At 72.7% G+C, this 56,025-nt stretch carries 52 protein-coding genes and 1 pseudogene (1 of these 53 only partly in view); 27 read left to right on the forward strand and 26 right to left on the reverse strand.

What is annotated here, in order from left to right:
• Nucleotides 1-215: 215 nt before the first annotated feature.
• From ACIQOW_RS38320 to ACIQOW_RS38330, 3 genes are all read right to left on the reverse strand, one after another.
• A complete protein-coding gene (locus ACIQOW_RS38320) occupies nt 216-1,271 on the reverse strand; it encodes a transposase (protein WP_401092459.1) in 1,056 nt (351 codons plus the stop codon).
• Between the two features lie 821 nt (nt 1,272-2,092).
• Entirely contained in the window at nt 2,093-3,022 is a 930-nt protein-coding gene (locus ACIQOW_RS38325; RefSeq protein WP_401092460.1) for a PIG-L deacetylase family protein, read from the reverse strand.
• Between the two features lie 1,094 nt (nt 3,023-4,116).
• Complete coding sequence (locus ACIQOW_RS38330) at nt 4,117-4,416, reverse strand: hypothetical protein (RefSeq protein WP_401092461.1); 300 nt, start codon at nt 4,414-4,416, stop codon at nt 4,117-4,119.
• 490 nt (nt 4,417-4,906) lie between these two features.
• Here ACIQOW_RS38330 and ACIQOW_RS38335 point away from each other — a divergent pair, with 490 nt between their 5' ends.
• Nucleotides 4,907-5,761 (forward strand): class I SAM-dependent methyltransferase, encoded by an 855-nt coding sequence (locus ACIQOW_RS38335; RefSeq protein WP_401092462.1) that lies wholly within the window; start codon nt 4,907-4,909, stop codon nt 5,759-5,761.
• Between the two features lie 136 nt (nt 5,762-5,897).
• Here ACIQOW_RS38335 and ACIQOW_RS38340 read toward each other — a convergent pair whose 3' ends face one another.
• Nucleotides 5,898-6,944 (reverse strand): protein kinase family protein, encoded by a 1,047-nt coding sequence (locus ACIQOW_RS38340; protein ID WP_401092463.1) that lies wholly within the window; start codon nt 6,942-6,944, stop codon nt 5,898-5,900.
• Between the two features lie 343 nt (nt 6,945-7,287).
• Between ACIQOW_RS38340 and ACIQOW_RS38345 the strand changes: the two genes are divergently transcribed.
• The 3 genes from ACIQOW_RS38345 (at nt 7,288) to ACIQOW_RS38355 (ending at nt 10,022) form a co-directional block, all read left to right on the forward strand.
• Nucleotides 7,288-7,647, forward strand: coding sequence for a PadR family transcriptional regulator (locus ACIQOW_RS38345; RefSeq protein ID WP_401092464.1), 360 nt, complete (start codon nt 7,288-7,290; stop codon nt 7,645-7,647).
• Complete coding sequence (locus ACIQOW_RS38350; protein ID WP_401092465.1) at nt 7,644-8,621, forward strand: hypothetical protein; 978 nt, start codon at nt 7,644-7,646, stop codon at nt 8,619-8,621. Before ACIQOW_RS38345 ends, ACIQOW_RS38350 begins: the two co-directional genes overlap by 4 nt.
• Nucleotides 8,622-9,086: 465 nt before the next feature.
• Entirely contained in the window at nt 9,087-10,022 is a 936-nt protein-coding gene (locus ACIQOW_RS38355) for a glycoside hydrolase family 19 protein (protein WP_401092466.1), read from the forward strand.
• 249 nt (nt 10,023-10,271) lie between these two features.
• Here ACIQOW_RS38355 and ACIQOW_RS38360 read toward each other — a convergent pair whose 3' ends face one another.
• Complete coding sequence (locus ACIQOW_RS38360) at nt 10,272-10,817, reverse strand: NUDIX hydrolase (protein ID WP_401092467.1); 546 nt, start codon at nt 10,815-10,817, stop codon at nt 10,272-10,274.
• A 278-nt stretch (nt 10,818-11,095) separates the two neighbouring features.
• Between ACIQOW_RS38360 and ACIQOW_RS38365 the strand changes: the two genes are divergently transcribed.
• Complete coding sequence (locus tag ACIQOW_RS38365; RefSeq protein WP_401092468.1) at nt 11,096-11,257, forward strand: hypothetical protein; 162 nt, start codon at nt 11,096-11,098, stop codon at nt 11,255-11,257.
• A 77-nt stretch (nt 11,258-11,334) separates the two neighbouring features.
• On the opposite strand, the gene ACIQOW_RS38370 is transcribed toward ACIQOW_RS38365, so the two are convergent.
• From ACIQOW_RS38370 to ACIQOW_RS38395, 6 genes and pseudogenes are all read right to left on the reverse strand, one after another.
• Entirely contained in the window at nt 11,335-11,811 is a 477-nt protein-coding gene (locus ACIQOW_RS38370; protein ID WP_401092469.1) for a hypothetical protein, read from the reverse strand.
• Between the two features lie 258 nt (nt 11,812-12,069).
• On the reverse strand, nt 12,070-13,254 hold the full coding sequence (locus ACIQOW_RS38375; RefSeq protein ID WP_401092470.1) for a helix-turn-helix domain-containing protein: 1,185 nt from the start codon (nt 13,252-13,254) through the stop codon (nt 12,070-12,072).
• Nucleotides 13,255-13,354: 100 nt separating this feature from the next.
• Nucleotides 13,355-13,984, reverse strand: a complete 630-nt coding sequence (locus tag ACIQOW_RS38380; RefSeq protein ID WP_401092471.1) for an HAD family hydrolase — start codon at nt 13,982-13,984, stop codon at nt 13,355-13,357.
• A gap of 432 nt (nt 13,985-14,416) precedes the next feature.
• A complete protein-coding gene (locus tag ACIQOW_RS38385; protein ID WP_401092472.1) occupies nt 14,417-15,685 on the reverse strand; it encodes a hypothetical protein in 1,269 nt (422 codons plus the stop codon).
• 233 nt (nt 15,686-15,918) lie between these two features.
• Nucleotides 15,919-16,938 carry an aldo/keto reductase gene (locus ACIQOW_RS38390; RefSeq protein WP_401092473.1) on the reverse strand — a complete coding sequence of 340 codons (1,020 nt, stop codon included), beginning with the start codon at nt 16,936-16,938 and terminating at the stop codon, nt 15,919-15,921.
• A gap of 79 nt (nt 16,939-17,017) precedes the next feature.
• Nucleotides 17,018-17,909: pseudogene (locus ACIQOW_RS38395) on the reverse strand (alpha/beta hydrolase family protein).
• A 161-nt stretch (nt 17,910-18,070) separates the two neighbouring features.
• Between ACIQOW_RS38395 and ACIQOW_RS38400 the strand changes: the two are divergent.
• A complete protein-coding gene (locus ACIQOW_RS38400; protein ID WP_401092474.1) occupies nt 18,071-18,700 on the forward strand; it encodes a TetR/AcrR family transcriptional regulator in 630 nt (209 codons plus the stop codon).
• A gap of 165 nt (nt 18,701-18,865) precedes the next feature.
• Entirely contained in the window at nt 18,866-19,102 is a 237-nt protein-coding gene (locus tag ACIQOW_RS38405; RefSeq protein WP_401092475.1) for a hypothetical protein, read from the forward strand.
• Nucleotides 19,103-19,163: 61 nt separating this feature from the next.
• Here ACIQOW_RS38405 and ACIQOW_RS38410 read toward each other — a convergent pair whose 3' ends face one another.
• A complete protein-coding gene (locus tag ACIQOW_RS38410; RefSeq protein ID WP_401092476.1) occupies nt 19,164-20,315 on the reverse strand; it encodes a trypsin-like serine peptidase in 1,152 nt (383 codons plus the stop codon).
• A 578-nt stretch (nt 20,316-20,893) separates the two neighbouring features.
• On the opposite strand from ACIQOW_RS38410, the gene ACIQOW_RS38415 reads away from it, so the two are divergent.
• From ACIQOW_RS38415 to ACIQOW_RS38430, 4 genes are all read left to right on the forward strand, one after another.
• The gene (locus tag ACIQOW_RS38415) at nt 20,894-21,922 is read left to right on the forward strand and encodes a phosphotransferase family protein (protein ID WP_401092477.1); all 1,029 of its coding nucleotides are present in this window, start codon (nt 20,894-20,896) and stop codon (nt 21,920-21,922) included.
• Nucleotides 21,923-21,927: 5 nt separating this feature from the next.
• Nucleotides 21,928-23,157, forward strand: a complete 1,230-nt coding sequence (locus ACIQOW_RS38420; protein ID WP_401092478.1) for an acyl-CoA dehydrogenase family protein — start codon at nt 21,928-21,930, stop codon at nt 23,155-23,157.
• Between the two features lie 105 nt (nt 23,158-23,262).
• Nucleotides 23,263-23,436 carry a hypothetical protein gene (locus ACIQOW_RS38425; protein WP_401092479.1) on the forward strand — a complete coding sequence of 58 codons (174 nt, stop codon included), beginning with the start codon at nt 23,263-23,265 and terminating at the stop codon, nt 23,434-23,436.
• Between the two features lie 155 nt (nt 23,437-23,591).
• Nucleotides 23,592-24,881: an alpha/beta hydrolase family protein gene (locus ACIQOW_RS38430; protein WP_401092480.1), complete on the forward strand. Its 1,290-nt coding sequence runs from the start codon at nt 23,592-23,594 to the stop codon at nt 24,879-24,881.
• 75 nt (nt 24,882-24,956) lie between these two features.
• Here the strand turns inward: ACIQOW_RS38430 and ACIQOW_RS38435 are convergent, their stop codons facing one another.
• Nucleotides 24,957-25,370, reverse strand: coding sequence for a helix-turn-helix domain-containing protein (locus tag ACIQOW_RS38435; protein ID WP_188298436.1), 414 nt, complete (start codon nt 25,368-25,370; stop codon nt 24,957-24,959).
• Between the two features lie 93 nt (nt 25,371-25,463).
• On the opposite strand from ACIQOW_RS38435, the gene ACIQOW_RS38440 reads away from it, so the two are divergent.
• Nucleotides 25,464-26,285 (forward strand): NAD(P)H-binding protein, encoded by an 822-nt coding sequence (locus ACIQOW_RS38440; RefSeq protein WP_401092481.1) that lies wholly within the window; start codon nt 25,464-25,466, stop codon nt 26,283-26,285.
• Nucleotides 26,286-26,406: 121 nt separating this feature from the next.
• Here ACIQOW_RS38440 and ACIQOW_RS38445 read toward each other — a convergent pair whose 3' ends face one another.
• The 3 genes from ACIQOW_RS38445 to ACIQOW_RS38455 are packed head-to-tail and all read right to left on the reverse strand — an operon-like array spanning nt 26,407 to nt 28,918.
• Nucleotides 26,407-27,378, reverse strand: a complete 972-nt coding sequence (locus ACIQOW_RS38445) for an NADPH:quinone oxidoreductase family protein (protein ID WP_401092482.1) — start codon at nt 27,376-27,378, stop codon at nt 26,407-26,409.
• Nucleotides 27,375-28,163, reverse strand: a complete 789-nt coding sequence (locus ACIQOW_RS38450; RefSeq protein WP_401092483.1) for an SDR family oxidoreductase — start codon at nt 28,161-28,163, stop codon at nt 27,375-27,377. The genes ACIQOW_RS38445 and ACIQOW_RS38450 overlap by 4 nt, the downstream gene beginning before the upstream one ends.
• Entirely contained in the window at nt 28,160-28,918 is a 759-nt protein-coding gene (locus ACIQOW_RS38455) for an SDR family oxidoreductase (protein ID WP_317620342.1), read from the reverse strand. Before ACIQOW_RS38455 ends, ACIQOW_RS38450 begins: the two co-directional genes overlap by 4 nt.
• 163 nt (nt 28,919-29,081) lie before the next feature.
• Here ACIQOW_RS38455 and ACIQOW_RS38460 point away from each other — a divergent pair, with 163 nt between their 5' ends.
• From ACIQOW_RS38460 to ACIQOW_RS38475, 4 genes are all read left to right on the forward strand, one after another.
• On the forward strand, nt 29,082-29,708 hold the full coding sequence (locus ACIQOW_RS38460; RefSeq protein ID WP_401092484.1) for a TetR/AcrR family transcriptional regulator: 627 nt from the start codon (nt 29,082-29,084) through the stop codon (nt 29,706-29,708).
• Nucleotides 29,709-30,113: 405 nt separating this feature from the next.
• On the forward strand, nt 30,114-30,377 hold the full coding sequence (locus ACIQOW_RS38465; RefSeq protein ID WP_401092485.1) for an ABC transporter permease: 264 nt from the start codon (nt 30,114-30,116) through the stop codon (nt 30,375-30,377).
• Nucleotides 30,378-30,395: 18 nt separating this feature from the next.
• Nucleotides 30,396-31,166 carry a hypothetical protein gene (locus ACIQOW_RS38470; RefSeq protein WP_401092486.1) on the forward strand — a complete coding sequence of 257 codons (771 nt, stop codon included), beginning with the start codon at nt 30,396-30,398 and terminating at the stop codon, nt 31,164-31,166.
• Between the two features lie 5 nt (nt 31,167-31,171).
• Nucleotides 31,172-32,551 (forward strand): hypothetical protein, encoded by a 1,380-nt coding sequence (locus ACIQOW_RS38475; RefSeq protein WP_401092487.1) that lies wholly within the window; start codon nt 31,172-31,174, stop codon nt 32,549-32,551.
• A 182-nt stretch (nt 32,552-32,733) separates the two neighbouring features.
• Here the strand turns inward: ACIQOW_RS38475 and ACIQOW_RS38480 are convergent, their stop codons facing one another.
• From ACIQOW_RS38480 to ACIQOW_RS38490, 3 genes are all read right to left on the reverse strand, one after another.
• On the reverse strand, nt 32,734-33,831 hold the full coding sequence (locus tag ACIQOW_RS38480) for a M14 family metallopeptidase (RefSeq protein ID WP_401092488.1): 1,098 nt from the start codon (nt 33,829-33,831) through the stop codon (nt 32,734-32,736).
• A gap of 15 nt (nt 33,832-33,846) precedes the next feature.
• Nucleotides 33,847-34,182: a hypothetical protein gene (locus ACIQOW_RS38485; protein ID WP_401092489.1), complete on the reverse strand. Its 336-nt coding sequence runs from the start codon at nt 34,180-34,182 to the stop codon at nt 33,847-33,849.
• Between the two features lie 105 nt (nt 34,183-34,287).
• Nucleotides 34,288-35,016: a TetR/AcrR family transcriptional regulator gene (locus ACIQOW_RS38490; RefSeq protein WP_401092490.1), complete on the reverse strand. Its 729-nt coding sequence runs from the start codon at nt 35,014-35,016 to the stop codon at nt 34,288-34,290.
• Between the two features lie 591 nt (nt 35,017-35,607).
• On the opposite strand from ACIQOW_RS38490, the gene ACIQOW_RS38495 reads away from it, so the two are divergent.
• The 3 genes from ACIQOW_RS38495 to ACIQOW_RS38505 all read left to right on the forward strand — a co-directional run bounded on the left by ACIQOW_RS38495 (nt 35,608) and on the right by ACIQOW_RS38505 (nt 40,133).
• On the forward strand, nt 35,608-36,237 hold the full coding sequence (locus ACIQOW_RS38495) for a maleylpyruvate isomerase N-terminal domain-containing protein (RefSeq protein WP_401092491.1): 630 nt from the start codon (nt 35,608-35,610) through the stop codon (nt 36,235-36,237).
• A gap of 161 nt (nt 36,238-36,398) precedes the next feature.
• Nucleotides 36,399-38,234 carry a M1 family aminopeptidase gene (locus ACIQOW_RS38500; RefSeq protein ID WP_401092492.1) on the forward strand — a complete coding sequence of 612 codons (1,836 nt, stop codon included), beginning with the start codon at nt 36,399-36,401 and terminating at the stop codon, nt 38,232-38,234.
• A 207-nt stretch (nt 38,235-38,441) separates the two neighbouring features.
• Nucleotides 38,442-40,133 carry a protease pro-enzyme activation domain-containing protein gene (locus ACIQOW_RS38505; RefSeq protein ID WP_401092493.1) on the forward strand — a complete coding sequence of 564 codons (1,692 nt, stop codon included), beginning with the start codon at nt 38,442-38,444 and terminating at the stop codon, nt 40,131-40,133.
• 58 nt (nt 40,134-40,191) lie between these two features.
• Here ACIQOW_RS38505 and ACIQOW_RS38510 read toward each other — a convergent pair whose 3' ends face one another.
• Nucleotides 40,192-41,097 (reverse strand): lysozyme, encoded by a 906-nt coding sequence (locus tag ACIQOW_RS38510; protein WP_401092494.1) that lies wholly within the window; start codon nt 41,095-41,097, stop codon nt 40,192-40,194.
• A gap of 313 nt (nt 41,098-41,410) precedes the next feature.
• On the opposite strand from ACIQOW_RS38510, the gene ACIQOW_RS38515 reads away from it, so the two are divergent.
• From ACIQOW_RS38515 to ACIQOW_RS38525, 3 genes are all read left to right on the forward strand, one after another.
• Entirely contained in the window at nt 41,411-41,977 is a 567-nt protein-coding gene (locus tag ACIQOW_RS38515) for a GNAT family N-acetyltransferase (RefSeq protein WP_401092495.1), read from the forward strand.
• A gap of 246 nt (nt 41,978-42,223) precedes the next feature.
• Nucleotides 42,224-43,963, forward strand: coding sequence for a glycosyltransferase (locus ACIQOW_RS38520; protein ID WP_401092496.1), 1,740 nt, complete (start codon nt 42,224-42,226; stop codon nt 43,961-43,963).
• A 174-nt stretch (nt 43,964-44,137) separates the two neighbouring features.
• Nucleotides 44,138-46,429: an acyltransferase family protein gene (locus ACIQOW_RS38525; protein ID WP_401092497.1), complete on the forward strand. Its 2,292-nt coding sequence runs from the start codon at nt 44,138-44,140 to the stop codon at nt 46,427-46,429.
• Here ACIQOW_RS38525 and ACIQOW_RS38530 read toward each other — a convergent pair.
• Nucleotides 46,420-47,055, reverse strand: a complete 636-nt coding sequence (locus ACIQOW_RS38530) for a hypothetical protein (RefSeq protein ID WP_401092498.1) — start codon at nt 47,053-47,055, stop codon at nt 46,420-46,422. The two genes, ACIQOW_RS38525 and ACIQOW_RS38530, sit on opposite strands and share 10 nt — an antisense overlap.
• A 137-nt stretch (nt 47,056-47,192) precedes the next feature.
• Here ACIQOW_RS38530 and ACIQOW_RS38535 point away from each other — a divergent pair, with 137 nt between their 5' ends.
• A complete protein-coding gene (locus ACIQOW_RS38535; RefSeq protein WP_188298919.1) occupies nt 47,193-47,423 on the forward strand; it encodes a hypothetical protein in 231 nt (76 codons plus the stop codon).
• 163 nt (nt 47,424-47,586) lie between these two features.
• On the forward strand, nt 47,587-48,231 hold the full coding sequence (locus ACIQOW_RS38540; RefSeq protein WP_401092499.1) for a class I SAM-dependent methyltransferase: 645 nt from the start codon (nt 47,587-47,589) through the stop codon (nt 48,229-48,231).
• On the opposite strand, the gene ACIQOW_RS38545 is transcribed toward ACIQOW_RS38540, so the two are convergent.
• Nucleotides 48,210-49,355: a hypothetical protein gene (locus tag ACIQOW_RS38545; RefSeq protein ID WP_401092500.1), complete on the reverse strand. Its 1,146-nt coding sequence runs from the start codon at nt 49,353-49,355 to the stop codon at nt 48,210-48,212. The genes ACIQOW_RS38540 and ACIQOW_RS38545 overlap by 22 nt on opposite strands.
• Before the next feature lie 345 nt (nt 49,356-49,700).
• On the opposite strand from ACIQOW_RS38545, the gene ACIQOW_RS38550 reads away from it, so the two are divergent.
• The 3 genes from ACIQOW_RS38550 to ACIQOW_RS38560 are packed head-to-tail and all read left to right on the forward strand — an operon-like array spanning nt 49,701 to nt 53,128.
• Nucleotides 49,701-50,015 (forward strand): hypothetical protein, encoded by a 315-nt coding sequence (locus ACIQOW_RS38550; protein WP_401092501.1) that lies wholly within the window; start codon nt 49,701-49,703, stop codon nt 50,013-50,015.
• A 3-nt stretch (nt 50,016-50,018) separates the two neighbouring features.
• Nucleotides 50,019-52,145 carry a DUF6571 family protein gene (locus tag ACIQOW_RS38555; RefSeq protein ID WP_401092502.1) on the forward strand — a complete coding sequence of 709 codons (2,127 nt, stop codon included), beginning with the start codon at nt 50,019-50,021 and terminating at the stop codon, nt 52,143-52,145.
• A gap of 8 nt (nt 52,146-52,153) precedes the next feature.
• Nucleotides 52,154-53,128, forward strand: coding sequence for a hypothetical protein (locus ACIQOW_RS38560; RefSeq protein WP_401092503.1), 975 nt, complete (start codon nt 52,154-52,156; stop codon nt 53,126-53,128).
• 46 nt (nt 53,129-53,174) lie between these two features.
• On the opposite strand, the gene ACIQOW_RS38565 is transcribed toward ACIQOW_RS38560, so the two are convergent.
• From ACIQOW_RS38565 to ACIQOW_RS38580, 4 genes are all read right to left on the reverse strand, one after another.
• Nucleotides 53,175-53,747, reverse strand: a complete 573-nt coding sequence (locus tag ACIQOW_RS38565; RefSeq protein ID WP_401092504.1) for a TetR/AcrR family transcriptional regulator — start codon at nt 53,745-53,747, stop codon at nt 53,175-53,177.
• A 54-nt stretch (nt 53,748-53,801) separates the two neighbouring features.
• On the reverse strand, nt 53,802-54,431 hold the full coding sequence (locus ACIQOW_RS38570) for a histidine phosphatase family protein (RefSeq protein ID WP_401092505.1): 630 nt from the start codon (nt 54,429-54,431) through the stop codon (nt 53,802-53,804).
• 76 nt (nt 54,432-54,507) lie between these two features.
• The gene (locus ACIQOW_RS38575; RefSeq protein ID WP_401092506.1) at nt 54,508-55,458 is read right to left on the reverse strand and encodes an aldo/keto reductase; all 951 of its coding nucleotides are present in this window, start codon (nt 55,456-55,458) and stop codon (nt 54,508-54,510) included.
• Between the two features lie 153 nt (nt 55,459-55,611).
• On the reverse strand, nt 55,612-56,025 hold the 3' portion of the coding sequence (locus ACIQOW_RS38580) for a M4 family metallopeptidase (RefSeq protein WP_401092507.1). Its footprint extends 1,182 nt past the window's final position; the window shows 414 of its 1,596 coding nt (coding positions 1,183-1,596); the start codon falls outside the window, past its right edge; the stop codon is at nt 55,612-55,614.

The raw sequence follows: 56,025 nt of genomic DNA on the forward strand, positions 1-56,025 counted from the left end.
GCGCCAAGCAGAACCTGGCGCGCTGGACCTCCACCCGCTCGGTCAAGGAGACCTTCGTCCCGCCGACGGACTACCGCTACCCGCACATGGGCTGAGGTGTCCACACGATTCCCCGGGCTCATCCCCTGTTTGTCGGCAACGGCTGAATTCGGGTTCTGGATCACTTTCCGTGCTGACATGCTGCCGTCACCGACCGTGCCGAGAGAGGATACCGGTCACGCTGCGAGGAGTACCCGCTTGCGCAGGAGGTCCAGGCCGGCGCGGCCGAACATCTGGCGCTTCACCATCTTGATCCGGTTCACCTGCCCCTCCACCACTCCCGAACTGAACGGCAGACTCAACCCCGCCACCACCGCTCCGAGATCAGAACCGATCCCGTTCACGAACGACACCAACTCGGGCAGGTCGGTGGATTTCACGTTGCCGATCCAGTCGACCAGCTGGTCGCGTCCGGGTGGAGCGGCCTGCGGTTCGGCGCCGGATCGTAGGGGCCGCAGGTAGTCTCGCAGGACCGTCAGGCCGCCGGTGTTGCCGGTGGCCTTGATCTCCTCGAAGAGCGTCTTCGCGGTGGTGCAGCCTTCCTGCCACCGCTGGTGGAGGTAGGGCTTGTAGTCGTCCAGAACGCTGGTGCGGCCCTGCCACTTGCCGACCACGAGTTCCTCGGGGATGCCGGCGTGGGCGAACCTGCGTACTGTGCCGCGAGCCAGGTCCAGCCGGCGGCTGATCTCCCGCCGGGACAGGCCCTGGTCGAGCAGCGCGTGGATGGCCTGGTGCAGCTCGCGGGTGCGGTCTGCGTATCGGTGGGCGCCCCTACCCGTCTTCGCCGCCTGGGTGATCTTCTCCAGTTTGGCGAGGGCCGCCGCGGATTCCTCGGGGGTGGGGACGTGGTCGGGTTCGCGCAGTTGGCGGGAGTGTCGGGTGACGCAGCGCTCCACAGCTTCGGTGAGGTTGTGGAACAGGTGCCAGCGGTCAGCGACTTGGACCGCGTTCGGTGCGCCGAGGCGGGCGCCTTCGGCGTAGGCGGGGGCGCGGTCGCGGCAGATGACCTCGACGCCGGGGTGTTCGGTCAGCCAGCGGGCGAGGGTGGCGGCCTCGCGGTCGGGCAGCAGGTCGACGGGGCGACGGGACGACGGGTCTCCATGTTGATCAGCAGGGTGCCGTAGACGTGGCCCTTGCGCAGGGGCGATGCGGGCCGCCCGGGCATCGGCTTGCTGATGTGGTGCACCGGGGCCTCGGCCCCTGCCGTCCCGTGCCCTTGACTCGACGGGCACGGCTGGGTCACCCCGGGCGGTGCGTCAGGAGGCGCGGGATGCGGTCGCCCAGGAGGTGCCAGCCTCCGCGCGTTCGGCGTTCGGTACGCCGGCATCGTGGCCGGCGCACCGTCGGATTCGTTTCGCGGGCAGGCTGGTTCGGGAGACACCTCCTGTCCATGAGTACCGGCGTGCCCTGTCGGCCGCGCGCCGGGCCGCGCCTTCGCACGTGTCGAGAGGGCAGTAGCGGAGGGGTGGGGTACGAACGGCACGGGCAGCCTCGGAGTGACGGTCGGGCGGGGGCCGGCTACCTGGAGGAGGCCCGGTGTTCGAGCGTGGTCGTGGTGTGGTGGGGGTGGGCCGGCGGTGTCGGCGGGTGGTGGCGGTGCCGGGTGTGTTCGCGTTGGGCTGGGGTGTTCTCGGCGGCCCGCTGGGCCCGGCGCAGAGTGCGGCTGCCGTGGGCGCGGGGACGGTGCGGGCCACTGGTGAGCAGGCGTTCACCACAAGGGGTACGTTCACGGTGCCGACGGGGGTGGGCCGGCTCGTCGTGCACCTCTGGGGCGTCGGCGGCGCGGGAGGAGGCGGCGGCCGGGGCGGCAACGGCGGCCTGGGCGACACCCCCCCTGCGGCGCGGACAACGAACCCGGCGCCGCTGGCCAGAGCGGCCAGAGCGGCCAGAGCGGCCGGACCGGCGCTCCCGGCGGCCCCGGTTACGCACTGATCACCTGGTAGATCCGGCCGCCCCGGGATGCGTCCCCGAAGGCCGCATCCCGGGTAACGCCCCGCTTCAGTCGGTTGTCGCGCAGGGAGAACAGGTCTCCGCCGAGGCCGTCGGCGGCCCGTCAGGACCAGTCCGGACGTCCCACGGTGATCTGCCCGTACTTGTACGAGGAGTTGGGGAGGGCGAAGACGTACTCGTGCGGGTCGCTGTGCGCGCTCTCCATCTTGGCCGGGACGCTGTGGTAGCCGAGCGCGTAGAGGTTCCGGGACGGGTTCCAGGTGTTGTAGCAGTAGATGGCGTCGCGCTTGGTGTCCATGTGGGCCGAGGGGATGTTCAGCACGTAGGCGGCGCCGTTGGCACGGGAGGCGAGCGGTTGGTCGTAGGCGTAGACGAAGTTGAAGCGCACGTCGGAGAGCTTGCCCTCGCGCGCCAGCTGCACGGCCGCGTCGGTGATCGCCTTGTGGGTGTCGGTGACCTCCAGCCAGCCCGCGGTGAACTTGTGCGAAGCACCCGGGTACTGCGCCGCGATGGACGCGATCTTCGACTTGACCGTCTTGGTGAACTGGGCGAAGGCGTCGACTCCTCCGTACGGAGAATCGGGGACCTTCAGGTTGATCACCTTGTCGACGCCGAGGACGGCGGCCGAGGCCATGAACTCCGCGGTCCGGGAGGGCACGACCATGCTGACACCGTCGGTCGGCCAGTTCAGTCCGTGGGGGCCGTGGGCCGCGCAGAGGTTCTTCTTGCGCAGCTCGCACTCCATCTTCTTGCCCTCCGCGTCCTTCTCGTTCATGATCCTCGCCAGCCCGTCGTTCTCGCCCTGTGTCACCAGCACCAGGTACACGGGCCGTCCGGCCGCCTTGTGCTCCAGGATCGACCCGGCCAGGCCCAGCACCTCGTCGTCCTGGTGCGGCGAGTAGAAGATCGCCGGGGCGGACGCGGCCGAGGCCTTGCCCCCCGACAGGCCGGTGCCCAGGAGCGTCGCCCCGGCCAGCGCGCCCGCCGTCAGCACCCGCCGCCGGGACAGGCCAGCACCGCCGATGTCGGCCATCGCTGCCTCCTGCCGGCCCCACCGGGGCTCCGTCCCGCCCCGCGCGGAGGGACCCGTTCCGGTCGACGCACGACCGCCACCAGACAGTTCACCCGGCCACGTCGCGGCGGCCGCACCGGTGGCTGGACGGTCGCCAGTGGAAGCGGTGGTATCACGGTGGCGGCGAGGGAAGTGACGATCGGCCATGCGCAGGCTCCTTGGAAAGCGGCGCCACGAGGGCGGCACGGGAAAGGGGAGTCGGAGGTGACGGCGGCCCGTTCCGGGTGAGCCGCCCGGCGGACGAACTGCCCGGTCACGCCCCCGAGACTACGAAGCGCACCCGTCGCCGGGCGTCACCCGTCGGAACGAGGACCGGGTTCCCACTCCGGCCCCGACCCGGTACTCCGCTCCCCGGCCCCGGCCCTCATCGCCGGCGGCGGCACACGGTTGCCCGGTCACCGGGTGCGGCCCTGAGGCGACGTGACCCGGTGAGGGCGCCGCTGCGTCACGGCCCTGCCCGACCTCGGGCCCGCCGCCGGCCCGCCGTCAACGCCGCGCACGCCTACGCCTACGCCCCTGCGCCGGGCCGGTCGGCTGTCGCGGCTCCACCGGGTCTGACGGTGTGCGGTCGGACGGAGGGGCGCCCTGACCCCTGGCACCGCCAGGCCGGCCTGCACACCCTGGGCCCCGTGGGCTGGTTCAGCGTGGGCGGACGTTCCGGAATCGGACGCACCAAGGCCCTGACCGACGAGGAGTAAGCCGTACGGGCAACGCGGCGACGTCCGACAAGGCCCCTGACCGGTGATCGGGGTCGTTCCGCGCCGGGTCCGCAGACGGGAGACGGCCAGGCGGCGCACCCGGCCAGGCCTGCGGCCGTCGTGTTGCCCGCCGTTCCACCTGGTACCCGGCCCAACAGCCGTCCCGGACCGCCGGACGGTCGCCGTACCCCGCCCCGCACTGCCGCGGCCAGGTCGTTGGCCGCGGGGGTCAGCGGGCGGCCGTCACCGTCGCCGCGGAACCGTTCTCGGACAGGACCCGGGGTGCGGCCCGCAGGTAGATGACCGTGCCGATGACCCCGACCAGGGTCCGACCGGGCGGACAACGGACCGAACCGCCTACCGGGTAGCCCAGATCGCCGCGGCTCCGCATACGGCAAGGGACACGAAGACCTGCGCCATCATGGCGGGAGGCCAGGTGTTCTCCTCCGACTCGCCCCTCCGCTGCGCCTCCGTCAGGTTCTGCGCGAACTTCCTGCGGTGGCCGATCATTCCCACCGGGAAGGACACCACCGCGAACGAGTACATGGCGAGCACCGCGGCCGTGTCCATGTGCTTCGCGTAGTGGCTGCCGACCCCGAAGACCGCCATCGCGGCCGGCGCCAGCGCCATGCTGATCCGGTGCGTGGGGGTGGGCATTCCCGGCACCAGGACCGCCCAGAACACCGCCGTCGCCAGGATCGCGAGCCACCACCACGACACCACACCAAGCCCCAACGGATACACCGCGCACCCCCTCGCCCAGGCCGTGGGGCCCCGCGTCGGACGCGGGCTCGACAGCACTGTTCCGTCACGGCCTTTCGAGCACGGCCGATCACTCACAGCCTAGCGATGACCTGGTGAGCCTCCGCGCCTCCGTCACGGTTCCGGGCCGTGTACCGCCGTGTCGGGCGGGACTGGACACTCACACTCAGCACGTGTTCGGCCGGCCGCTGCCGCCCGTACGGCGCGATGGCCTCCTCGAACCGTCCGGTTCGAAGCACGCCCGCACCTGCTCCCCGGCCGGGGAGCCGTCGCTGAGAGTGAAGCGCGCGATGCGGCGGCGCCGGTACCAAGGCTCCGGCGGTATCGGCTGCGGCGCCTAGCCAGTACCGTTCCACGGACGGCCCGGCAGTACCGGAAGGATCCCGTGAACGCGACCGAACTGACAGCGAAGGCACCCTCGATCGCGGCCGCCATGGCCACCGCCGACGTGTCCCCCGGAATCCGGCCGGCCCAGACCCGCTACCGGGCCGCACTCGTCTCCGGCTGGGACATCCCGGCCGGAGCGTCGGTCCTGGAGGTCGGCTGCGGACAGGGCGACACCACGGCCGTCCTTGCCGAGGCCGTCGGTCCGCGGGGCCGGGTGGTCGCCGTCGACATCGCCGATCCCTCGTACGGTGCCCCGGTCACCCTGGGACAGTCGGCGAAACACCTCAAGGCGACGCCGTTGGGCTCCCGCATCGACTTCCGCCTCGGCCTGGACGTCCTCGACGAGGCGGTCACCTTCCCCAACGGCGGGTTCGACCACGTGGTCCTGGCGCACTGCTCCTGGTACTTCGGCTCCCTGGACCAGCTCGCGGCCACCCTCGTCCGGGTCCGCCGCTGGGCGCGGAACCTGTGCTTCGCCGAGTGGGACATCGAACCCCGCTCGGCCGAACAACTTCCCCACCTGCTCGCCGTCCTGATCCAAGGCCAGATCGAGGCGGCCGGCTCGCGGGGCGAGGGCAACGTGCGCACGCCGTTCTCGCGCGAGAGCCTGCTGCGGACCCTCTCGGCGACAGGCTGGAACCCCGCCCCGGCGCAGGCCGTCGACACGACCGCACTCCAGGACGGCGACTGGGAGGTGGACGCCTGCACGACGCTGCTCGACGACGCGCACCGGATGACCCAACTTCCGCGGACCGTAAGGGAGCTGGTGCTGAGCCAGGGGGACGTACTCCGGTCCCTGGCGAAGCACCACGGCAACGCCCCGCTGCCGGCCTACTCACTGACCGCCCGCTGACCACCCGGCGGGCCCGAGGTCGTCCTGGGTGGTCGGGGAGGTCCCGACCTCGATGAACGTCGCGTCGTTGAGCTTCCGGGCCAGGCCGGGCCGGGCCGTGGTGGAGTCGTCCGGGTACCGGGCCCCAGGGATGTCGTCAGCGGCGCGATGTCCCGGCGGTGCCCGCGGCACGGTCGAGCTCGGAACCCGGAAACGGTGTCCACTTGCTCTCCGAGAGCAGCCGGCGGTGGAACCCGTCCAGGACGACGGCGGCTCGGGCATGCCGCTCGATGATCGCGGCGGTCTCGGGCGGAACAGCCTCGGGCTTTCGGCCTGCGATCCACTCCCGGAGGAACACGTCCGCTTCCATGTCGCCCCGAACGCGGTCGACGAGGTGGTGGTGGAGCAGATGGCTCGCGGTGTAGTGGCGGTCGTACGCGAGATGGTCGGTGAGGAACCGATCCTCGTCCGCTGAGAGTTCGAAGCCTGAGCTCAGGGCCAGCCCGAAGTCCGCGAAGTAGATCAGCCGGCCGTCCGTCAGGACGTTGCGGAAGTGGGCGTCGAAGTGCACGAGCCCGTGAGAGCTCATGAACGCCGCACCCCCTGCCAACGCGTCCTCCGCCCACGCGAAGGGGGAGCCACCGCCGGCGGTCACCGCGTTCTCCCGACGCTCGTGCAGCCACGTGGCGAGCGTCTGCGGGACGTGTTCCAGGAACAGCAGCAGGCTGCGGGAGGACCGGCCGATGGCCTCCAGCCGCTCGCGCACGGCCTGCGAGCCTTCCCAGTGGGCGACTGCTCCGTCGATGCCCCCGAACTCGTCCACGAAGCCCTCGGGAGCGGAGTCGGGCAGGACGCGCCAGTGGTACATCAGCGGAAAGCCCTCGTACTCCCTCCCCAGGGCCCAGTGGGTGGTCATGACGTGGGCGGCCAGCTCCCGCCAGGCGCCGAACCCGGCCGATCCCACGCCGTACTGGTAGAACATCGGCAGACCGAAGAGGTTCGCCGTGGACCGGATGTTCTCCGGCCGGGTCTCGACATCCGTCAGCGGCACCCTCTTCACGAAGATCCGTGTCCCGTCGATGTCCAGCTCCGCCGACCTGCCGCCGATGCCGGATCCGACCGGAGGAGCGGACGCCACGACCTCGCCGAGTCGCCGGTCGCTCAGCAGGGACAGGCGGGTGGCGACGGACCCGTAGGCAGCCACACGCGCGGCGTGCCGTGAATCGGAAGGGTGCGTCGACGGCTCCTCGGTGCCCCGGACCAGGGCGTCGGTGATCACCCGAACGTAATCGACTCCCGCCGACGAGGTCTACCTGGGACGGCAAGCAGCCCGACCGCCCCGGCGAAGGCCGCCCCAACCAGGGGCCGGGAAGGTGCTGGTTCGGCTCCGGGGCGCGGTAGTTGAGGCCCGGACGGTCAAGCCCGGCGAGTCCTGAGCCCGATGGCTCGCTGAGCGGTCATCCCCGCCGTCACCGCTACCGAACCGCCTCTGCCACCGCAATAGATCAACCATCGACATATCTCAACGATTGATCTATGGTCACGCCATGGCACATCCTCAACTACAGGAGCCGACACGGCTCGTGCTCACCGCGCTGGCCGACGAGCCCCGGCACGGATACGCGATCCTCCAGGAAGTCCTGGCGATCACCGAAGGCCGGACCAAGATGCTCACCGGCACCCTCTACACGGCGCTGGACCGCCTGCTCCAGCAAGGACTCATCCAGGTCGACCACGAGGAGGTCGTGAACGGACGCCTGCGCCGCAGCTTCGCCCTGACCGAACAGGGCCGGGGCGTCCTGGCCGAGGAGACGCGACGGCTGCGCGCCGGCGCGGTCGAGGCCGAGCGCCGGCTCGCCCTCGGCGGCCTCCGCCCGGCGCTGCGGACGAACGGGGGGACGGCATGACCGACTCGCACCTGCCCGCTGCCGGGCTGCTGCGCCGGCTTCCCCTGCGCGGCCTCTACCCGGCCGGGTACCGTGCCGCGCACGGTGAGGAGATCGCGGCCGTCCTCGCGGAGTCCGTCCGGCACGCCGATCGCCGCACCGCCCTGCGCGAGTGGTCCGTCCTCGCCGCACACGCCCTGCGGCTGCGTACCCGGCTCAGCTCCCGCGACCCTGCGGGCCGGGTACTCGCCGGTGCCGCGCCGTTCCTGCTCGCCGGCGGAGCCGCCCTGGGCGCGGTCCACCTGCTGACCGGGCTGTTTCTCCACAGTTCCCGTACGGGAGTGGTCTCGGCCGCGGTGGGCGCCCCCTGGGGCCTCGCCCTGCTGGGCGCCCTCCTCGGCCGCTGGAACGCGGCCCGGGTCCTCGTCCTGGTCGCCGTCGTGGCGTCCCAGCTCCGTCCGGGGGCGGCGTTCGGCCCGTCCGCGGACCTGCTCGACCTCTGGGCCGCGATGGGCGCCCTGGTGCTGCTCGCGCCGCCCGACGCCGTCGACTTCTCGGCGCGGAACCGCGCCCGGGCCGTGGCCTCGGCGGTCGCCGTCGCCCTGCCGATGAGCGGTATCGCGACCCTGTGGCTGGGCACCTGGCCCGAGAACCACGCCGACGTCGTCTTCCCGCCGCTCCAGCAGATCGCGCTCGACGCCTCCACGGCCTGGTCGGCGCTCGTCATGGCCCTCGCCTACCTCCTGCACCTCGGCAGCCCGGACAGCGACCGCCTACAGACCGCCGGAGTCGCGCTGGCCGTCCTGCCCTGGACGGCCATGGCCGCTCCGCCCCTCTACCGCAACATCCCGATCGACGCCCACGACCTGCTGCGCAACAGCGCCGTGGTCCTCGGCTTCCTGGCCGCCGCCACCGCCGCCGGCGTCCTGCGGCGCACCATGCGGCGCACCTGCCTCGCCGGGCCGGCCCGATCGGGGGCGTCCGACCCGATGTGACGGTCCGGGGCACCTACGTGTCCGGTCCGGGCGGGGTGGCCGCCCGGACCGGGGCGAGGCGGGGTCGGGGGCTCGTCCGCCCGTCTTCCCGTCCGTCCTTCCGGACGAAGGGGCCTGACCATGCCGCGGAGGGCGGCACGAGGGCGGCACGAGGGCGGCACGAGGCCGGCGCGAGGGCGGCGCGAGGGCGGCGCGAGGCCGGCACGAGGGTGGCGCGAGGGCGGCACGGTGGACCCGAGGACACCGCCGAGCAGGCCGCGACCGTTCCGCGGGGTGCCTCTTTTCCCCGTAACCCCTTGACAGGTATAGACCACTCCGCTTGAGTCTGGGGCAGCCCCGCACCGGCCCGCACCCCGGTCGGCCCGTCCCCCACGACGTGCCCCCACCCCGCGGGGCTCGGCTCCCCTGCCCCGACGTCCCTACCTCCACGACCGTGCGGCCCCACACCGCACAAGGGGTGATCAAGTGTCCACGAAACGCCTGCTCGCACTGCTCTCCGCCGTCGCCACGGCGCTGGCGGTGGTCCTGCTGCTGCCCGCGGCCAACGCCAGCGCCGCCGTCTGCGCCGGGCCCTGGAACTCCTCGGCCGTCTACACCGGCGGCGCCGCCGTCTCCTACAACGGCCACAACTGGCTCGCCAAGTGGTGGACCCAGAACGAGCCGCCCAGCACCGGCGGTTCCGGCGTCTGGTCCGACCAGGGCGGCTGCGGCACCGGCCCGACGACGACCCCGACCCCGACGTCGACCGTCACGCCGACGTCCACCAGCACGCCGAAGCCGGGCGCATTCCCCGTCAGCCAGGCCCAGTTCGACCAGATGTTCCCGAACCGGAACCCCTTCTACACCTACCAGGGCCTGATCGACGCCCTCGCCGCCTACCCCGCCTTCGCGGCCACCGGCAGCGACACCGTCCGCAAGCAGGAGGCCGCGGCCTTCCTGGCCAACGTCAACCACGAGACCGGCGCACTGGTCTACGTGGTCGAGCAGAACACCGCCAACTACCCCCACTACTGCGACAGTTCGCAGTCGTACGGCTGCCCGGCCGGCCAGTCCGCGTACTACGGGCGCGGCCCGATCCAGCTGAGCTGGAACTTCAACTACAAGGCGGCCGGCGACGCCCTCGGCATCGACCTGCTGCACAACCCCAACCTGGTGCAGACCGACCCGGCCGTCGCCTGGAAGACCGCCCTCTGGTACTGGAACACCCAGAACGGCCCTGGCACCATGACCCCGCACAACGCGATCGTCAACGGCTACGGCTTCGGCGAGACCATCCGCAGCATCAACGGCTCCCTGGAGTGCAACGGCGGCAACCCGGCGCAGGTGCAGAGCCGGATCAACGCCTACCAGCGCTTCACCCAGCTGATCGGCACCGTGCCCGGCAACAACCTGAGCTGCTGAGCACTTCGGGCCGGTCTGTGAGTTCGTAGAACCCGGTCCGGGCGCTCGGGCATCGTGACGGCGATGCCCGAGCGCAGCAGCGGGTGGCGGACGGCCTTGCCGGAGTGGGGCGTTGTCGCCCAGCGACCGCTCCCGCTCGCGGACGCGCCGGTTTGGTCGTGTAGCCGAACCCGATCGGGGTCGGACGGCCGAACAACACCCGTTCCACCGTGGGCTTCATGGGTGACGTAGCGGATGTGCACCGCGGGTTCAGGCGCGACGGCTCAGCCGGTACGGGCCCAGGTAGTAGGAGAGCGCGGCGTGCGAAGGCCCGTCCGCGATCTGGCCGCCGACCAGCAGCTCGACCACCTCGGCCTCGGTCAGCCACTCCACCCGGCTCGACTCGGACACGTCCTCGGGCTCTCCGGTCCGGGTGCAGCCGGTGACGTGGTAGGCGCGGAAGTGCGCGTCCGAGATCCCGGCCATGGCGTCGTACTCGGTCAGCAGCTCGACGCGGCCCGGGCGCCAGCCGGTCTCCTCCTCCACCTCGCGGGCGACCGCCGCCGCCGGGTCCTCGCCGGGCTCGGCCCATCCGGCCGGGACCTCCCAGCCCCACCGCCCGGTGATGAACCGGTGCCGGTGGAGGAGGAGGAACCGGCCCTGGTCGTCGGTGACGACGGCGGAGGTCGACGCGCGGGGGTAGCGGACGACGTGGTGGTCGATCCGGCCGATGCCCGGGACCTCGACCTCGTCCAGCCACACCTCGACCCAGGGGCTGCCGTAGACCTGCCGGCGTCCGAACGTCTCCCACTTCACGACAGGTCTCCTCACGTGCGTACCAGGTGCGTTCCCGACCCTCTCACGTGCGGGGCAAGCTCCCGTGCCGGACGGTGCGGGGGGCGCTGGAGCCGCCGGACGCGGCCCTTGACCGCCGGTACTCCGGACTGCCGACCGGTCCTGTCGAGGGGATCGTGGCCGGAGCCCGGGAGCCCGAGGCGGCCGCCGGCCATCACGACACGGCCGGCGCGACCCGGACATGTGCCCGCCCGAGTGCGAGCCACGATGATGGACTCGGCCGACACGAGGAGGACTTGATGAGCGGAACCGTCGACCCGAGCGACCAGGGCCGTTGGCGCGCCCAACGCGCACGCGGCACCCGAGGCCCGAACCGTGGGCTGAGACAGCCGCTGATGCCGCCGCCGGACGAGGTGGTGGTGGACGAGGAGGCGGAGGAGACCGAGACACCCCGGCAGTAGCGGGGCGACGACGGAGCGGGGGAGCACCCCCGACAGGGAACCGAACGCGGTGATCCCCGAGATGCCCCTGGGGCCGGTCACCGGGCAGCCTCGGACGCGGGACCCGACTGGTAGTTCGCGAGCTGGACCTGTCGGCGGATCCACTCGCGGGCGGCGGACTCGGAGCCCAGCCTCTGCGCGGCCGCGACGTCGCGTTCCAGGTCCCACACGACCCATTCCTCGGGCCGGCCGCCCCGGCGCTCCGCCCGGCGGGGATCGTAGCGGGCCGCCACACGCTGCCGGCAGGTCAGCCGGTCGCCGTACGACACGCGCACGATCGCGAGGGTGCCGTCATCCAGGGACACGGGCCAGTCGGTGGTCTCGTCGCCGTTCATCCGGTACTCCAGGTCGGCGCCGGAGCTGTCCAACAGTCGCCGCATCGCCTGCCGCTCGTATCCGCTGATCGGCAGTGCGCACACCGCCTGCCGCAGTGTCTCCAGGGCCTCACGAGGCGGCAGCGTCACGGGAACGAGGTGCCCGTCGATCGACACCGTGAGAGGGCCAGTAAGACTCATTCGGCACGCTCCTCGGGCCGGCAGCCCGGGTGCGCGACCACAGCCCAGCCGAGCGGTGCCGTGCCGGGGCCGGTCGGGGTATGAACGTGGCCGGCCGGGACCAGCGGCAGCTCAGGCGAGCCGCACGTCACGCATGCCTCTCCACGGAGCCTCGCCGGGCTGATCACGGCCGGATCCACGGTGAGTGAGTTCAGTGTTGCCGTCACACCGGTTACGATCCCCGCCCGCTCCCCCCGGAAGTGCCACAACCTGTGACACCTACACGGCCCGAGCCCACCGGGCGAGCGCCATCACCCGGGCGTCGCGTCCCCGGGTCAGCCGGACCATCGTTGCCAGCTCGGTCCGCACCTGCCCGTGCTCGCGGACGTGCTGCGGTGCGATCTGCCGGGCGACCAGCAGGCTCTCGACAGCGTGCTGCGGGCGGCCGAGCCGTACCTGGGCCCGCCCGAGGTCGATGTAGTAGTGCGAGCGACGCTCGGCGGGGAGATCCCGGGGCGGGGCCCACCGTGCCGCGGCATCCGCCGCCTCCTGGAGATCCCCCGGTTCCCCGAGCTCCACCGCTACCGCCAGCCGGTGGACCTCCAGGGAGTCCAGCCCCACCGCAGTGCCGTCGTACAACCGTTCCGGCACTCGGCCGGCCAGGACCTCGGCCTCCCGCAGATGGAGCCGGGCGTCGTCGGCCTGCCGCATCCGGCCGGCCACCACCGCGGCCCGCATGTGCAGAGCAGCCGCTGCCGCGGCCAGCCGCTCCGAGGACGGAGCGGGCATCCTGTCGACCGCAGTCCGCAGCGACCGGAGGCCGGCGGCAAGATGACCGGCGGCGAAGTGGGTTTCCGTACGAACGTACGCAGCGGCCGCGTCAAGCGCCGGGTCTCCGGCGGACCCGGACGCCCACCGCATCAACTCCACCAAGCGGCCGCTGAGGTCGTGGTACCCGTACTTGTAAGCCACCGCGTCCGCCGACCGCACTGCCAGCGCCAGAAGCCGGGCGACTTCCTCCTGCTCCCGCCCACGAGCCTGGTCAGCCGCGCGGAACAGCTCCTCCAGCAGGATCGGCATCTGTTCGACGAGATGCGCGTACCGGGCCTCCACTCGGTTCTCGACGGCGGTTTCGACGTCGGCCGCGAGGAGGCGGAGCGGCCGTACCGGACCGTCCGCCGGCAGGTCGTAAGCCGCGATGACCTGGCGCAGAGCCGGGATGGCTTGGTGTACCCGGCTGTCGGTGCGGCGAGGCCCGTCCAGCAGATCCTCCGGGGACGTCCGCACCGCCCGGGCCAGCGCTTCCAGGACGGCGTCGGAGGGCCGACGTTCGCCGTTCTCGACCTTGCGGAGCATGCTGATGCTCACCCCCGAAGCAGCGCAGACCTGTCGGCGCGTCAATGTGGCCGCGTGCCGGGCGGTTTCGATCTGCTGGCCGAGCGCTACAACAGTGGTTCCGGGCATCGGGTGGCTCCGTTTCCGTGGTCGCGCTCGGAACGGTACCGGTGCCAGCACGGCGCCGTGCGGGATCGCCCCGACGGTGCACACCATCGGGGCGATCCCGCTACCGGCTGACGAGCAGATCTGCCAGCTCGGTCAGCGAGCCAACCGTCCAGTCCGCGTCCGGCGCTGTGGTGGTCAGCCCGATCGGGCCGCGGCGAAGGTGCACGGTTCGCAGGCCGGCCGCCCGGGCCGGGGTGATGTCGTTCACCGGGTGGTCGCCGACGTACACGATCTCGTTCGGCTCGCCCGGCGCCCACCTGATCACCCGCTCGAAGAAGCGGGCTGCCGGCTTCGCGACGCCCCACTCGGCCGAGGTGGCGATGGAGTCCGCCGGCAGATCGAGGTCGCGCAGGAGGCTGGACACGGCCGCGTTCTGGTTGCCCGCGATGCCCACCCACAGACCTGCCTCACGCAGCCAAGACAGGGCGGGGCGTACGTCCGGGTAGAGGTCCGTCTCGTCCAGTCGGTCGCCCTGACCGGCCGCCTGCCGGGCCCGCCACTCCGCCGCGACATCCACGCCCGGCCGCACGATCCGAATCGCGTCCGCGTTGTCGCGGCCCTGAGCCAGCACCGAGCCGACCAGAGCCGACATGGTGTGTGTGGGGACGCCGAGCCAGCGGGCCCAGTCACCCCAGTACCTGGTATCGCTGGTGAGGGTCTCGCCGATGTCGAACACCACGGAGCGCAACATGTCGGGCAGCCTAGTGACCTGGCCGTTGCGCGCCCGCGCTCGGCGTCCCTGACCTGCGTTGTCCGACCTCGGCCGTACGATGAGGGCATGCCCACTGCACTGCCGCTGCACGCTGTCGTCGTGGCCGCCGACCGGGCGATGATGGGGGCTCCGCGGCGGGCGGAGACGTGGACGCGGCGCGTCAGGCCTACCTCGCCGCCGGCTGACCCCCGCGGGTGCGGGGAGGACCCTTTGCGACCTGGGGTGATGCGGCGGCTTTGCCATTTCTTTGCGCGAGCCGACGCATCAGCGTCCAGGCGTTGCCCTGTGGGAGTTGTCGAGGTGTCAAAGTGCCTGTGCATCATGCCATGTGACCGAAGGCGGCTGCCCGGGACGGCGGCCCGGGTCCCGCGCCACCGCGCGGGACCCGGCCACCGAGGGGTGGCGCCCCGGTCACTTCGTCAGGCGGGACCAGTCGGCCGGCTGGGCGGGGTCGAGCTGGCGCAGCTTGTCGAGCACCTTGGGGTCCTGGACGTCGAGCCAGTCGGCGACCTGGCGGAAGGAGACGCAGCGGACGCCGTCGCGCTTGCACACGCTCTTCATCACGTCCTCGATGGCCTGCATGTAGATGCCGCCGTTCCAGTCCTCGAAGTGGTTGCCGATGAAGAGCGGGGCGCGGCTGCCGTTGTAGACGCGTTCGAAGCCGGCGAGGTAGCTGTCGCGGGTCTCCTTCTCCCAGGTGTCGTACTTCTTGGGGTCGCCGTTGGTGCTGTTCCCGGACTGGTTGGCCAGGAAGTTGAAGTCCATCGAGAGGCTCTGGGTGGACTTGCCCGAGTACGGGAGCATCTGGAGCGGGAAGTTCCAGATGCCCTCCTTCTTGACGGGCCAGACCTGGAACTCGCCCGGGGAGCTGGCGTCGTAGCGGAAGCCCGTCGCCTTTTCGGCGGGGAGCAGGTTCTTCTGGCCCTCCAGGCAGGGGGCGCGGCCGCCGACCAGTTCCTTGGTGTAGTCGAAGGGGAGTGGCGGGAGGTCCTTGAATCCGGTGTTGGTCTTCCAGTTGGTGACGAAGGAGATCGCCTGGTCGAGTTCGCTCTTCCACTCCTCGGTGCTCCAGTCGCCGCCGCCCTTGGCGTTGCAGAAGTGCCCGTTGAAGTGGGTGCCGATCTCGTTTCCGTCCTGCCAGGCCAGGCGCAGCTGCTCCAGGGTGTCCTTGATGTGGGGGTCGGTGGCGTAGTCGATGGAGGCGGCGCCGGGGTTGTGCTGGGGTGGGTGGTAGAGGGTGCTCTTGGACTTGGGGAGGGTGTAGAGGCCGCTCAGGAAGAAGGTCATCTGGGCGTTGTTCTCGGTGCCGAGTTTGCGGAAGCGGGAGAACAGGCGATCGTCGCCCTCCAGGGCGCCGTCCCAGGAGAAGACGACGAACTGGGGCGGTTTCTCGCCGGGTTTCAGCCGCTCGGGCGTGGGCTGTTTGGGCTGCGGGCCGGTGTCGGAGGTGGAGCCGTCGCCGAGGATCCTGACCTGGCCGTCCCAGGTGGGGGTGGGAACGGGCGGTGGCGGGGCGGGTGTCTCGGACGGAGTGCTCGGCGTGGTGGCGGCCGGGGTGGGGCCGGTGGCGGTGGCGGTGGCCGCGGGTCTGCTCGGTGTGCCGGAGCATCCCGTGGCCAGGGCGGAGGCCCCGAGGACCCCCATCGCCAGCAGGACGGCAGTGCCGCGAGCAGTCCGCACGAGACCCCATTTCTCTGATGTTCGATCAGGTGATGTTCGGAAGGTGATCAATGAATGTGATCATCAGAACACTATTGATCGACCCCTGTCGAGGGATGGCCGGTGTAACCACGACAGGTGGGTGGATTTGAGCAACTCGCTTATGTAGCACGGGATTTGGTTGCAGTGATTGCCGTCACAAATGGGAGGTCCGCCGGGTGCCCGCCGGTCGTCCCGACGCAGCCGGCGACCCGTCAGCGGCGGCGCCGGGACGGGTCGAGGAGGGCGGGCGGGGTGTCGTTCTTCTCGTGTGCCGCGAGGTCGACGCCGGGGGCGACGACGGCGTCGATCGCGTCCAGCACGTCGGGCGTGAGCACGGTGTCGGCGGCGGCGAGTTGGGCGTGCAGGTGGTCCGGGGTGCGGGGGCCGATGAGGGCGCTGGTCACGGCGGGGTGCGCGGTGACGAATCCGAGCGCGAGCTGGATCATCGTCAGGCCGGCGTCCTCGGCGACCGTGGCCAGCTGCTCGACCGCGTCGAGCCTGGCCCGGTTGGCCGGCACGGTGGTGTCGAAGCGCTGCGGCATGAACGTCGAGCGGTTGGTGGTGATCTCCCGGCCCGCGCGGATCGCGCCCGACAGCCAGCCCGAGGCGAGCGGGCTCCACGCCAGCACGCCGAGGCCGTACTCCTCCGTCACGGGCAGCACGTCGGCCTCGATGCCGCGCTGGAGGATCGAGTAGCCGGGCTGCTCGGTGACGTAGCGGCCCAGGTGGTGCTCGCGGGCGGCCCACTGGCCCTGCACGATGCGGTACGCGGGGAAGGTGGAGGAGCCGAAGTAGCGGATCTTGCCCGCGCGTTGCAGGTCGGTCAGGGCGGACAGGGTCTCCTCGTCGCCGGTGCTCGGGTCCCAGCGGTGGATCTGGTAGAGGTCGACGTGGTCGACGCCGAGGCGGCGCAGGCTGCCGTCCAGCGCCGTGACCAGTCGACGGCGCGAGGCGCCCCGGTGGTTGCGCTCCTCGCCCGTCGGCAGACCGGCCTTGGTGGCCAGCACGATGTCGTCGCGGCGGTCGGCGATGGCCTTGCCGATCATCTCCTCCGAGTCGCCGCCGCCGTACACGTCGGCCGTGTCGATCAGGTTGATCCCGGCGGCGATGGCGGCGTCGACGATGGCGGTGGCCTCGTCCTGGCTGGTCCGCCCGATCCTGCCGAAGTTCATCGCGCCGAGTGCGAGGGAGCTGACCTGTACGCCGGTACGGCCCAGGGTGCGGTACTGCATGGCTGTGTTCCTCCATGACGGTTCGAGGGGGGTGAGGGTGGCGCGTGGCGCCCGGGACTGCGGCGCGTGGCGCCCGGCACTACTTGGACTCGACCCGCCCGAGCGGGTCGGGTCCGGCCGCGAGCAGTGCGCACTCCGCGCCCCAGGCGGGATCCCCGGGGCGGAGCCGGCTACGCAGGTACGCCCAGGTGAGCCGCTGGACCACGGCGACCCGCCCGGGGTGCTCGTCCGTGGTCTCGGCGGCGTCGTATCCGGAGATCCCGCCGAGACCGTGCTCCGCGCCGAACAGCGTGAGCAGGGACTTGGGGCCCGGGGAGAGGGCGTACGGGTCGGTGTGCCAGGCCGCGCCGCGCACCGTCAGGTGGGGGGAGAGGTCCTGGTCGCCGGCGACCACGAGGGCGGGCGTCGCCCCCTCGGCCGGGCGCGGCGAGCAGCACGCCCGCCGTGATGCGGGGGTCGGCGAGGTCCGCCTCCGTGCCGTCGTCGGGGTCGGTGAGGCGGGCGCCCAGCAGCAGGCTCGCGGTGTGGCCGCTCATGGAGTGCCCGGCCACCGCCACCCTGCTCCGGTCCAGGCGTCCCAGGAGCTGCGGGACGGCGGCCTCGATCAGGTCGAGGCGGTCCAGGATCCGCGTCATGTCCTCGGCCCGCGATCGCCAGTACAGCGGCGCGCCAGGGGTACCGGGATCCAGGCGCAGTGTTCCGGAGCTCAGGTGGGTGGGCTGAACGACGGCGAAGCCGTGCGCCGCCCAGTGATCGGCGAGCGGGGCGTAGCCGTTCAGGGAGGAGAGGTGGTTCGAGGGCCCCTGGCCGTGGGAGAGCAGGACGATCGGCAGGTCGCCTCCGGTCACCGGGGCGGAGACCCGTAGGTGCAGGTCCACGGCGCGGCCGGGAGCCGGCAGGACCACCGGGGCGACCGAGAGGACGGGGGCGGGCTCGCTGACGGTGCCAGCGGTGTGGGGTGAGGTGTCCATGAGGTGCCTTTCCCTTCCCGCGGCTGCCGGGTTGGTGCGGCAGGCGGCGGGGGAGGCGGATGGGAGGACCCCGCTCGACTAGACTCAAAGCGGAACCTTGTTCCAGATACGATACGGAACGCCGTTCCGCTTAGTCAATCACCGCCCGGACGGAGATCGTGGTGTCCACAGCAGACCGGTCCGCGCAGACGCAGACGCGGACGCGGACGCCGGCCCCGGCCCCGGTCCGAGGCAAGCGGGCCGACGCGCTGCGCAACCAGCAGGCGCTCCTCGCGGCCGCCGCCGAGGTGTTCGCCGCCTCCGGCGTCGATGCGCCGATCCGTACCATCGCGGCGACGGCCGGCGTCGGCGTCGGGACGATCTACCGCCACTTCCCGACCCGGGCGGACCTCGTCGTGGCCGTCTACCGCCACCAGGTCGAGGCCTGCGCCGAGGCCGGCCCGGCCCTGCTGGCCGGCGCCGACTCCCCGCTCGCGGCGCTGCGGCAGTGGGTCGACCTCTTCGTCGACTTCCTGGTCACCAAGCACGGACTCGCCAACGCGGCGCAGTCGGACAGCGGCTTCGACGCGCTGCACGCCTACTTCGTCGACCGCCTGGTGCCCGTCTGCACCCGACTGCTCGACGCCGCCGTCGACGCCGGCGAGATCGAACCCGGCACGCAGGCGTACGAGCTGATGCGCGGCATCGGCAACCTCTGCATCGGGCGCGACAGCGATCCCGGCTACGACCCGCGCCGGCTGATCGACCTGCTGCTCCGGGGGCTGCGGCGGCGGGCCGCGGAGGCGGGCTGAAGGCCTGCGCATCGTGGTTCGCGGGGCCTTCCGGCGCCCAAGTGGCCTCCGCGAAGCGCTGGTTCTGCCTACATTGCAGGGAAGCGTCTTTGAGTATCCGGCTCTTCGGCGACGTGGTATGTCGATGGTGGGTCGGTCTGGCGGTGGATGGAGGAGGGATCCAAGATGGTCGTGGGGCGCGGTGGGAGGGTCCTGCTGGTGTTGGGCGGGGTTGTGGTTGCGGTGGGTGGGGTTACGGCAGCGCTCTTCGTTCGGGACTCGGGCGGGGTGGTGAAGCAGGAGAACCTCCCGCTCTCCCCGGAGATGCAGACGTTTGTTCAGAGCCCTGAGACGTTCGAGGAGTACCTTCGTTCGCATCCGCCGAAGCCACTGATGGGCGAGATCCGCGGAGGCGACAGGTAGCGCACACGCAAGCGGGGCTGTGCGGTCGAACGCACAGCCCCGCGCCCGGTGCCGACTGCTGTCAGTGGGCGTTGAGCCAGTTGATCACGGCCACGGCGTTTCCTCCATGGCTGGAGGAGTACATGTAGTTCTCGGTCCAGTTGTTGCTGCTGTCCGCCACCCGGTGGCTGTTGGTTCCCACGATCTGACTGTTTCCTTGGAAGTCGGAGACGATGGGGCCGCCGCTGGCACCGTGCCCCATGTCGCAGGGGAGCTTCAGGCGGTCATCGAAGGGGTTCCAGTTGCCCGCGTCCACGGCGTTGCCGTGGCAGTACATCGGCTTGGAGCCGTTGTGGAAGTCAGAACTCGGGCGGTTGTAACCATCCGTCGGGTATCCGAGCGAGGTGACTCCGTCGATGTCGGAGGCACTGTTGAAGCGGTATCCGTAGGCGCCGATCCAGTCCTGGAGGTTTCCGTACTCGGACTTTGCGGTGACGATTCCCCCGCCCATGTCGCCCCAGAGGTGGTCACCGTCATCGGCCCATGCGGACGAGACGATGATGGATTTCACGTTCCAGAACCCCCACGGTGCCGTTTCATCGTATCCCGGGGCGAAAAGGAATTTGGAGTAGAACCCTCCGCCTTTCCCGCTGTGCAGGCAGTGGCCTGCGGTCCAGATCGAGTTCTTGTTGTTCGCGACGACGACTGCTGCGCTGCAGGTGCCGAGCTTGTTGTCGCCGATGTCGAAGAAGAGACGGCCGGCGATGTTGATGTTTGAGCCGAGGGGCGATGCGAGGTCTGAGCGGGAGAGGTTCCCGATCGAGGCGGAAAGCGGCGAGGTTGGTGCTGCATTCTTGCGAGACCTGAGTGGTGCGACGGCGTCCGCGCTGGCTGTGGCCGGCTTTTGGGAGTTGCCGTTCGCGTGTTGAAGTGCATGCTCACGTGCCCTGTCGGTTGCTTCCTTGATCACCGTTGGTGTAGCCAACGGGTGGGAGGCTGCTTGACTTATCCGCTCAGGGGTCCAGAAGTCGAGGACGGCACGGTCTGAATCGGGCGCGGTCCAGGACGTGACGCCGTCGCTGGCTGCCCCTGAGTCGGTGTGATTGCCGGAGGCGGCCGTGGCGATACTTGGTCCGGCTGCCGAAACGATCAGAACTGTGGCGGCTGCGAAGGTGCGGTGGAACTTCAATTTCCACTCCGTTCGATCCTGGTCTTTGGTGCAACGTTTGCTCACGGTTCAATTCAGACCGTAGTAGTCGACTGTAGATCGAATTGCGAGTGAAGTGGCGATGGCTGAATACTGCGCAACCCTGTCTCAAATTCCGCGATTGAAAATCCGGGCGTGATTAATGTTTTGGTCTTCGGGGGATATCGGGGACGATGCGGGCGATGTGGAAAATATGGCCAGCAGTGCCCAAATTTGCGATAATGTCCGATTTGTTGTGTGAGTACTGGCTTCGCTTCGGCCGCGCTTTGGCTGGCCGATCCGAAGCCGTGTGAATGTCTGGCGCGTGGCCCCGGCGGGTCCTGTCTGCGGAAAAACTGGGGCAAAGATTGTGTAATGAATGATGGGTTCCGATGACGTTGCCCAAGTCGGGGCCCGGGCTTCCGCTTGAACGCGTGGGTCTGCGGTGCGGCGTCTCGTTGACGCTCTTGTCATGGGTGGAGGGTCGCTCCGGCGAGTGTGATTCGGGGGCCTCTGGGTGACCCCCGCGGTTCGCGCCACGGGGGCCCGTGGCATTGACAGGGGCCTTCGGCGGCTGAATGCTAAGCAAGCGCTTAGTCAATGAGAAGAGACCGAGGAGCCGCCCGATGTCCGAGACCCCTGCCTCCCCTCCGGGTGTGGACCTGGCTCGTCTCCGTTCCCGTCTGGAGCGTGAGCTGCCCGGTCTGGCCCAGGGGCCGCTGCGGGCCGACCTGATCGAAGGGGGCCGCTCGAACCTGACGTACGTCCTCGGCGACGGCGCCTCCCGGTGGGTGCTGCGCCGGCCGCCGCTCGGGCACGTCCTGGCCACCGCGCACGACATGGGGCGCGAGTACCGCGTGATGACCGCGCTGCGCGGCACCGGGGTGCCCGTGCCCCGCACGCTGCTGCTCGACCCGGGCACCGACACCCTCGGCGCGCCCTGGTACCTCATGGAGTACGTCCCCGGCACCGCGCACCGGGACGCCGCCCCGCTGGCCGCCCTCGGTGAGCAGCGGGTGCACGCGCTCGGGAGCAGGCTGGTCGACACCCTGGCGGCCCTGCACCGGATCGATCCCGCCGAGGTGGGCCTCGCCGACTTCGGGCGCCCCGAGGGCTACCTGGAGCGCCAGCTGCGCCGCTGGTCCAAGCAGCTCGCCGCCTCCCGCAGCCGCGACCTGCCGGACCTGGACCGGCTGCACGACCTGCTCGGCCGGCGGCTGCCCGTCTCGCCCGCGCCCGCGCTCGTGCACGGCGACTACCGCCTCGACAACGTCCTGGTGGACGAGGGCGACGGCATCACCGCCGTCCTGGACTGGGAGATGTCCACCCTCGGCGACCCGCTCACCGACGTCGGCCTCCTGGTGATGTACACCGAACTCGCCGGTGTCGGCGGCGGCATCATCCCCTCCGCGATGACCGCCCCCGGCTTCCCGAAGCCCGACGAGATCGTCGCCTCCTACGCCCGGGCGACCGGCCGCCGGGCGGAGGACCTTGACTGGTACGTCGCCTTCGCCTCCTTCAAGCTCGCCGCCGTCGCCGAGGGCATCCACTTCCGCTTCCGGCAGGGCCGCACCCTCGGCGCCGGATTCGACCGCGCGGGCGAGATGGCCCCGATCCTCGCCCGGCACGGCCTGAGCACCCTCAAGGAGAACTGAGACCGATGGACTTCGCCTACGACGCCAGGACGAACGAACTCCGCGAGCAGCTGCTCGCCTTCATGGACGAGCACGTGTACCCGGCCGAGCCCGTCCTCGCCGCCCAGCTCGCCGACCCGGCCCGGGACCGCTGGGCCGTCCCGCCGGTCGTCGCCGACCTCCAGGCCGAGGCCCGCAAGCAGAGCCTCTGGAACCTGTTCTTCGTGGACCAGCGCGGCCTGCCCGGTGAGTCAGGTGCCGGTCTGACCAACCTCCAGTACGCGCCGCTCGCCGAGATCACCGGCCGCAGCATCCAGTTGGCCCCGCCCGCGCTCAACTGCGCCGCCCCCGACACCGGCAACATGGAGCTGCTCGCCCAGTTCGGCAGCGCCGAGCAGCGCGAGCGCTGGCTGCGGCCGCTGCTGGACGGCGGGATCCGCTCCGCGTTCGCGATGACCGAGCCCGAGGTCGCCTCCTCGGACGCCACCAACATCGCCACCCGGATCGAACGGGACGGCGACGAGTACGTCGTCAACGGCCGCAAGTGGTACATCACCGGGGCGATGAACCCCGACTGCCGGATCCTCATCGTGATGGGCAAGACCGACCCGGCCGCCGAGCCGCACCGGCAACAGAGCATGGTGCTCGTCCCGCGCGACACCCCGGGCGTGACCGTCCGGCGCGGCATGACGGTCTTCGGGTACGACGACGCCGACCACGGCGGCCACGCCGAGGTGCTGTTCGAGGACGTCCGGGTCCCGGCGGGGAACCTTATCGGGGAGGAGGGCGCCGGCTTCGCCATCGCCCAGGCCCGGCTCGGCCCCGGCCGCATCCACCACTGCATGCGGGCCATCGGCATCGCCGAGCGGGCGCTGGAGCTGATGTGCCGCCGGGCCACCGAGCGGGTCGCGTTCGGGAAGCCGCTCGCCGAACAGGGCGTGGTGCAGGACTGGATCGCCGAGTCCCGGGTGCGGATCGAGCAGCTGCGGCTGCTGGTGCTGAAGACCGCCTGGCTGATGGACACCGTCGGCAACCGGGGCGCCCACACCGAGATCCAGGCGATCAAGATCGCCACCCCGCGCACCGTCGAGTGGATCCTGGACAAGGCCGTCCAGGCGCACGGCGCGGCCGGCGTCAGCCAGGACACCCCGCTCGCCCAGCTCTGGGCCGGCAACCGCACCCTGCGGCTGGCCGACGGCCCGGACGAGGTGCACAAGCGCTCGCTGGCCCGGCGGGAACTCAGGAGGTACCGCTAGACCGCACGGGGCGGATCCGCCCCCTTGACCCGGGCGGGACGTCTGCGGAAGTTTGCTTCCAGGCGACTGCACTTCATCGGCGCCGACCCGCTCGGGGGGCCGGCCATGGTCTGGGTCGACCTGGACACGGCGAGCATCGTCGTCAAGGGCCTCAAAGCGCTCCCCGACGACCCGCGTGTCGTCCCCATGCCCGGCACCGAGGCCATCGAACTGCCGGACCGCATGAGGCCGATCCTCCTGGAGGCGGTCGAGTTCGTCGAGGCGCTCGGGCGGGGCTGACCGGGGCCGGGCTGACGCGCCGTCACCCGCACCGTCCCGTAAGGGTGTGACACCCGGGTACTCAGGGACCGGTCGGCCCCCTGGTATGACGGCCGCGGCCCGTCCCCGACCGTAGTGTCCTCCGTGTTCGACCGATCGGAACACGGAGGAACATCATGGGCATTGCGGGACGGGCCGTCGCGGCGGTGGTGCTGGCGGCGACCGCGGTGGCGGCGGTGGCGGGCACGGTGGGGACAGCCGCGGCGGGCGCGCTCGCGCCACCGGAGGCCGGCACCGGGCGGCAGGCGCGGGCCTGGCTGCCGGAGCCCAGCGGGCCGTACCCGATCGGGACGACCGCCCTGCACCTCACCGACCCCGGACGGGAGGACCCGTGGCAGCCCGGTCGGCGGCGCGAGCTGATGATCAGCCTCTGGTACCCGACCTCCCACCCGGCCGCCGGAGCCGACCGCGCCCCGTACATGGAGCCCGCCGCCGGCCGGCACTTCGACGGCCCGGACGGCGTCGGCCTGCTCAACTACGGCACCGCTCCCGGCCGCACCGACTGGTCGGCGATCCGCACCCACGCCCGCCGGGACGCCCCGGCGCTGCCCGGCGGCCCGCGCCCGGTGGTGCTGTACTCGCCCGGCCTCGGCGACCCGCGCACCTGGGGGACGGCCCTGGTCGAGGACCTCGCCTCGCGCGGCTACGTGGTGGTCACCGTCGACCACACCTACGAGGCCTCCGAAGTCGCCTTCCCCGACGGCGACCTGGCCACCTCGGTGCTTCCCGGCATGCTCGGGCAGCCCGGCCTGGACATCGGCGCGGTGCTCCGCAAGGCGATGGACACCCGGGTCGCCGACACCCGCTTCGTGCTGGACCGGCTCGGCGGCCTGGCCGACCGGCCGGGCCTGCCCGCCGGGCTGGACGCGGCCCTCGACCTCACCCGGATCGGCATGGTCGGCCAGTCGGCGGGCGGCTTCACCGCGCTCCAGACCATGCACGACGACCCGCGGATCACGGCGGGCGTCAACATGGACGGCCAGCTGCACTTCCCCGGCCCGGACGGCCACACCGGCGTCGCCCTGCCCAGCGTCGCCGAGGACGGCCTGAACCGGCCGTTCCTGCTGATGGGCACCGGCGGCGAGGACTCCGGCAGCTACCGCGACCAGCCCGGCTGGAACGCCCTGTGGCAGCACAGCACCGGCTGGCACGCCGACGTCACCCTCACCGGCTCCCGCCACGGCTCGTACACCGACGCCCAGCCGCTGCTGCCCCAGCTCGCCCGGCAGGGCGTGCTCGACGCGGAGCGGCTGCGCAGGGACGTCGGCGACATCCGCCCCGGCCGCGCCGAACTCGCCACCCGCTCCTACGTCGCGTCCTTCTTCGACCGCTGGCTGCGCGGCCAGGACGACCACCTGCTGGACGGGCCCTCGGCGCGCTTCCCGGAGATGGCGTACGAGCGGTAGCCGCGGTGGGGGGCGCGTCCTCCTCTCTGCCGAACTGCGGCGGCCTCGCCTCGAAGCCCGCGGCCGTGGAAGGAATCAGCGGATCTCCGAGCCGGGGTTGGCCTCGTCCCAGCGCCGGCGGGAGGAGACGATCGCGTCGTGGTGGTCGTACGACCAGTCCGTCATCGCCCGCACCAGGTGGGTCAGGCTGTGTCCGAGTGGGGTCAGCTCGTACTCCACCTGCGGGGGGACGGTCGGGTGGACGGTCCGCGAGACGACTCCGTCCCGTTCCAGCCGGCGTACGGTGAGGGTCAGCATCCGCTGCGAGATGCCCGGCAGGGCGCGCTGAAGCTCGCGGAACCGCCGTACGCCCTGGGCGAGTTCGACGACGGTCAGCACGGACCACTTGTCGCCCAGCCGGTCCAGCAGGTCGCGGATCCCGCAGTCCACGCCGTCCTCGCACCAGACCACCGGGCGGGGGGTGGTTACCGCGGTGTGCCCTGCTGACATGAAAGTGCCTCCTTACGCCGGACGGCCAGGCTACCGAGGATGGTCGTGGCGCCGATCGCGGTGCCGACGAACGATCAACCCCGGAGGAACCCCATGCTGCTCGTCACCGGTGTCAACGGAGGTCTGGGCGCGCTCGTGCTGGAGCGGCTCGCCGGACGGGACGGGGTCGTGGCCGGCTCGCGCACGCCGGAGCGGGTGCCGGACGGCGTGCCGGCCCGGCTGGTGGACTTCGACCGGCCCGAGACGCTGGCCGAGGCGTTCGCCGGCGTGCGGACCCTGCTGCTGATCTCGGCCGGCGCCGCCGAGGACGACGTGGTGACCGCCCGGCACGGTGCCGCGATCGAGGCGGCGGAGGCGGCGGGCGTACGGCACGTCGTGTACACCAGCCTGTCCGGCGACGGCGACCACCTGCCGTACGCCCTCGCCCACCGCTGGACCGAGCGCCGGCTGCGCGCGTCCGCCACCCTGCGCTGGACGGTGCTGCGCAACGGCCTGTACGCCGAGTTCCTGGGCGCGATCGCGGCGCCGGGCCCGGACGGGGTGATCAGCGCCCCGCTCGGGGACGGCGGGCTCGCGGCGGTGGCGCGGGCCGACCTCGCCGAGGCGGCGGTGAACGTCGCCCTGGCACCCGAGGGGCACGCGGGGCGGACCTACGAGCTGGTGGGGGAGCGGGCGCTGGGCGGCGCGGACCTGGCCGAGGCGCTCGGCGCCGAGTACCGGCCGGGCCGGCTCACGGCGGCCAGGGCGGCGGTGGCGGCCTCGGACGCGCTGGACTTCCAGGTGCCGATGCTGGTGGGCACCTACTCGGCGATCGCCCACGGCTTCCTCGCCGGGCCGGGCGGGCCGGGCGACCTCGCGGCACTGCTCGGCCGCGAGCCGCGCCCGGCCCTGGAGGTCATCGCCCAGGGGCGGTGAGCCCCGCGCCCACCGGCCACCGGCCACCGGCCACCCGCCACCGGCCACCCGCCGCCCACCGCCCACCCGCCCACCCGCCGGTCACCGGCCGCCCACCGATCACCCGCGGCCCCGGCGCGCGTCAGTCGCCGAGGACGGCGATCCGGCCGGTGCTGCGCCCGGTGGCGACGCGCAGGACGGCGTCCGAGGCGGCCGCCAGCGGCACCCGGGCGCTCACCAGCGGACGGACGATGCCCTGGCGGGCCAGCTCGGTGAGTTCGTCGTGGGCGGTGCTGACGGCGCGCGGGTCGTGGGTGTTGTAGAGCCCCCAGTGCAGGCCCAGGATCGAGTAGTTCTTCACCAGGGCGTGGTTGAGCGCCGGGGCGGGGATCTGCCCGGCGGCGAAGCCGACCACCACGATCCGGCCCTCGAAGGCGACGCACTTGGTGGAGCCGGTGTAGGCGTCGCCGCCGACCGGGTCGAAGACCACGTCCGCGCCGCGTCCGTCGGTGGCCTCCTTGACGGCGGCGACGAAGTCCCGCACCCTGCGGTCCACCACCAGGTCGGCGCCGAGCGCCCTGGCCGTCTCCGCCTTCGCGGGCCCGCCGACCACGGCGATCACCCGGGCCCCGGCGGCCCGGCCGAGCTGGACCGCCGCGCTGCCGGTGCCGCCGGCCGCCGCGTGCACCAGCAGGGTCTCGCCGGCCCGCAGCCGGGCCCGGCGGTGCAGCGCGAACCAGGCGGTCTGGTAGCCGACGTGCAGGGCGGCCGCCTCGGCGTCGTCCAGCGCCTCGGGCGCGGGGAACGCGGCGGCGGCGTCCAGCAGCGCGTACTCGGCGAAGGCACCGTGCGGCAGCACCGGGTTGCCGATCAGCCGCTCGCCGCGCCGGGCGCCGTCCGCCACCTCGCCGCACAGCTCCACGCCGGGCGTGAACGGCAGCGGCGGGCGGACCTGGTACTGCCCGCGCACCATCAGCGCGTCCGGGAAGTTCACGGCCGCCGCCCGGACCCTGACCAGCAGCTGCCCCGGGCCGGGCACCGGCCGGGCGACGTCCTCGGCCAGCCGCATCACCTCGGCGGGCTCGCCGAGTTCCTCCACCTGCCAGGCCCTCACAGCACCTCGCTCCTCTCCAGTCCCTGCTGGAGCCGGTTCATCCCGGCGATCCAGCGGTCCGGGTCGGTGGCCCGGACGCGGTAGTAGTCGGCGACCTCGGGGTGCGGCAGGAGCAGGAACCGCTCCGCGAGGATGCCGTTCAGCGCGGCCTCGGCGACGTCCGCCGGGTCCAGTGCGGTGGGGGCCAGCAGCGCCTCGCCGACCGCACCGGTGGAGGCGAGCAGGTCGGTGCGCACGCCCTGGGGGCAGAGCGCGTGCACCCGGACGCCCCGGTGGCGGTAGGTCGCGGAGAGCCACTCGGCGAAGACCAGCGCGCCGTGCTTGGTGACGGCGTAAGGGGCGGAGCCGAGCATGGTGAGCAGCCCGGCGGCGGAGACGGTGGCCAGGAAGCGGCCCTCACCGCGCTCCAGCCAGCGGGGGAGCAGCAGGTCGGCGGCCCGGACGTGGGCCATCACGTTGACCTCCCAGGCGTCCGCCCAGGCCGCGGCGGGCGCGTCGGCCCCGCCCGCCGGGGCGACGCCCGCGTTGGCGCACCAGACGTCGATCTCGCCGAGTTCGGCGCGGGCCCGCCGGACCAGCTCGGCCAGGCCCTCGGCGGAGGCGGCGTCCCCGGGCAGTGCGGTGCCGCCGCACTGCCCGGAGACGGCGTGGGCCGCCGCGGCGTCCAGGTCGTTGACCGCCACCCGGGCGCCGGCCGCGGTGAAGGCCCGGGCCAGCGCGGCGCCGATGCCCCGCCCGCCGCCGGTCACCACCACGCCCCGGCCGTCGAACGCCCCGGTGGTCACAGCCCACCGCCGAGGGTGACCCCGCCGTCCAGGACCAGGGTCTGGCCGGTGATCCAGCCGGCGTCCGGGGAGAGCAGGAAGGCGACGGCGCCGGCGACGTCCTCGGGGACGCCGAGGCGGCCCAGCGGGTAGGCCCTGGCGACCTTCTCCTCGCGGCCCTCGTACAGGGCCTCGGCGAACCTGGTCTTGACGACGGCGGGCGCGACCGCGTTGACCCGGATGCCCTGGGGGCCCAGTTCGGCGGCGAGTTCGGTGGTGAGGCGGATCAGGGCGGCCTTGCTGACGCCGTACATGCCGATCCCGGGCGAGGAGCGGATGCCCGCGACGGAGGCGACGTTGACGATCGAGCCGCCGTGCCCGGCCATCCAGGCGGCGTGCACGCGGCGGGTCCAGGCGAGCGGGGCCAGCACGTTGACGGCGAGGATCTTGGCGGCGGAGGCCTCGTCGGTGTCGAGGACCGGGCCGTACACCGGGTTGATGCCGGTGTTGTTGACCAGGTGGTCCAGCCGGCCGAAGGCCTCCAGGGTGCGGGCGACGGCCTCCTCCTGGTGCGCCGGGTCGTCGGCCCTGCCCGCGACGGCGATGGCGTTGTCCGGGCCGCCCAGGTCGCGGACGGCCTCGGCCAGCGGCTCCGGGTTGCGGGCGGTGAGGCAGACCCTGGCCCCGCGGTCGACCAGCTCGCGCGCGATGCCGAGGCCGATGCCCCGGCTCGACCCGGTGACGACGGCCACCCGGTCCTTGAAGGAGTGCACCACGGAGCGTCCTGCCTTTCGTGCGAGGATCCCTGCCAGTCCCTGACTAAGCGCTTGCTCAGCATGCTGTCGGTGCGGGAGCCTGTCAACAGCCTGCCGAACGCCTGCCCGGTCCGTGGGGTGGTCGGCGGGAATGCCTGTACGAGTTCTCTGGGAGGATGACGCCATGACCAGCACCCCGCTCGCCGACCTCTGGCCGACCCTGCCCGGCGCCGACGCGCGCCCCGAAGCGGCGTACCGGCTGCTCCAGGCCGCGGTCGAGTCGTTCGCGGAGCGCGGCTTCCACGCCACCACGACCCGGGACATCGCCACCGCGGCGGGGATGAGCCCGGCGGCGCTGTACATCCACTACCAGTCGAAGGCCGCGCTGCTCGCCGAGATCAGCCGGGCCGGGCACGCCGCCACGCTGGCCCTGGTCCGGGGCGCGGCCGCGGGGCCGGGCGGTCCGGTCGAGCGGATGCGGCGGCTGGTGGAGGAGTTCACCGCCTGGCACGCCAGGGCCAGGACGGTCGGCCGGGTGGTCAACTACGAGCTGCACGCGCTGCCCGAGGACGCCTACGCCGTGGTCGCGGCGCTGCGGCTGGACATCGAGCGCGAGGTCAGCGCGCTGATCGGGGCGGGGGTGGCGGTCGGCGAGTTCCAGGTGGCGGAGGTGCGGACGGCGGCCCGCGCGGTCACCTCGCTGGGCATCGACGTCTCCCGCTGGTATACCGGCAACTCCACCGAGGCGCCGGAGGAACTCGGGCGCCGTTACGGCGAGTTGGTCCTGCGGATGCTCGGCGCCCGGGCCTGACCGCGGGCGTCGCCGGGCCTGACCGCGGGCGTCGCCGGGCCTGACCGCGGGCGTCCCCGGGGCGGGTCGGAGAAGTTCCGGGCCCGCCCTTGACCTGCTCACGGAGTGCGAGCAGACTCGTATACGAAGTACGTGTGCCTCGTAGGCGTACAGCGCACAGGGACCGGCACGCAGGGTGACACCGCGGACCCCTCCCGGCGCACTCCCACCGCAGCTCCGACGCTGCGGATCGAAGCAGATCACCTCCCGCGGCGACCACGCCCCCGACCGGCGGCGCCGACGGGACCAACCCCCCGACCCGGGCCGGCCCGGCCGGGTCGTGCCGCCGCCACCGTGCGGCGGCACGGGACGGCGCGCGCCGCGCCGTGGCGCGGCCCGGGCGGTTGGAGAGAGGGAGGCGCAGTGATGCCCTTCCGGCAATCGCATCAGGTCCGGCCCCGCTTCTGGCTGGAGACCGCCCTCGGCGGGCTGTCCGGACTGCTGTTCCTGCTCACCCTGGTGTGGCCGCAGTGGATCGAGACGCTCCTCGGCGTCGACCCGGACGCCGGCAGCGGCGCGGCGGAGTGGCTCGTGGTCGCGCTGGCGGCCGCCGTCACCGCCGCCTGCCTGCTCGGCGCGCGGATCGAGTGGCGCCGGGCGCACCCGTCCTCGGTCCGCGCCGTGCGGTGAACGGAGAGGAGGATCGTCATGACGGACACCACGCCCGTCAAGGGCGAGGAGCTCACCGATCTCGTCCGGCGGGCCCCGCTGAGCTTCCTGGGCACGGTCACCCGGGTCGGCGGCACCTCGCTCGCCGCCTTCCCGGCCAATGCCAGGAACGAACGGACGACCGTGGTCCGGGTGGACCAGGTGCTGCACGCGCCGGAGGCCTTCCGGCAACTCGGCGGCAGCGAGGTCACCGTCCAACTGGCTCCCGACGCCGACCTGTTGAAGGTCGGCGACGCGGCGGCCTTCTTCACCCAGGGCCTGGTCTACGGCGAGGGCCTGGGCGTCGCCGAAGTCGGCCGGCTGCCGGCCGAGGCCGTCCGGCCGCACGTCTCGATGGCCGCCACCACGGCCGACGAGCTGCCGTTCTCCTCGGTGCAGCGGAAGATCCGCGACCAGGACCTGGCCGCGCACGCGGGCGAGGCGGACGCCGTCGTCCTCGGCACCGTGGTCGGCCTGGAGGACCTCGGCCTGCCCGACCACTCCGAGCACGCCCCGCACTGGTGGCGGGCCACGCTCGACGTCTCGCTCGTCGAGTCCGGCGCCGCCGCCCCCGGACGGATCACCGTCCTCTACCCGAGCAGCGGGGACGTCCGCTGGCGCCGGTCGCCGAAACCGGTGCCCGGCCAGCTGGGCCTGTGGCTGCTGCACGTGGCCGGGGGCGACCTGGCCGCGCAGGCCCCGTACACGCTGCTCCACCCCGACGACTACCAGCCGGCGCAGAAGCTCGCCGTGCTGAGGGAACGGAGGTGAGCCGGATGCCCACCATCAAGGTCGTCGACATCACCCCCAGGGCGCAGAGCGGCGACGTGGGGCTGGACAGCGAGCCCAACCTCGCGGTCAACCCGGAGAACCCGGACGAACTGGTCGCGACCGCCTTCACCGCCGACCCGATGAACGGACCGCTCGCCCCGGTCTACGTCTCGACGGACGGCGGGGACACCTGGGTGCTGAACAGCGTCGTCCCCGGCAACGGGGACCTCGGCACCGGGGACATCAGCGTCGGTTTCGGCGCGAAGGGAGGCCGCCTCTACACGGGCATCCTCAACGGCGTGACCGGCGACCTCCAGATCCTGCGCGCGCCGGTCATCACCTCGACCGCGCCGATGGCCGTGCTCGTCGACCGGAGCGGGGAGGACCAGCCCTGGGTGGTCGCCACCACCGCCACGGTGAACGGCAGCAGCACCGACCGGGTGTACATCGGCAACAACGACGTCGCGCGGCAGGGCGGCACCGCCACCGTGGACGTCTCGCACGACGCGGGCACGGGGCCCGCACCGGCCGGCTTCGCGCCCGTGCTGCTCGACCGGCGGGCCGGCACGCTCTTCGACGGGCCGCCGGTGCGGATCGCCGCGCACCCGGACGGCACGGTCTACGTCGCGTTCATGAGCATCACCGCCACCGGTGCGGGGTCCGTGATCACCTTCGACGTCGTGGTGACCCGCGACGACAAGGGCGGCATCGGACCGAACCCCTTCGAGGACCTCCTCGACTCGGCCGACAGCGAGGTCGGCCAGCGCGCGGTCACCGGCCGGAAGGCCCGGTTCAACCCGCGCCAGCGGACGCTGGGCCAGGAGCGCACCGGTGCCGACCTGTCCGTCGCCGTGGACCCGACGGACTCCAACAGTGTCTGGATCGCCTACTGCGACAACCTCGGCGGGACCGCCCCCACCGACTACGTGCTGCACAGCCGCCACTCGGCGGACCGCGGGCAGACCTGGTCCGCGGCCCGCCCGGACGTGGTCAACGGCAAGAACCCGTCGCTGGCGGTCAACTCGGACGGCCTGGTCGGACTGGTCTACCAGCGGTTGGTCCACAACCAGTGGTCGACGGTGCTGGAGCTGACCGCCGACGGATTCGGCACCACGGAGAGCCACGTGCTGCACCAGGCCCCGGGGGACGTCCCGCCGGCGGGCGCGCAGCTGCCGTACCTCGGTGACTACATCCGGATGGTCACGGTCGGGAAGGACTTCTACGGGATCTTCGCCGGCAACAACACGCCCGACCGGGCCAACTTCCCGGTGGGCGTGACCTACCAGCGCAACGCCAACTTCACCACCCGTCAACTGCTCAGCACGGACGGCGTGACCAAGGTCGCGCCGTCCATCGACCCGTTCTTCTTCCACCGGGCCGCCTGAGCGCACGGGTCGCCTGGGCACACGGGTCGCCTGGGCACACGGGTCGCCTGGGCACACGGGTCGCCTGGGCACACGGGCCACCGCGCCCGCCACGAACGGTCGTGGCGGGCGCCGTGCTGTCGGGCACTGTGGCTTCGGGGGTCTCCAGGGGTCTCCGGGGGTCTCGACGGTGGCGCGGGGTCTCAGGTGGCGGCCAGGCAGAACTGCACCAGCCCGGCGTCCACGTCGAGGACGATCTTCTCCATCTCCGCCCACGGCGGGTGGAAGGGGTTGGGCGACGGGACCGCGTCGTTGCCCCACTCGACCGTGAAGCCGAGCACCTTGCCCCGGTGGTCGGGGTCGGTGAAGTGGCGGGTGTAGACGTAGTCGTCGCTGGTCCCGCTGGTCGGGTACAGGTGGAAGCCGGTCATCGGCTTGTACGGCACACCGCGTACGCCGCTGACGCCCTGGCAGAACGCCTCGGCGAGCAGCTTGGCGGTGTCCTCGTCGCCCTTGGGGATGTACTCGGAGTACGCGAGGTCGCCGGGCAGGCCGCGTCTGCCGTCGTACTGGGAGTTGCGGAAGTTCATGTCCGGGTCGACCGACTGGTTGTCGTCGTCGCCCCAGTTGTAGAGCATGTCCTGCGCGTAGCTGTGGACGTCGACGAACCACCTGGTCCGCGGGCACTGGTCGAGCAGCCAGCGGACGTTGCGGGTCTCCGGCTCGGAGAACGCGCTCGGGCCCGCGTAGACCTGCGGATCGCACGGGTCGGCCGACACCTGGGGGTTCGCGGCCGGGTCGAAGGCCGTGGCGAAGTCGAAGAGGAAGTCGTAGTTGCGGTTGAGGTCGACACCGACGCAGGACGGGTTCGGGCTGCCGCCGGCGTTGGCCGGGTTGCGGTTCTTGCGCCACATCGACCGGACGGTCTGGCTGTAGAGCCGCCCGTCGGGGTTGACCAGCGGGTAGACCACCAGGTCCAGCCGGTGCAGCAGCGCGTCGACCTGGTCGGCGGTGAAGGTGGTGCCGCCGTAGCCGAGGCCGGTGCCGTCGCGCTGGGCCTCCAGGAGGTCGGCGGCGAAGTGGACGAGCACCTCGCAGCTGCCCCACTCACGGGCGTGCACGCCGCCGATCATCAGCACGCAGTCCTTGGGGGCCGGCGCGGGTGTGCTGATCCTCAGGGCGTGGGCGGTGCGGCCCTCGAAGGAGCGCTCGGGCAGGGTGATGAGCTGGGTGGAACCGGGGAAGGCGGCGGCCAGGCTGGTGACGGCGGACTCGACCTCGGTGATGTTCAGGTACGGCATGACGGGCCTCCCGGGTCAGCCGGTGAGCTTGGCGGCGAGGCCGTGCGGGACGGCGTCGGCGGGGGCGAACCGGTCGCCGCCGCCGACCTCGGCCTGGGCGGCGCGCCCGGCCTCACTGGCGTTGCCGGTCCTGGTGACCGTGACGCCCTCGCGTTCGAGGGCGGGCACCTGGGCGGCCGTGGCGTAGACGTCGATGCCGATGCGGCCGTCCGCCTCGACGTGCGGGCGTCCGCCGGTGTCGGATCGGGTGTCGCGCAGCAGTGCGCGCAGGGTCTGCGGGTCCTTGGCGGTGACGCGCAGGCGCAGGATGTCGTCGTGCGGGTCATGCGGGTCGTACGGAACGGCGGACATGGCGGTCTTCTTCCGGGTGCCGTCGGAGCGGGGCCGGAGCGGTGTCCGGCGGCTCCCCGGGCGGCGCCGATTGGAGGGTATATGTCCGACGTGTACCTCGTATCCTCAGGATGCGTCGTCGCCGTAGAAGTCGTCAAGGGGTGGCTTGGGCATCCCGTCGAGCAGGCTGTCCAGGCCGCGCAGCATCTCGGCGTCGTCGTCGAAGTCGGCGAACCGGGGCACCAGGGCGCGCAGCCGCGGGTAGTCGGCGGCGGGCAGCAGGTGCAGGCCGAGCCGCAGGGCCGGGTCCGGCTCCTCCGGGTTGTCGACCACCTGACGCTTGTCCACCAGCAGACAGCCGAGGTTCCAGGCGACGAAGGTGCGGTAGACGGTCAGCGAGCCCGCGTCGTCGAAGCCGGCCCGGCCGAGCACGGCGAGGATGTGCTCGGTGAGTTCGAGCACCGAGGCCGGGCGGCGGACCACCGGGACGGCCAGCGGGCGGGTCGCGACCAGCGGCAGGATCTCCGGGTGGGCGTGCGCGGTGGCGGCGAACGCCTGGGCGATCCGACGCAGTTCGGCGCGCCAGTCCACCCCGCCGGGGCCGCGGCCGGTGCTGCTGCCGGTCCGCAGCCGGGTGTTGATCTCGTCGAAGTAGGCCTCGACCAGGCCGTCGATCAGGGCCTCCTTGCCCGGGGTGTACCGGTACAGGGCCATCGACTCCACGCCGAGGTCGGCCGCGAGCCTGCGCATGGTCAGCGCGGCCAGGCCCTCGCGGTCGACCAGGGCCACGGCGGCGCCCAGCACCAGCGGGCGGCTCAGCCGGCCCCGCTTCTCGGGGGGGTCCTGCTCGGCCATGTCCGCACTCCTCCGGGTCGGTGGCAGCGTCGGCGGCCGTGCCCGGGCTGGTCGGGTCCGAGCCGGTCGGGGAGCGGCTCGGCGGATCTGCCGCGGTGCGGGGCCCGCTGCCGGGCTGGGTCTTCGGCGGATGTCAATCGGCGGATGATGTCACTCAGCGGATACAGAACCAGGATACAAGGTATGAATCGGACGTAGCCGGGTGAGCGGGTGCTGTCTGTGGATTCGTTGATTCCGCTGGTCAGTCGACCGGTCGGGCGGCGGGTCGGGCCGTGAGGGCGGCGACCGGGATGGCGGGGTCGGCTGCGGTGAGTGACCGAAACGGGCGGCGACGGCCGGTGGCGGGGGTGGCGTGGCGGGCTCGATCCGCCGTCGGGCGTTGGGGGTTGGGGTCGTACGCGGGACGGTGGGTGTGGTGACGGGGACGGGCCGGTCGAACGCGGTGTGTAGTCGGGCGGGGCTTCAGTCGAGGGGCAGACGGACGGCGAGGACGGCGACCAGGGCTGTGCCCCGGGGCGGGGGTGGCAACCGGCATTCCAGGGGCGCCGGGTAGCGTGGGCCGTCCGGACACCGTCCCCGTGAGGAGAGCCGATGAGCAGTCAGAACGACCGGGTGCGCGAGCTGTTGGCGGAGGCCTGGACCTCCTGGGCGGAGCGGGGTGCGGGTCTGGGCGTCGAGGAGTGGGACAGGCCGACCCGGCTGCCCGGGTGGACCGTCCGGGCGCTGTACGCGCACGTGGCGCCGGTGCCGGAGATGTTCACGGGGCTGCGCGGGGCGGTCGTCGACGGGCCGGCCGAGGTGGCCACCGGGGCCGGCATCCTGCGGGCCTACAACCGGCCGGGCGGCCTCGCCCACACCGCCGCCGGGCAGATCGCCGAGGCGGCGACGCAGTCGGCGGGGGAGACCGGGCCCGCCGTGCTGATCGCCCGGTTCGGTGTCGAGGGTCCGGCGGCGCTGGCCGGTCTGGCCGACCTGTCGCCGGACGCCACGGTGGCGCACCCGCTGCTCGGGAGTGTGACGGTCGGTGCGCTCGGCGAGGTGGCGTTGATGGAGGCGACCGTCCACCTGCTCGACCTGATCGCGGCCGTCGGCGGCCCGCCGCCCGCGGAGGGGGCGTTGTCCTTCACCCGTGCGCTGCTGGCGGAGGTCGCCGACCCGGTGGCCTTCATCGAGGCGGCGACCGGGCGCGGCGCGGAGGCGGTGCTGCCGGTCATCCGGTGAGCCGGCGGGGCGCCGGGGCGCCGGGGCGGCCATCAGGTGAGGTGGCCGACCGGCGATCCGGTCCGCGGATGAGGCGTACGCGTCACATGTCATGAGCCTTTCAAAGGTGCGGGTTTGCTGTCACGCTGCTGCTCCCGGCCCGCTCCCCACGAGAGGCTCCGATGAGAAGAATCCTGCCTGCCCTGACCGGCGCCGCCCTGTTCGCGGCGACCGGCCTCGCGGCGCTCGCCACCCCCGCTGTGGCGAGCGCCGCGGACTGCACACCCGCCCAGGTGGTGGCCAACGGCGGTTTCGAGTCCGGCGGTTCGCCCTGGACGGCGCCCAGCGGCGCGATCACCGCCGACAGCGGCCAGAGCGCGCACTCCGGCAGCTCCTACGCCTGGCTCGACGGTTACGGCTCCAGCCACACCGACACGCTCTCGCAGTCCGTCACCCTCCCGGCCGGATGCGGCGCCGCGACGCTCGGGTTCTGGCTGCACGTCGACACCGCCGAGACGACCGGCAGCACCGCCTACGACAAGCTGTCCGTCAGGCTCGGCTCCACCACCGTGGCCGGCTACTCCAACCTGGACGCCCAGGCCGGGTACGTGCACAAGACCGTCGACGTGTCCGCCTTCGCGGGCCAGACCGTGACGCTCGCCTTCACCGGCGTCGAGGACGCCGGCCTCCAGACCAGCTTCGTGCTGGACGACGTCACCCTGGACGCCTCCGGCGGCGGCACCCCGCCCCAGCCCGGCGACCCGACCCGCACCCCGGCCGCGCCGGCCTACACCGTAAGCCTCACCAGCGACGCCTCCGGCGGCAGTTGGACCGGACACGAGAGCGTGACCTTCGCCAACGCCTCGCCCACCCCGCTGAACGAGGTGTACCTGCGGCTGTGGGACAACGCCCACGGCAGCTGCCCCGGCACCCCGGTCACGGTGACCAACGTGACCGGCGGCACCGCCTCCCCGCTCACGGTGAACTGCACCGCGCTGAAGATCACCCTGCCGGCTCCGCTCGCGCAGGGCCAGAGCGGCACCGTCGGCTTCGACCTCGGCATCACCGTGCCGAGCGGCGCGGACCGCTTCGGCCACGACGGCGCGTACAACTTCCTCGGCAACGCCCTGCCCGTCCTGGCGATACGGGACGCGGCCGGCTGGCACCTCGACCCGTACACCAACAACGGCGAGTCCTTCTACGCGGTGGCCTCGGACTTCGCCGTCACCCTGGACCACCCGACCGGCCTGCTGGTGCCCGCGACCGGCACCTCGGTGGACACCCCCGGCGCGGCCGGCCGGACCGTCACCAAGGCGACCGCGAGCAAGGTGCGCGAATTCGCCTGGGGCGCCGGACCGTTCACCAGGATCTCCGGCACCTCCGCGGCCGGGGTGAAGGTGAACGTCTACTCGGTGGCCGGGATCAGCGCGGCCGACTCCGCGTCGATGCTCTCCACCGCGACCTCGGCGGTCGACGCCCACGCCCAGCGCTTCGGGGCCTACCCGTACGGCGAGCTGGACGCGGTGATCGACAACAACTTCTGGTTCGGCGGCATGGAGTACCCGGGATTCGTCCTCGACCTGGTCAGCAACACGGCGCTCACCCACGAGATCGGCCACCAGTGGTGGTACGGCATCGTGGGCGACGACGAGTACAACGGCCCCTGGCTGGACGAGGCCTTCACCGACTACGCCACCGACCTCGCCCTCGGCAAGACCGGCAACGGCTGCTGGAACAGCGTCTCCTGGGCCTCCCCGGCCGAGAAGATCACCAACTCGATGGCGTACTGGGACGCCAACTCCTCCCGCTACTCCACGGTCGTCTACGGCTACGGCAAGTGCGCCCTGCACGACCTGCGACGGACGATCGGCGACACCGCGATGACCACGCTGCTGCGGACCTACGCGCAGGCGCACTGGTACGGCATCTCCACCACCGCGGAGTTCAAGGCCGCGGCCCAGGCCGCCACCACCGTGGACCTGACCTCCTTCTGGAGCCGGCACCGCATCGAGGGCTGAGCCCGTACGGCCCCGTGCCGCCTCCGGTCCCGGCCGGGGGCGGCACCCTTCGATGCCCCCTGACGCCCCTTGACGCCCCTTGACGCCACGGGGGGCCGGGAGGACGCTGTACGTGTACGACATAAGCGTGTGCCGTACGCGGACAGTCGAAAGCACACGACCAAGAGTCGCGAGGCTCCCGGCGCTGACCCGACCGCTGGAGCGATCATGTCGACCAACCACTACGTGGCGCTGCCGGACAGCTCCCGCGTTCCGCTGGGCGGAGCGCGGGTCATCGGACCGGCCGACCCACGGGCACCCCTGACCGTCACCGTCTACCTGCGGCGCGACCCCGACGCGCCCCCGCGTCCCGACGTCTACGAACTCGCGATGCAGCCACCGACCCGCCGCACCGCCCCCGACGACGACGCGTACGCCGCCGTCCACCGGTGGCGCGACACCGACCTCAAGGCGGTCGAGGCGTTCGCCGGCGATCACCACCTCGCCGTCTCCCACGAGAACCCGCTGGCCCGCAGCGTCCAGCTGACCGGCACCACCGAGGACGTCTCGAACGCCTTCCGGGTCACCCTGGCCCGCTACCGCTACCGGGACGCCGACGACAACCCCCGGATCTACCGCGGCCGCGAAGGCGCGGTCAACGTCCCCGCCGGGCTGAGCGGCATCGTCACCGGCGTCTTCGGCCTGGACAACCGGCCGATCGGCGCCAACCTGCTGATCCGCCAGGCCTTCACGGACCTCTCGCTGCCGATCGCCGAGGCCGTGCCGGGGCTGCCGGCCGGAGTCTTCCTCCCGACCGACCTGGAGACCCCGTACGCCTACCCCGCCGGAACCGACGGCAGCGGACAGTGCGTCGCCGTCCTCGCGTTCAACGGCGAGACGGATCCCGGCGTCCCCTCCGGCGGCTACTCGGCCGACGCGCTGCGCACCTACTTCGCCGCCCTCGGCCGGCCCATGCCGGACATCACCAACGTGGTGATCCCGAACGTCGGATCCACCGGCAACGACCCGGGCCGGGACGACGGGGGACCGCTGCGGCTCGACAGCACCGGTGAGATCATGCTCGACCTCGCGGTGGTCGGCTCCCTCGCGCCCAAGGCGAAGATCGTCGTCTACTTCAGCAAGTTCACCGAGCAGGGCTGGGTGGACGTGATTCACCGGATCGTGACCGACACGGTCAACCGGCCCTCGGTGATCTCCTGCAGCTACGGCAACGCCGAGGAGGGCCGCACCGTGTGGACCCCCGGGGCGATCGCCAGCGCCGACGCGGCCTTCGCCAACGCGGCCGAGAAGTTCATCAGCATCTGCTGCGCCTCGGGCGACGACGGCTCGAAGGACCAGGCGCTCGACGAGCGCGCCCACGCCGACTTCCCCGCCTCCAGCCCGCACGTGCTCGGCGTCGGCGGCACCCGCCTGGTGGTGGATCAGGGGCAGGTGGTCAGCGAGACCGTCTGGGACGACGGTGCGGGCAACCGGACCGGTGGCGGCATCAGCAAGCTGTTCCCGGTGCCGCCCTTCCAGGACGGCGCCCAGGTGCCCCCGTCGGCCAACCCGCCGCACGCGCAGGGCCGGGGCGTGCCGGACGTGGCCGCGCTCGCGGCCGGCAGCACCGGCGTGGTCGTCCCGAGCATCGACGGCGAGCACGTCCTCGTGACCGGCGGCACCAGCGCCGCCGCGCCGATGTGGTCCGCGTTGCTGGCCAGGGTCAACCAGGGCCTGCCCGGCGCGGCCCAGGTCGGCTTCCTGAACCCGCTGCTGTACGCGAAGCTGGCGACGGGCGTGCTGCGGGACGTCACCAAGGGCAGCAACGGCGCGTACTTCGCCGGGAGGGGCTGGGACGCGTGCACCGGCCTCGGCACCCCCGGCGGCCAGCGGTTGCTGGACGGGCTCAAGGCCCTGTGACCCGCGGCCGCGCACCCGTCGGGCCCCGGCTCGGGGGCGGGGCCCGACGGCCGGCGGGTCAGCCCAGGGCGAGGGCGCGGAGGCGGTCGGCCGCGCCGTTGAAGTAGTTCTGGTCGCCGGGGAAGGTGCCGGCGTCGGCGAACTGCCAGAAGGTCTGGTAGCCCCAGCCGTTCGGCAGGGTGCCGACGGAGGAGGCGTAGCGGGCTATCCAGAGCGGGTTGGTGGCGCCGAAGCCGGCGTTGTTCCCGGTGCACTGGGTCCACCAGTTGGTGGTGGTGTAGATGGTGGGGTAGCGGCCGGTGCGCGCGTGCACGGTGTTGCTGAAGTCGCGGATCCAGCTGACCATGGCGCTCTGGCTGAGGCCGTAGCAGGTGGCGCCGTAGGGGTTGTACTCGATGTCCAGCGCGGGCGGCAGGGTCTTGCCGTCGGCGGACCAGCCGCCGCCGTGGCTGACGAAGTAGTTGGCCTGGGTGGCGCCGGAGGAGGAGTTCGGCAGCGCGAAGTGGTAGGCGCCGCGGACCAGGCCGGAGTTGTACGAGCCGTTGTACTGCTGGGCGAAGTACGGGTTGGTGTAGCCGGTGCCCTCGGTGGCCTTGACGTAGGCGAACCTGCCGCCGTTGGCGGACACCGAGGACCAGTTGACGTTGCCCTGGTAGCCGGAGACGTCCAGTCCGGGGGTCTGGGTGGCGGCGAGGGAGGCGAAGGGTACGGCGGCGGTGCGGCCCTCGCGGGCGGCGACGGTGGAGCCGGCGAAGTCCTGCTCGGGGTGGAAACCGGGGCGGCCCTCGGCGACGGGGGCGACGGGGGCGGGCTCGGCCGCGTGGGCGGGGGTGGCCAGGCCGGCGGTGAGGGCGGCCGCGGCGGTGAGGGCGGCCAGTGCGGGCAGGCGGCGACGGGCCGCGCGGACGGTGCGGGCGGTGCCTGTGGTGCCTGTGGTGCGGGCGGAGCGGGAAGAGCGGGGCATGAGCACTCCTCTGGTTCCGTGCGAGGGGAAGGTCGAAATGACCCGGTACGGCCGGGGACTGACCGGCCGTACCGCAGAGTAGCCATGTACCTGGCATCACCGCCAGGCATCTTTGTTCACATCGTGAACGCACGTCACATGGGCCGGATCGCCATGACCGGCAACCGGCGTTGCCGGTCTTGCCGGTGGCGCGGGGCGCGAGCCGGCGGCCGGGCCGGGCCGGGGCGGACCCGGGCGTGCCCGGCACGCTGTGGCACGATGCCCGCGGGCCGGCCACCACGGGCGGCCCCCGCACCTGAGGAGAGCAGCAGCCATGACCGAGACCGCCACCGACCCCGCCCGGCCCGTCGGGGAGCCCGCGTTCCGCCCTGCCACCCCCGCCGACGTCCCGGCGCTGGTCGCGCTGGTCGAGTCCGCCTACCGGGGCGAGTCCAGCCGGGCCGGGTGGACCACCGAGGCGCACCTGCTGGACGGCCGACGCACCAACCCGGAGGCCGTCACGGAGGCCGTGAGCCACCCCGAGGGCCTGGTGCTGCTGGCCGAGCGGGACGGCGAACTACTCGCCTGCTGCCAGCTCGAACGGCGCGGCGGGCTGGCCTACTTCGGCATGTTCTCGGTGCGCCCCGGGCTCCAGGGCGGCGGGATCGGCCGCGCCGTGCTGGCCGAGGCGGAGCGGCTGGCGGCCGAGGAGTGGGGCGTCGGCGCGATGGAGATGACGGTGATCGAGCAGCGCGCCGACCTGATCGCCTGGTACGAGCGGCGCGGCTTCCGGCGCACCGGCGAGTTCAGCCCGTTCCCGTACGGCGACGAGCGCTTCGGCATCCCGCTGCGGCCGGACCTCCGGTTCGCCCACCTCGTCAAGGAGTTGAAGGCAGTGTGACAGAACGGACGCCGGTGTACGGGAGTTGACGGCTGTGACGGGGGCCTTGCGGGCATCTGAAACGGCCCGCCCTCGGGGTTCGGTTCAGCCTCGCTCGACCGGGTTTCCGCAGGTGACATGCCGTCAAGTCGCTGAGCTGGGGCGATGCGGAGATGTCATACCTCGTTCATGATTGGTCTAGGCCAATGTGAGAAGCTGAGCGCGAACGGCCACGTTCCGTCCGCTGCCCAGGGGGGCCATTTCCGCATGCCCGTTCTCCATGGCACCGCCATGTCCGCACCCGACACCGGTCCGCGCCGGACACCCGAGGAGCCCGACGACCACCGACTGCCCAGCCCGCCCGACGACGAGGAGCTCTACTGGTACTTCGGCCCGCAGCGCCGCTGGGTGCTGCTCTGCGCCACCCTCTCCTACGCGGGAGCCACCGCCACGCTCGGCCTGTTCGCCCTCAGCAAGCCGCTGCTCTGGCCGTTCCTGGTGCTCACCGTGCTCAACGCGGCCACCTGGCTGCTCTCGCTCACCGACGGCCAGCGCGCCCGGCGCTTCACCCGTGACTCGCACGACCTGCTGATGCGCGCCTGGAGCCCGGCCCGCGCCCCGAGCGTGGACCTGCTGCTGCCGACCGCCGGCGAACCGCTGGCCGTCCTGGACAACGCCTACCGGTACACCGCGGCCGTCCGGTGGCCCGGTGAGCTGACCGTCCTGGTGCTCGACGACGCCGGCCGCCCCGAGGTGCGCGAACTCGCGGAGTCCTACGGCTTCCGGTACCACGCCCGCCCCGACCGGGGCCGCTTCAAGAAGGCCGGCAACCTCAACCACGGCCTGGCCGAGGGCACCGGCGAGATCATCGCCGTCCTGGACGCGGACTTCTGCCCCCGCCCCGACTTCCTGCACCACCTGGTGCCCTACCTCGACAACCCCGAGGTCGGCATCGTGCAGAGCCCGCAGTGCTTCGACACGGACGCCGACATGTCCTGGCTCGAACGCGCCGCGGGAGCCACCCAGGAGATCTTCTACCGCTGGATCCAGCCCTCCAGGGACGCCCAGGACGGCACCGTCTGCTGCGGCACCAACGCGCTCTACCGCCGTGCCGCGCTGAAGCGGATCGGCGGCTTCGCCGAGATCGACCACAGCGAGGACCTCTACACGGGGCTCGCCCTCGCCCGCGCCGGATGGTCCACCCGCTACGTCCCCGCGCTGGTCGCCAAGGGCATGTCGCCCACCGGCCTGCCCGCCTTCATCAGCCAGCAGTACCGCTGGTGCCTCGGCTCCCTGGCCCTGGTCCGCGACCCGGACTTCCGCAAGGGACCGCTGCCCAAGTCCGCCCGGCTCTGCTTCTGGAACGGCATCCTCGGCTACGTCACCAGCGCGGTGAACGTCTTCGCCGTGCCGCTGCCCGCCCTGATCATGCTGTTCTTCCGGCCCGAGGAGATCCAGCCCTGGCAGGTGCTGCCGTTCCTGCCGCCGATCTGGGTCTCCCTGGTGCTGCTGCCCGCGATGTCCCGCACCCGCTGGCGCTTCGAGGTCACCCGGGTGCAACTCCTCGGCGGGCTCTGCCACGTGGTCGCCATCGCCCACGCGCTGCGCCGCCGCTCCGCCGACTGGGTGCCCACCGGCGCCGTCTCCGGCGGCAGTTCGCTCGCCCGCGCCGTCGCCCGGATCGGGGTCGGCTGGCTCGGTTTCGTCGTCCTCGCCGGCATCGCCGGACTGGTCCGGGCCGCGGTGCTGTACGGCTGGCAGCCGTACTGGGCGCTCACCCTGCTGCTCGGGCTCACCGCGTACACCATCATCCCGCTGATCCGGGAACTGTGGCCGCTGGTGAACGGCACGAAGGGCGGCAAGGGCGCCGCCGTCGGTGAGGTCGCCGCACCCGCACGGGGCCGTTCCGACCTCGGGTTCGGCCGGGCCGAGGCCGTCGCCGTCACCGCCGTGCTGCTGCTGTGCGGGCTGCTGGCCTCCGGCTGGGCCGATCCGCTGGTCTTCTGACGCACCGTCCGACTGGCTGACGCACCGTCGCGTCCGCTTCCCCCTCCGCTCTCTCCGATCCCTGTCGATCGCCGCGTTTCCTTGCGCGTCGCCCCACCGGCGCGGACACCGCCAGGCCGCCCCATCGGCCCGGCGGCCCCGACAACCGCTGCCAGCCCTGCAAGGAGCACCGCCGTGTCAACGGCCGTACCACCTTCGTCCTCCGCCTCATCCGCTGCCGCCTCATCCGCTGCCGTCCCGTCCTCCGCCGCCACGTCCACCGCCGCCGTACCGGACACACCGGCCTTCGGCTCCGCCGAACTGCTGCTGCCCGGCGTCGTCCGGGTGGACCGGGACCCCGCCGTCCCGCAGCGGGCCGCCGTCGCCGAGAGCGGGCAGCCCCGCCGGCGCACCGCCTTCCGCCCCGACATCGAGGGGCTGCGCGGCGTCGCCGTGCTCTCCGTCCTCGCGTTCCACTCCGCCGTCCCCGGTCTGACCGGCGGCTTCGTCGGCGTCGACGTCTTCTTCGTCATCTCCGGCTTCCTGATCACCGGCATGCTGGTCGGCCGGCCGCTCGGCCTGTGGGACTTCGCCGCCCGCCGGGCCCGGCGCATCCTGCCCGCCGCGGCCACCGTGCTGGTCGCCACCGCCGTCGCCGGCGGCGCGCTGCTCGACCCGCTGCGCGGCACCGACCTCGCCCGCGACCTGATCGCCTCCGCCGGCCAGTTCGCCAACTGGCGCTTCGTCGGCCAGCAGACCGACTACCTGGCCGCCGAACGCGACCCCAGCCCGCTGCAGCACTTCTGGTCGCTGGGCGTGGAGAACCAGTTCTACCTGCTCTGGGGCGTCCTGCTGCTCGGCCTCGCCCGCTACCTGCACGGGCGCCGCCGCACGCTGGCGATCACCCTCGCCACGGTGGCCGTCGGCGGCGTCTCGCTGGTCCTGTGCCTGCGCTGGACCGCCACCTCCGCGCCGCTCGCCTACTTCTCCACCGGCAGCCGGCTCTGGGAGTTCGCGGCCGGGGCCTGCGCGGCGCTGGCCGGCGCGGCGCTCGCCTCCCGCACCGAGCGGCGCCCGGTGCTGTGGACGCTGCGGTTGACCGGCTGGCTGGGCCTCGCGGCCGTGCTCGCACCGGTCGTCCTGTACGACCGCAGCACGCCGTTCCCCGGCGCCGCCGCGCTGCTGCCCGTCCTCGGCACCGCCGCCGTGCTGCTCGCCGGACAGGGCTCCCTCGGCGCCGCCGACGCCGGACGGCTGCTCGCCACCCGCCCGCTGCGCGCCGCCGGACGGCTCTCGTACGCCTGGTACCTCTGGCACTGGCCGGTGCTGACCATCGCCCAGGCCCGGTACGGCACGCTGCCCTGGACCACGCTGCTCGCGCTCACCGCCGCCAGCGCGCTGCCCGCCTGGCTCACCATGCGGCTGGTCGAGCAGCCGCTGCGGTACGGCAGCAGCCCGGCGCCCCGGCGCGGGCTCGCGGTCGGCGCCAGCGCCCTGGTCATCCCGCTGATCGCCGCGCTCACCCTCGGCGGCGGCACCGTACGGGCCCTCGGCGACCCGGCCTCCGGCACCCTGGCGGCCCCCGCCGGGGCCCCCGACGGCCCCGGCCTGCTCGCCCCCGGCACCCGGGTGCTCGCCCTGACGCCCTCGCTCGCCCGGGCCAGGGAGGACTTCCCGCCCGGCAAGGGCTGCGAGATCCCGCTCAACGCCGACAGCAGCCCGCGCTGCCTGTTCGGCGCCGAGGACAGCCCCGACCGGATCGTGCTGCTCGGCGACTCGCACGCCGGGCAGTGGATCTCCTCCGCCCTCGCGCTCGCCGAGCAGCGGCACTGGGCTCTGGAGGTCCTGGTCAAGCCCGGCTGCCCGCTGGCCACCCTCACCGTGCGCAACAACGTGCTCGGCCGCACCTTCGAGGAGTGCGACCGCTGGCGCGAGAACACCCTCACCCGGCTGACCTCGGGGCCCAAGCCGCGGCTGGTCCTGATGGCGGGCCTCAACCGTTACGGCAGCCAGGAGGAGCGCGCCGAGGGCTGGACCCGCACGTTCGACCGGCTCACCGCGCTCGGCGCCCCGCTCGCCTACCTCGGCGACACCCCGATGCCCGGCAAGGACATCCCGACCTGCCTGGCCGCCTCCGACGGGCGCTCGGACGCCTGCGCCTTCCCGCGTGACACCGCCTTCGAGCCCGACCCGGTGCTGGACGGCGGGCTGGCGGCCCGGTACGGGGTGCGGACCCTGGACCTCGGTCCGCTGCTCTGCCCCGGCGCCGGGGCGTCCTGCCCCGCGGTGCTGGAGGGCGTGGTGCTGTACCGGGACACCGGGCACATCACCGACACCCTGGCGCGGGTGCTGGCGCCCAGGCTGGACAAGGGGCTGCTGGGGACGCCCGGGCCCGAGGGCGCGCCGGTCGCCCCCGGCACCCCGGGTGCCGAGGCCGGCCCCGGCGCCTCGTCGGCCCCCGGCGCTTCGGCGGTGGCTCAGCCGTAGACGCTGTGGCAGAGCCGGGACTGCTCGGACCCGGCCGGCCACCTGCCCGCCCGCTCGGCCTGGTCGCAGATGCCGCCCCGGCCGCCGCCCGACCCCGCCGCGTCCGTCCCGGAACCCGTCGGGGCGGGCGCGGCCGACGGGACGCGGGGCGGCGCGGCCGTGTGCGGGCTGTGCGCGGGCTTGGGCCGCGGGCTCGTGGTGGCGTGCTGGGCGTCGGCGACGGCCGAGGCCGGGGCCGAGGCGTGGACCGTGGGCGTGGCCGCCATCACGCCCAGGCCGGCCGCCGGGACCGCCGCCCCCGGGGTGGGCGCCGGCAGCGGCGAGGGCGCGGGCGTCGCGGGCGACGGGGTGACCGGCAGCAGGGGCGTCTCCGGATCCGTGGCCGAGGCCGAGGGCGAGACGTCCGGCAGTGCCGTCAACTGCGTCTCGTCACCCGACCCGGGCCCGCACATCACCAGGACGGAGGCCAGCGCGGCGCCCGTCCCGACCATCGCGGCCGTCCAGGCCCTGCGCGAGAGACGCCTCGGCGGCGGAGGCGCGAAGGGCGGGGTGTGCAGGGGGACCGGCGGGGGCTGCCAAGCGTTCTGCGGCCACTGCCACTGCCCTCCGGTGGGCTGCCCAGTCATGTGCTCGTCCTTCCAGCGGCCCCCCGGCGACCCCCCTCGAACGTTTCCGTGCTCAACGAGCGCACCGACGCCGGGACATGACCCGGAAGAGGGGTTTGGACAGGCGTTGATTGCCACCGCCGCACATGCTGGGGGGCATGGAGACCAACAGCACGTCCACACCCCTGGTCGAGGTGGCCGAGTTCGGCGCCGACAACCGCTACCGCCTGGTCCACTTCGAGGGCCATGACTGGGAGCCGCTCGAACGGGAGGAGTTCGAGCCACGCGTCCACCAGCTCTTCCCCGGCCTCGACCCGCACGATCCGCAGCGGGTCCACTGGGCCGACCACCCCTGGGAGTGGCCCAGCTGGCACCCCGGCGAAGCCTGAGCCGGTCCGGCCGGCGGTGACCTCCTTCGCGCGGGCGGTGCGTTCGTTACGCTGAGCGGGTGAATGTGGATCACTTCTGGTACCGCCTGCCCGGCCAGGCCGTGGACACCTGCTCGTCAGCGCCGGCCTCGGCCGGCGGCGCGGTGCTCGTCCGGGAGCCGCGGTGAACGCCCCGAGCTGCCCGGCCGGCACCGCCGGCTACGGCGAGGAGGCCGCACGACTCGTCGTCCAGTACGAGGGCGTGACCTTCGCCGAGGTGCACCGCGAGCTGCTCCACCACTACCCTTCGCCGCCCGCCGCCGTCCTCGACGTCGGCGCCGGCACCGGCCGCGACGCGGCCGCCCTGGCCGCCCTCGGCCACCGGGTGGTCGCCGTCGAGCCGACCCCCGAACTGCGCGCCGCCGGCGAGCGGTTGCACGCCGGCACGGGCGTCCGCTGGGTCGCCGACGCCCTGCCGGGACTCCCGCTGCTGGCCGCCGAGGGCGAGCGCTACGACCTCGTGCTGCTCACCGCCGTCTGGATGCACCTCGCCCCCGACGAGCGTCCGCCCGCCATGGCCGCCCTCACCCGCCTGCTCGCTCCCGCCGGCCGCCTCGCCCTCACCCTGCGGCACGGGCCCGTCCCGCCCGGCCGCCACATGTTCGACCTCCCGCCCGAGCCCACCATCGCCCTCGCCGCCGGCCACGGCCTGCGCCTGCGCCACCGCGCCACCCGCCCCGACCTGCACGGGAGGGGCGGGGTGCACTGGTCGCTGCTGCTCTTCGAACGGGACGAGGAGGGTGAGGGTCAGCGGCACGGTGGCTGGTAGGGCGTGCCGGGCAGGTACTGCTCCCACTGCTCGCGGGTGATGGTGCCGCCCACGGCCGCGCACAGCCGCCGGGTGATCCGGTCGATGTCGGTGTCGACGAGGTAGACGCGGCTCTTCACGCCGTCGGCGGTCACGTCGTTGACGAGCAGGCTGCTTCCGTCGGGGTCGAATCCCACGTGTGCGACCGAGCGAGGAACGGTGAAGGTGCCGAGCCTGTCCGCGGTTCGCGGATTCCCGACCTGCCACAGGTGGACCTGCCCCAGGTCGGGGTCGGACTTCCGGACCGTCCCGGACACGCTGACGAGCAGCCGGTCGTCGCGGCTGAACGCGACCGTGTAGTGCCGTTCGACCGCGAGGGACCTGACCTTGACCGGGTGGTGGATGTCGGCGATCTCCCAGAGCTCGATGGCCTTGTCGGTCGCCACCGCGAGGGTCCGCCCGTCGTGGCCGACCGCGAGATCGTGGACGACGGCCTTGGGCAGTTCGCCGTGGGCGGGGTGCTGGGGGTCGTTCAGGTCCCAGAGCCGGATGGTCCTGGGATTCAGGTCGGCCGACGCGGACATGCCGAGGGCGAGCACGCCCGGTCCCACCGCCTCCAGCACGGATCGGCCGCCCACGTCGATCGGCGGGGCAGCGCGGGGGTGGCGGGGGTCGGCGAGGTCCCACAGCTGTGGCAGCCCGACGTCGCTGAACGCGAGCAGGGCGTGGTCGCTGACCGCGTGGACGACCCCGCCGTTCGCAACCGTCAGAGTGCCCGCCGGGTGTGCGGAGTAGGCCCCGCTCGTCCGCCACAGCCGGAGCGTCCGATCGGCTGGATAATCGGTATCGGACTCCCAGGCCAGGACGCGGCCGTCCTCGGTGAAAACGCCGAACGCACCCGTGTCGGTGAGCACCGAGGCGGGGGCGGGGTGCCAGCGCATGACGTCCGTCCCGTCGGTCCCGCCGGCGCCGACCGCGACGGTGAGCACGTCCGCGACGGTGCCCAGCGTGCCGGGCGGCGGTGGCGCGCCGACCGTCCCGACGCGCCCGTACGGCCCGGCCTCGGCCCGCAGCCAGGACAGCAGGGAGGCGAGGGCGCCCCGGTCGTCGGCGTCGTCCACCCGGATCGTCAGCGCCTCATCCACGGTTTCCCCCAGCGGTGTCGCGGCGAACTGTCTGACCCAGCGTCACAAACTTGACCGGGCGGCATCAAATGCCCAGGTGGGGGCCGTCGCGGAGGAGGGAACGTTCATCATCATGTGCATGCGGCTTCGGGGCTGCTGCCATGCACTCTGGCCGTGTCACGGTCGGTCACTCTTAGTATGATCAGGCCAATAGTGCGTCGGCGTCGGATGTGTATGACAGAGGGTGGCCGCTTCCTCGGCCGGTCGTGGGCGCTATTGAGAAGTGCGCGGACCGGAAAGGCCTGGGCCAGGCCGAGCCTTCCGCAGCCGGCGCCGTGTGAATGCATGGGCAAGGGGGAGTCGGACGTGAGTACGCCTGCGGCGAACGGGCAGTTCAGCTTGAGCAGTCAGGCCATGAACGGCGCGGTGGCGGCTTTGAACGGGATGGCTCTGAACAACCCGACCGTCGGCGCGGTTGCCGACGAGTCGACCAACGCAGCCGCGACGGCGCACAGCGGCTGGGACACAGCGGGGGCGCTGCGGGCTGCTCTCGCCGAGTGGCACAAGCAGGTGGCCGAGTTGACGGCGAGGTTGAACCAGAACAGCGCGGCGATGGAGCAGACCAACTTGAACTACCACAGCACCAACTTCTCCATCGCCGACGCAATGAACGGGAAGTGAGTCGTGCTGGGATACGAGGACGTTCTCAAGGCGAACCCCGGCACGCTCGCCATGGCGGCGGCCAAATGGCGCGAGATGGCCCAGAAGTTCCACACAGTGGAGTCCGACTTCGACCAGAAGGTGCTGTCCGTGACCCGCAACGGGCTGTGGACGGGCGGCACCGCCAGCATGGCGAACTTCCAGCTGATCGCCACCAAGGGGCAGATCACCGCCGCCCAGGTCGAGGCGAACGCCGTGGCCTCACTGCTCGATGACGCGAAGTCGGACTTCGAGGCCGCCCAGAAGCAGGTCCGCGCCGCCGCCGAGGGCGCCGTCAAGGCCGGCTTCAAGGTGACCGGCACCGGCGTCGCCGTCCTGGACACCAGCACGATGGACAAGGCGACCCTGGACGCGCTGCGTCACGACCGCGAGACCCGGGACGCCTACAACGAGGCCGCGGCCAAGTGGACCAAGGCCATCGAAGCCGGTCTGCAGGCGGCCGGCGACGCCGACATGCGGGCCGCGACCGCCCTGCGCAGTGCGTCAAAGGCCGGCAGCCAGGACAACACCTTCAACGGGCAGGCGGTTGGCGGTGGTGACGCTGCCGACGCGCAGCGCGCGGTCGCGCTCGTCACCAGGCTCGACAGCCTCAGCCCGGAGGAGCGGGAACAGTTGGCAAACCTGATGAAGGCGAACGCCGACAGCCCGCAGTTCTCGCAGCCCCTGCTGGACAAACTCGGTCCCGACGGCATGCTGAAGCTCGCGCAGCAGCTCGACGACCCGGGTAAGGACGGCGGGAAGAAGTCCTCCTACCCGGGGCTGCGGACCGACCTGACCAGGGCACTGGCCTCCGCCACCCAGGACCCGGGCAGCGACTTCTACAAGAAGTGGCGCGAGGGCATGAACGGGGCCGGGGAGAAGAACTTCGGCTCCAACACCGAACCGGTGTACGGCTACCAGATCCTCACGACCATGATGACCAAGGGCAACGCGAAATACTCCACGCCCTTTCTCACGGACCTCGCCGACGACATCACGGCCAGCGAAAAGAAGCACTCGGGCAAGTGGAGCTTCAAGGCCAACCACACCGGCAGCGCGCTCGGCGCCGACCCGCTGGACAATGTCCTGTCCGTGATGAGCCGTCAACCCGAGGCTGCGACGGCGTACCTGGACCCGGGCGCGGACGGTGCGAACAAGCGCCTGAACTACCTGATGAAGGAACGGCACTGGCCGGAGGGCTACCTGACCGGTTACACCACGATCAAGATGCCGGACCCGCTCGCGCAGAGCGGCCTCGCCGCCGCGATCGAGGCGGCCTCCACCGGTGAACCGGCCGGCAGCGCCCACGACGGCAAACACACCGAGGCGCAGGCCAGGGTCATGCACGACACGATCCTCACCCTGGACGAGGGCCAAGGCGGCGACAAGATCAAGGACACGCTGGGCCAGCCGCTCGCCAACGCTCTCGCCGACTACGTCGGGGACACCCACGAGCTGCTCAACGGACGCAACGACGTCTACGGCGCCCACACCGGGCACGACTCGGTGTGGAAGGACGGTGACACCGTACGCATGGCCGTTGGCCAGGACAGCCTGGTCCGGGTCATGCGCGGGCTCTCGGACGACCCGGCCGCCTATGGCGCGCTGCACAAGGCGGAGACCGGGCAGATCGCCCAGGACCTTGCGGGCCTCGGGCCCAACCCCGACCGTGACGCGGTGAAGGACGTGATGGGAAAGGGTGCGGCCGCGCTCGGCGTCTACGATGCCATCCGCGCCGACGCGGCGATGGACATGCGCGACGACAAGAACGCCGAGGCCGACTGGAAGGCCAAAATCCTCTACCACACGATCGGCGGTCCCATTACCCCGATCCCCGGGGTCGGCGACGCTGCCCAGCGCCTGGTCGACACCTGGACCTACGAGGTCAGCTTGAACGAGAAGGACCAGAACAACGCCGAGGCCAATGCCAAGATCTCGGACACCTACCTGGACGGCACCAAGGAGATGTCCGACCTGGTCGGCATCTGGGCCCGGGACCGGGGCGTGAACCCGGAGGACCACATGATCAACGGCCTTCAGGACGACGTCCTGAACACCCGCAACCGCAGCAGCGACGTCGCAGGCCGCTACCTCGGCAGGGGCAACGCCTGATGCCGGTCGTGGGCACTTCCCGCCGCGCCGCCGCCGTCCTCACCACCCTGGTGGTGGCCGCGGTCGGCGTGGGCCTCTGGTGGACGTTCGGGCGCGACGACCCCGACCGTGACTGCGCCGGTCTGCGCGGCGACGAGCGCATCCGTACGGTGCTCGCCTTCGACTGGCGTTCCGACCTTCCGTGCGGCGACCTGGCCGGCCGACTGCGCGGGGCCACCACGGGCGACCGGCCCGGCGTCCACACCGTGGAGCAGGCCCGCGCCATGCGAGGCGTCGTCCTCGCGCTCGCGGATCGCGAGGACCACCACGTTCACCCGGATGTCCGCCGTCCGCTGGCCGAAGCCCTCGCGGACTACGCCTCCGACACCCACGCCGTCCTGTCCCTGGTCGACGCGGGCGACACGACGCACGCGGGGTCGAGCGACGGTGCCCGGCAGGACGGGCAGGGGGTCCACTTCTCCGTCGACCGGGGGGAGTTGGTCCGGGCATTGCGCGGTCTCTCGGAGGATCCGACCGCCTACGCCCTGCTGCGCACCGCCGACCTGCGGCGGGCCGCCGCAGGCTTCGCCGCGGTCGGGCCGAACCCGCCCGATGCCGAGATCGAGAACCAGGTGGGGCGTGCCGCCATGCCCGCCGGAGCCTTCGACGCGATCGCCGACGACGTGCTGCGCGGGCGCGGCGCCGACTCCCGACGTGAGTGGCAGAGCGAGGCGTTGAGTCGCTTGCGCGCCTCGGAGGGCGACCCGCCGCCGGACTACTCGGCCGACCCGGCCGGCCATCTGGCGGCCGCGTGCCTCGCCAGGGTGGATCCGGAGGACACGAGCGGCGTCGTCCAACTCCAGCGCCAGACCGTCGACCTGCTCAACCGGTGGTCCGAGGCCTCCCGCGCGAACCTCGATCCGCACAGGCTGGGGGTGCTCGGGGACCGCGCGTTGAACACTGCCCACGCCGGATCGCAGGAGGCGCGGAAGGCCCTCGGCTGACAGCGGCCTCGGTGAGGCTCCGGGGGTGGCCCCCGTGCGGGTGCGGTCAGCCGCCGAGCAGGTGGCGGACGGCGTGGCGGGCGTGGTCCAGTGGTTCGCGGCTGCGGCGGACGGAGGCGAGCAGGGCGGCGCCCTCCAGCAGGGCGAGTGCCTGGCCGGCGGCGGCCTCGGCCTTCGCCGGGCCGAAGCCCTCGCCCTCCAGCCGGACGGCCAGGACCCGTTGCCAGCCCGCGTACAGCTCGGCGCAGACCGTCCGCAGGGACTCGTTGGTGCCCGCCACCTCCAGGGCGACGGTGGCGATCGGGCAGCCGCTGGTGTAGCCGGAGAGCTCCAGGCGTTCGGCGAAGGCCTCGATCAGCCGCTCGGCGAGTGCGGCGGTGTCGGCGCCGCCGGCCGCCAGGGCGGCGAGCAGTGCCTCGACCTCCTGGCCGGCCTGGGTGAGCGCCGCTGCCACCAACTGGTCCTTGCCGCCGGGGAAGTGGAAGTAGAGCGAGCCGCGCGGGGCGCCGGTCGCGGCCACGATCCGGTTGAGGCCCGTCCCGGAGTAGCCCTGCGCCTCGATCAGTTCCCTGGTTCCGGCGATCAGCCGGGCCCGGGTCTGCTCGCCCTTGACTCCCATGCGGCGATGGTAGACCGGTCGTCAGATTCCTGTCGACGGCCCCTCCGCCCCCTGTCAGCAGCGCAGTTGGGGCGGGAAGCCGGTCCAGTGCAGCTCCTCGGGCAGGTGGCCCTGGTCGTTCACCAGCAGGACGGCGGGCGGCCGGCCCGGCGTGTAGCGCAGCACGGTCAGCGCCGCGTTGGCGGCGTTGACGCCGAGCCAGCGCCAGGCCGGGGCGTCCAGGGCGTGGCGCACCAGCCAGCCGACCAGGAACGCGTGGGTGACGACCAGTTCGTGCCGCTCCTCGCCGCCTGGCACCGGGCCGGTGAACCGCTCGACGGCCCGCTGCGCCAGCAGCGCGCCCTCCGTCCGTTCCCGCGCCGTGGTGCCCGCGAGACGGTTCAGCAGGAACTCGGCGCAGTCCTCCGGCAGTTCGCTCCGCTGCGGGACGTACGGGACGAAGTCCCCGGCCTCCTCGCACACCGCCGGCCGCACGCCGTCCAGCTGCTCCACGACCAGCCGCGCGGTCTCGGCGGCCCGGGGCAGCGGGCCGTGGTGCAGCACCGACACCGGGCGGCCGGCCAGCCGCCGGCCCAGCAGGGCGGCCTGCCGGCGCCCGGTGGCGGTGAGCCCGCTGCCGTCGCCTTCGGACGCGGCCTCGCCGTGGCGGGCCAGGTAGAGGTAGCGGGTGGCGCGGTCGGTCATGCTCGGGGGCTCCTCACGGTGGACGGTGATCACGTCGTCCCCCAGCGACGCGCGGCGGGCCCGTCCCGGTTCCGGTTCAGCCCGTGTGGGCCTCGTCCAGCAGCGCCAGCTCCTCCGCCGACAGCCGCAGCGCCCCGGCGGCGATGTTGTCCTCCAGGTGCGTCACGTCGCCGGTGCCGGGGATGGCCAGCACGTGCGGGCCGCGGTGCAGCGTCCAGGCCAGCCGTACCTGTGCGGTGCTCACCCCGCGCGCCTCGGCCACCGTCCGGACCTGGGCCGGCTCGGCGTCGCCGGCGCCGCCCTCCCGGCCGGCGCCGGCGATCGCGTAGAAGGGGACGAAGGCGATGCCCTGCTCCCCGCAGATCCGCAGCACCTCGTCCTGGGCCGGCGAGGCGCCGATGCCGTACGGGTTCTGCACGCAGACCACGGGCGCGATGGCCTGCGCCTCGGCGAGCTGGTGCGGGTGGACGTTGGACAGGCCCAGCCGGCGGATCAGCCCGGCCTGGCGCAACTCGGCGAGCGCGCCGAAGCGTTCGGCGACCGAGTCGGTGCCGAGGACGCGCAGGTTCACCAGGTCGAGGTGGTCGCGGCCGAGCTGGCGCAGGTTCTGTTCGACCTGGGCGCGCAGCTGCCCGGGCGTGCGGGCGTGCTCGGCCCACGCGCCGTCGACGCCGCGGCCGGGGCCGACCTTGGTGGCGATCACCAGGTCGTCGGAGTACGGCGCGAGGGCCCGGTTGATCAGCTCGTTGGCGGAGCGCAGCGGGGAGAAGTAGAAGGCCGCGGTGTCGATGTGGTCGACGCCCAGTTCGACCGCGCGGCGCAGCACCCGCAGGGCCTGCTCGCGGTCGCGCGGGACGGCGTGCGGGACGAGTGCGGGGCCGGTCTGCGGCAGGCGCATGGTGCCGAAGCCGATCCGGTGGACGGTGCGGTCACCGAGCCGCCAGGTGCCGGAGGCGGCGGCGGTCACGGTTGCGCCCACGGTCACGGTTGCGGCTACGGTCGCGGTTGCGGTGCTCGCGGAAGTCATAGCGGTCATGATCGCCACTCACCGGCCTGACCGCCAATGATGCGAAGAGCCGCCGCACGGCCGGGAGCCGTCCCCGCCGCAGGGTGCGGCGGGGACGGCTCGCGGAAGCCGCGGGCTTCCCGGGCCCGGAGCGGACGCCCGGTCGCGCCGCAATCAGCTGACGTTGACCCCGCTCCAGGCCGCCGCGACCGCGTTGTACTCGGTGCTGCCGGCGCCGTACAGGTCGCGGGCCGCGTTCAGCGAGGCGGTGCGGGCGCCCTTGTAGGTGGTGGTGGAGGTCATGTAGACGGTCAGCGCGCGGTACCAGATCCTGGCGACCTTGGCGTTGCCGATGCCGGCCACCGTGGAGCCGTTGCAGGTGGGGCTGTTGTAGGTGACGCCGTTGACGGTCTTGCTGCCGCTGCCCTCACTGGCCAGGTAGAACCAGTGGTTGCCGACGCCCGAGGAGAAGTGCACGTCGAGCTTGCCGACGCCGCTGCTCCAGCAGTCGGCCGAGCGGCCGTCCAGCGAGGGCTTGTCGAAGCGGCGCAGCCACGGCGGGGTGGACTGGTCGCTGAACAGGTAGTC

The organism is Kitasatospora sp. NPDC091335, assembly GCF_044757205.1.
In the GTDB taxonomy this organism is placed as follows: domain Bacteria; phylum Actinomycetota; class Actinomycetes; order Streptomycetales; family Streptomycetaceae; genus Kitasatospora.

Bases quoted from the DNA above. Each gene is read 5' to 3' on its own strand.
- ACIQOW_RS38365 (WP_401092468.1), top strand. From the start codon at position 11,096: ATGAGCGGAACCGTCGACCCGAGCGACCAGGGCCGTTGGCGCGCCCAA.
- ACIQOW_RS38345 (WP_401092464.1), top strand. From the start codon at position 7,288: ATGGCACATCCTCAACTACAGGAGCCGACACGGCTCGTGCTCACCGCG.
- ACIQOW_RS38520 (WP_401092496.1), top strand. From the start codon at position 42,224: ATGCCCGTTCTCCATGGCACCGCCATGTCCGCACCCGACACCGGTCCG.
- ACIQOW_RS38470 (WP_401092486.1), top strand. From the start codon at position 30,396: ATGACGGACACCACGCCCGTCAAGGGCGAGGAGCTCACCGATCTCGTC.
- ACIQOW_RS38375 (WP_401092470.1), bottom strand. From the start codon at position 13,254: ATGCCCGGAACCACTGTTGTAGCGCTCGGCCAGCAGATCGAAACCGCC.
- ACIQOW_RS38485 (WP_401092489.1), bottom strand. From the start codon at position 34,182: ATGTCCGCCGTTCCGTACGACCCGCATGACCCGCACGACGACATCCTG.
- ACIQOW_RS38510 (WP_401092494.1), bottom strand. From the start codon at position 41,097: ATGCCCCGCTCTTCCCGCTCCGCCCGCACCACAGGCACCACAGGCACC.
- ACIQOW_RS38465 (WP_401092485.1), top strand. From the start codon at position 30,114: ATGCCCTTCCGGCAATCGCATCAGGTCCGGCCCCGCTTCTGGCTGGAG.
- ACIQOW_RS38430 (WP_401092480.1), top strand. From the start codon at position 23,592: ATGGGCATTGCGGGACGGGCCGTCGCGGCGGTGGTGCTGGCGGCGACC.
- ACIQOW_RS38435 (WP_188298436.1), bottom strand. From the start codon at position 25,370: ATGTCAGCAGGGCACACCGCGGTAACCACCCCCCGCCCGGTGGTCTGG.
- ACIQOW_RS38325 (WP_401092460.1), bottom strand. From the start codon at position 3,022: ATGGCCGACATCGGCGGTGCTGGCCTGTCCCGGCGGCGGGTGCTGACG.
- ACIQOW_RS38405 (WP_401092475.1), top strand. From the start codon at position 18,866: ATGGTCGTGGGGCGCGGTGGGAGGGTCCTGCTGGTGTTGGGCGGGGTT.
- ACIQOW_RS38515 (WP_401092495.1), top strand. From the start codon at position 41,411: ATGACCGAGACCGCCACCGACCCCGCCCGGCCCGTCGGGGAGCCCGCG.
- ACIQOW_RS38350 (WP_401092465.1), top strand. From the start codon at position 7,644: ATGACCGACTCGCACCTGCCCGCTGCCGGGCTGCTGCGCCGGCTTCCC.
- ACIQOW_RS38575 (WP_401092506.1), bottom strand. From the start codon at position 55,458: ATGACTTCCGCGAGCACCGCAACCGCGACCGTAGCCGCAACCGTGACC.
- ACIQOW_RS38440 (WP_401092481.1), top strand. From the start codon at position 25,464: ATGCTGCTCGTCACCGGTGTCAACGGAGGTCTGGGCGCGCTCGTGCTG.
- ACIQOW_RS38505 (WP_401092493.1), top strand. From the start codon at position 38,442: ATGTCGACCAACCACTACGTGGCGCTGCCGGACAGCTCCCGCGTTCCG.
- ACIQOW_RS38480 (WP_401092488.1), bottom strand. From the start codon at position 33,831: ATGCCGTACCTGAACATCACCGAGGTCGAGTCCGCCGTCACCAGCCTG.
- ACIQOW_RS38490 (WP_401092490.1), bottom strand. From the start codon at position 35,016: ATGGCCGAGCAGGACCCCCCCGAGAAGCGGGGCCGGCTGAGCCGCCCG.
- ACIQOW_RS38390 (WP_401092473.1), bottom strand. From the start codon at position 16,938: ATGCAGTACCGCACCCTGGGCCGTACCGGCGTACAGGTCAGCTCCCTC.
- ACIQOW_RS38530 (WP_401092498.1), bottom strand. From the start codon at position 47,055: ATGACTGGGCAGCCCACCGGAGGGCAGTGGCAGTGGCCGCAGAACGCT.
- ACIQOW_RS38475 (WP_401092487.1), top strand. From the start codon at position 31,172: ATGCCCACCATCAAGGTCGTCGACATCACCCCCAGGGCGCAGAGCGGC.
- ACIQOW_RS38500 (WP_401092492.1), top strand. From the start codon at position 36,399: ATGAGAAGAATCCTGCCTGCCCTGACCGGCGCCGCCCTGTTCGCGGCG.
- ACIQOW_RS38460 (WP_401092484.1), top strand. From the start codon at position 29,082: ATGACCAGCACCCCGCTCGCCGACCTCTGGCCGACCCTGCCCGGCGCC.
- ACIQOW_RS38495 (WP_401092491.1), top strand. From the start codon at position 35,608: ATGAGCAGTCAGAACGACCGGGTGCGCGAGCTGTTGGCGGAGGCCTGG.
- ACIQOW_RS38380 (WP_401092471.1), bottom strand. From the start codon at position 13,984: ATGTTGCGCTCCGTGGTGTTCGACATCGGCGAGACCCTCACCAGCGAT.
- ACIQOW_RS38370 (WP_401092469.1), bottom strand. From the start codon at position 11,811: ATGAGTCTTACTGGCCCTCTCACGGTGTCGATCGACGGGCACCTCGTT.
- ACIQOW_RS38415 (WP_401092477.1), top strand. From the start codon at position 20,894: ATGTCCGAGACCCCTGCCTCCCCTCCGGGTGTGGACCTGGCTCGTCTC.
- ACIQOW_RS38535 (WP_188298919.1), top strand. From the start codon at position 47,193: ATGGAGACCAACAGCACGTCCACACCCCTGGTCGAGGTGGCCGAGTTC.
- ACIQOW_RS38330 (WP_401092461.1), bottom strand. From the start codon at position 4,416: ATGCCCACCCCCACGCACCGGATCAGCATGGCGCTGGCGCCGGCCGCG.
- ACIQOW_RS38570 (WP_401092505.1), bottom strand. From the start codon at position 54,431: ATGACCGACCGCGCCACCCGCTACCTCTACCTGGCCCGCCACGGCGAG.
- ACIQOW_RS38425 (WP_401092479.1), top strand. From the start codon at position 23,263: ATGGTCTGGGTCGACCTGGACACGGCGAGCATCGTCGTCAAGGGCCTC.
- ACIQOW_RS38420 (WP_401092478.1), top strand. From the start codon at position 21,928: ATGGACTTCGCCTACGACGCCAGGACGAACGAACTCCGCGAGCAGCTG.
- ACIQOW_RS38565 (WP_401092504.1), bottom strand. From the start codon at position 53,747: ATGGGAGTCAAGGGCGAGCAGACCCGGGCCCGGCTGATCGCCGGAACC.